The organism is Aureitalea sp. L0-47 (assembly GCF_026126405.1).
Taxonomy (GTDB): domain Bacteria; phylum Bacteroidota; class Bacteroidia; order Flavobacteriales; family Flavobacteriaceae; genus Pukyongia.
Map to the genome: position 1 here is coordinate 1 of NZ_JAFMTQ010000004.1, position 57,671 is coordinate 57,671.

The window sequence follows — 57,671 nt, forward strand, 5'->3', positions numbered from 1 at the left end:
TTTTCTCGGTCGGGGTGGCAGGATTCGAACCTGCGACCTCCTGCTCCCAAAGCAGGCGCGATAACCGGGCTACGCTACACCCCGAGTAAACAGCTAAAGCTGCAAAAAACAATATCTTAAATCCCAAATAACAAATTCAATAATCGTATAAGAAACTCAGGATCTATTGCGGAGAGACCGGGATTCGAACCCGGGCAACGGTTGCCCGTTGACAGATTAGCAATCTGCTCCATTACCACTCTGGCACCTCTCCAATTCTGTAAAGATCGTATGCGTAAAACGCGGATGCAAATGTAACTTTTCAATTACATTCTCGCAAACAAAAATAGAGTTTTTACTCGGCAACTAATGTCCTAATTACAGGTTTCAACTAACTCTATCCCAATTTATTTGTGATCTTCTCACAAACCAACATTATTTTCCTATCATCAATTCCTGTAGTGAAGAACAAATAAAGATCACCTCCTTCATTGATTTTCCACTTCTTTCTCAGGCTTTCCACACTTTCAGGGAAGTTACGAACGGTTACATTCGCCTTTTTAAAATCGATAGCGGTTTTTATGTTCTTCTTGTTATACGGAACGATCTTTTTAATTCTGAATCGTCTTCCCGGGAAATCAATAAGCTCATTACTTGTGTACAGATGGGAATGTTTGTGTAGTTTCTCAATCCCGAAAACCTCAGAGATCATTGAAAAACCGCCACTCTTTAGAATGGCCGAATTAGGTTCGTATAAAAACGAAGCAGGATCACCAAACTTGCTTTCATCTTGAGAACCGTAGACAAAATCAAATGTTTCCCTGTTTTTAGCCAATAGGTTCACTGTCGCAACCTTCGGGCTAACTACATCATCTGAAGTCAGTAACCAAAGCAGTTCCTTCACTTCATTATTCAATGCCACCACGTGAATTTCCTTTACTTTTTTTAAAGATTTAATACCAATGGATATGTCTAGCATGGGCGATGTTTTCACCATTAGAAGCTTTGTATGCGTAAGCAGGTATTCAATGTTAGAAATAATATTAGGTGTGCAATCTTCCAATAAAAACACTTTTCGCTTCTCATTCGTTCGTCTTGAAGGATCTACGTAAATGAGATCATATTGTTTATCTCTCAACCCTTTGAGTCCATCTTCATTATGGCAGTGAACATTCTCAACTCCAAGAGCACGAAAGTTATGTTTGGCGATCTCCGATAATTTCTCCTGCTGCTCAAAATGATCCACACCTTTGAATCTTTCTGAAAAATAATAGCTATCTACACCAAAACCACCGGTGATGTCAGCCATAACTGATCCATCGCATAACTCCGACTTATATTTAGCGGTTCTTTCTGAAGAAGTCTGTTCCAGGTTAAGTTTTGGAGGGTAGTAGATATTTGAAGTAGAATACCAGACCGGAAGTTTATTTCGGATCTTTTCTCGGCTATCTATCTGTTCCAGTAACTCCTGAGTGGAAATTTCGGCAAACGGACTTCCGGCAAACGCGAGTTTAGTGATGTCTCCTTCGAATTCACGGATAAACTGCTGGACCTCAGGTTTCAATATGGCTGTATTCACAATTCGTTTCTTATAGGATTAAGCTACTGTCTTGACTTTGTAAGCTGGTACAGGGCTATAGCAGTTCCCTGCGCCACATTGATACTGGAATTCGTGCCAAACAATTCAATGTGAAGCACAGCATCCGATTCCTTCAATATCTCTTCTGAAATCCCATTCGCTTCATTTCCTAAAACCAGGGCTATTTTATCCTTTTGATTCCATTTAAAATCTTCAAGGCGACTACTATCGTCACTTATTTCAAGAGAAATCAGCTTGTATCCACCTTCTCTCAAGTGTAAAAGAGTAGCGAAAAGGTCTTCAGATACGGAATGAGGGACTTTTGTATGCGCTTCCCTGGATGTCCGTTTCATCCTGGCCGAATTAAGATCCACAATAGCGTTTCCTAATACGATCTCAGACACACCAAAGGCTTCTGCTATGCGGAATAAGGAGCCGATATTGGCTGGCCCATTAACGCCATCACATACAAGGATGATAGGAAAGTCTCTTTTTTCAAAGGTATTCGAGTTGTGAGACAGCTGAACCATAATTCAATTCTCAAAAGCGTACTTGATAATATTGGCACCCATTCTCAACGCCTTCAACCGAACTTCCTGAGGATCGTTATGGATTTCAGGGTTTTCCCAGCCATCGCCCAGGTCACTTTCATAGGTGTATAATAAAACGAGTCTGCCTTCATGCGTAATCCCAAAAGCCTGCGGTCGACCGCGATCATGCTCGTGAATCTTAGGTAATCCTTCAGGAAATCTATACTGATAATTGAAGATAGGGTGGTCACCGGGGAGTTCTCTTAACTCTTTATCGGGAAATATCTTAACCAATTCCTTCCGAAGATATTGATCCATACCATAGTTATCGTCTATGTGAAGAAATCCTCCACTAAGAAGATAATTTCGCAGGTTTTCGGCTTCTTCCGAAGAGAAAAATACATTACCATGACCCGTCATATGGACAAATGGATAATTGAATATATCTATGCTCTCGGGAGAAACAGTTTCAGTTTGGGTATTAATTGCGGTATCGATCTCACGATTACAGAAATCGGCCAGGTTTGGGAGAGCCGTTGGATTACTGTACCAATCACCACCACCACCGTATTTCAGGACAGCGATCTCCTGAGCCTTCACACCAATTGAACAAACAAGCACCGCTATTAAAATCACACGAATCTTCATAGTATCAAAAGTACGACTTATCCTTCATTAATGAACGCTATGGAATGACAGGCAACAATGGCTGCCGTTTCAGTCCTTAACCTGCTATTACCCAAATGAACCGTTTGGAATCCTTCTGCAACAGCCTGTTCCACTTCTAAATGGGAGAAGTCTCCTTCAGGTCCAATTAGTATAATAACCGAATCACCGGCGTCTATCGTATGTTTTAGCGATTCTTTCTCCGAAGGATAACAGTGTGCGATGCATTTCTTCTCTTCTGAAAAGGATTTCTTCATAAAATCATTAAAAGATATAACCGGATTGAGTTCGGGCTTCCACACTTTAAGCGATTGTTTCATCGCACTTTGAATGATCCGCTCATAGCGCTCTGCTTTGATCACCTTTCGTTCACTGTGATCACAAATTATCGGAGTGATCTCCGTCACACCAATTTCAGTAGCCTTTTCCAGGAACCATTCGTAACGGTCATTCAACTTAGTAGGAGCTACTGCCAGATGTAAATGGTAGGGTAGTGCTGGTTTCTTTTCTACTGAAGTTATTTTTGCCAGGCAGGATTTATGATCAACATGTGAAAGTTCGGCTGTAAACAGAAAACCCCGACCGTTCGTAATAAACAGTATATCCCCGTGTTGCTTCCGAAGTGCTTTCGAAATATGCCTGCTTTCGTCCTTATCGAAGGAAACATCACCGGCATCAGCTTCAAGGTTCGGATGATAGAATAACTGCATCAGCCTTCAGTTTTGGATTTTACATGTTCAATCCCATATTCCACCCAACGTTGCAATTTTTCTTCAGTATTGTAGCCTTCTTCAGAAACAAACACAAATTCCTTCATAGGCTTACCTGTGAAAGCCATAGGACCAACATGCGCTTCTTTCATTACTATATCCATGTGATCATTGAGAACACGTACCATTAGACGCTGTTTAGTTTCTCCAACGCACATTTTTCCTTTATACAGAAAACAGTAACCACCGAACATTCTTTTTTCGGTTATATGATTCCCCCATGGCTTTAGTGCCACACGAATTCTTCTAAGCAGTTCTTCGGTTTTCTCTTGCATCAGAATTTCATTCGCGCCATTGAAATGACATCCGTTTCAGCAAATTGTTGTGTTCGGTATTTAAGCTCTCCAACCATTGCGATCATCGCCGCATTATCTGTACAATACTCAAATTTAGGAATATAGGTCTTCCAACCCAGGCTTTGTTCAGCCTCCCTTAGCGCTGTTCTAATCCCACTATTAGCCGAAACACCGCCACCTATAGCCACTTCATTAATACCTGTGATCTTTACGGCATTTTTGAGTTTGTCCATTAAATATTCGACTATGGTGGACTGAATACCAGCACAAATGTCGTTCAGGTTTTCCTCGACAAAGTTTGGGTTTGCTTTTGTTTCTTTTTCAACAAAATACAGAACAGCCGTCTTCAAACCACTAAAACTGAACTCCAACGGACCTACCTTAGGTTTTGGAAACGGGAATCGGGAGGGGTCGCCTTGTTGGGCCAGCTTGTCCATCATGGGCCCACCCGGATAGGGAAGGCCAAGGATCTTGGCGGATTTATCGAAAGCTTCCCCAACAGCATCATCCAGGGTTTCACCAATGATCTCCATATCAAAGTAATTCTTCACTTTCACCAACTGTGTGTGTCCGCCACTTATTGTTAGGGCTATAAACGGAAAACCGGGCGCTTTTTGTTCCTCATCTTTGATGAAGTGAGCCAGGATGTGGGCTTGCATGTGATTTACAGCGAGTAGAGGAATTCCCATTCCCATTGCAAATGACTTGGAAAATGAAGCTCCTACCAGCAGTGAACCCATTAGTCCGGGACCCTGTGTAAAAGCTATGGCGCTTACGGCTTTTTTGTCGATATTTGCTTGACGCAGCGCTTCATGAACCACAGGCACAATATTCTGCTGATGGGCTCTTGATGCCAGTTCGGGAACAACACCGCCGTAGGCCTCGTGAATTTTCTGCGTCGCAACAACATTAGATAAAACCACGCCGTTGTTAATAACAGAGGCTGCCGTGTCGTCACAGGAAGATTCAATGCCGAGGATGTAGATATTTTGGTCTTTCAAGGAATTGGGCACGTTTATTGGGTGCAAAAATAAAACTTTAGTAGCGTATCAAAAAACTCCGGAAAATAATAGTTCGCACCTTTGCCGTAATAGTTTTGCTACTACTGCTCACTGTGATCATTCTCTCCATTCCGGCTGTTCAGACCAAGATAGGAAAAAAAGTGACTGAGGACCTCAACGAAACCTACGGTACCAATATCAATATCGAAAGGATCGGGCTTAACTGGAAAGGGGAGGTAGATATACGCGAAGTATACATTGCCGACCATTACAACGATACCCTCATCTACGCCAAACAGTTGCAGACTGACATTCTAAGTGTTCCCAACCTCATTAAAGGTAAGCTGGAATTCGGTGAAGTTAAACTCAAGGATTCAAAACTCTACATCAAAACCTACCGGGACGAGCAGGATGACAACCTCTACATTTTTACTGAAAAGTTCAACACTGGAGAACCTTCCACCGAGCCATTTTTTCTTCTAAGTAACGACATAGCCTTACTCAACACTCGCGTAAAGATCACAGACGAGAACCTTGATGAGCCTGAAATACTTACCCTGGACAACATTTTCCTTAAGGCTAGGGATTTCAATATCGACGGAGAAGATATCACGGCGGAGATCATGGCCTTGTCAATGCTCACCGATTTTGGGGTGCCACTCGAAAATCTGTCTGCTAATTTTTCTTACAACAACGAGCGGATGCAGTTCAAAGACATGGAGCTTGACACGGGTGAATCACTCGTTACGGGTACTGTAGTATTCGACTATGCCAAATCCGGCATGAGCGATTTCAACAACAACGTCATTATCACGGCTCAATTGAAGAATGCTACGATCGCAACTAATGACTTGAACGATTTCTACAATGAATTTGGTCCGAATCAAATAATAAAAGTGAGTGGGGACCTGAAGGGAACTCTCAATGATTTCACATTTATGAATGTCGATCTCAGGACAGGACTTTCGATTGTAAGAGGTAATTTTTACTTCAAGGACCTCCTGAAAAAGCAAGATGATTTCACCATAATCATGAGAAATCACAATATCGTATCAGATTACTATGATCTGCGTCGCCTTATGCCAAGAATTTTAGGAGATATCCTTCCGATGGAAATAAAACCACTTGGCAGGTTTACATTCAATGGAAATACCACTGTCACCCAATCTGAATTAGAAACAAAGAGCAGCCTAAGCAGTAGAATAGGTAGCCTTGAAACCTCTTTTAAGATGGGAAATACCATCGATATTGAGAATGCTTATTACAAGGGAGAAGTACTTCTCAAAAAATTTGATTTAGGGAAGATAATGGGTAGCGAATCTGTGGGTGAAGTAACCGCCAATCTCAATTTTAATGGAAGAGGTTTTACCCAGGAGACTGTAGATACGCAAATTGAAGGAACTATCAGATCTTTTGGTCTTGAAGGATATAGATACCAGAATATTTCTGTTTCCGGGAACTTAAAGAATCCTTTATTTGATGGTGATCTGGTGATAAACGACCCCAATCTGCAAATGGAATTCCGCGGACTGGTGGATGTGTCCAAAGAGTTTAATCAGTACGATTTTAGAGCCGATGTGGAATTTGCCGAATTAAATAAGCTAAACTTATTCAAAAGGGATAGTATTTCGGTTTTCGCCGGGAGCATTATAATGGACATGGATGGGACTACCATTAATGATGCTGAAGGAACTATCGAATTCATACAATCATTCTACCAGAATGAAGACGATGATTTCTTCTTCGATGACTTCCTGATCACTTCTTCTTTTGAAGGATCGGTTCGAACCATCCGTATTCAATCTCCGGATATAGTGGATGGTAAAATTGAGGGGGAATTTCTTATCGAAGATGTCCCGAACCTTTTCAGAAATGGGGTAGGTAGCATCTATGCCAATTACATACCTAACGAGGTTACGGAGAATCAGTATATCGACTACGAGTTTGAAGTGTATAACAAATTGGTCGAAGTCTTTGTGCCTCAACTGAAACTTGGCGAGAATACACGGTTGAGAGGTTCGGTTAGCTCCGATGAATCCGAATTCAAACTGGATTTCCGTTCGCCTGAAATTCTCGCCTTGGAGAACTATCTGGGAAAAGTAAACATACAGGTGGATAACGATAATCCACTCTACAATACATACATTTCGATCGATTCAATCGATACTGGAAAATACCAGGTTTCCGATATCAATGTCATTAATAAAACCTTGCTCGATACCTTGTATATCCGTTCGCGTTTCAAGGGTGGAAAGAAAAAACGCGATTTGTTTAATTTTTCTCTCTATCACACCATCAATCCCGAGGGGAAGTCGGTAGTAGGTGTTAAGCGTTCCGACATAACCTACAAAGACAATGTCTGGTTGATCAATAAGAATAATAACAAGCTTAACAAGATCAGTTTCAGCGAAAATTTTAAATATATCAAGGTGGATTCTCTCGTGCTGAATCATGATGAGGAATACATCCGCTTTGCAGGTGTGGTTCAGGATTCGGCATACAAGAATCTAAAGCTCGAATTTCAGAATGTTAACTTCGGAAATATCGCTCCTGATATCGATAGCCTGGATCTGGAGGGCCTTGTGAACGGTAGGCTCAATTTTATTCAGAAAAGGGGATTGTATTATCCAAGTTCCAATGTTGCGATAGAGGACGTAAAAGTAAACGACATAGACTTTGGCGATCTTTCACTAAAAATAAGTGGAAATGAAGATCTTACTAAATATTATATCAATTCCACTCTTATCAATGAAAATGTGAAAAACATCAGTGCGGTAGGAGAGATCGATGTTGCCCCGGAGACTCCTCAAATTGGACTCGATGTAGATTTCGAACGTTTTAACTTACAAGCTTTTAGCCCTTTCGGAGGGGACGTGATCACCGATATTAGAGGGTACGTTACAGGTAGTGCAAAGGTAGTTGGCAATTATCAATCGCCGGCTATACTTGGAAGGCTGATCCTGGAGGAAAGCGGACTCAAGATTCCCTACCTGAATACGGATTTCGACCTGGCCGATAATACACAGATCATTGTGACCAAAGATAAATTCGATCTTGGCAGAACTACAATCACAGACACAAAATACAACACCTCGGGTATTCTGGAAGGCTTTGCAACTCATCGTAAATTTGGAGACTGGGAGCTAGATCTTAACATTAGTACAGATCGCCTTATTGCTCTGGACACGCCTCCTGATGATGAAGCGCTCTATTACGGTACTGCTTTTATCAGTGGTACAGCGGACATAAAAGGTCCGGCCGAGGAATTGGTAATAGACGTAGTGGCAACTACCGAAGAAGGAACGACATTCAAGATTCCTTTAAGTGATACGGAATCCATAGGCGACGATTCCTTTATCAAATTCCTATCTCCCGAAGAAAAAGCAGCACGTATTAGTGGTGAGACCATCGTATCTGAAGAAGTTAAGGGACTCTCGCTCAATTTCGAATTGGATATTAACAAAAACGCCGAAGTAGAAGTAGTTGTTGACCAGGAAAACAATTCAAGATTGAAAGGTCGAGGAGCCGGTATACTACTACTGGAGATCAATACCCTGGGTAAATTCAGGATGTGGGGTGACTTCCTTGTGATTGAAGGAACCTACGATTTCCGTTACGGTGGAATAGTTCAGAAAACGTTTACGGTGGAACCCGGAGGAAATATTACCTGGGACGGAAAACCGGAACGGGCGAACCTGGATCTTACCGCCAAGTACGAAACTACAGCCAACCCATCTATTTTACTCGATAATCCATCCGTGAACCGAAAGATCGATGTGGAGGTTTTAATAGGGCTAACGGGTGAACTAATTCAACCCGATATCAACTTTGAGATCGGTTTCCCCGGTGCTTCTTCTATTGTACGAAGTGAGTTGGAATATAAACTACAGAACGCGGAACAAAGAGAAAAACAAGCCTTGTTCCTGCTCGCGTCCAACTCATTCGTGAACGACAATTTACAAGGGAGTGGAGCCTTCTCAAATACGGTAGCACAAAGCGTTTCCAGTTTGGTAAACGACATTTTCGCCGGGCAGGACTCTAAATTTAAAGTGGGTCTGGACTACACCCCGGGTCAAAGAACTCCAGACCAGGATATCGCCGACCAGGTTGGTATCACTCTGACCACACAAATAAACGATCGTATCATCATTAACGGAAAAGTAGGTGTGCCCGTGGGTGGTGTAAACGAATCCACAGTAGCGGGGGATATTGAGGTGCAATGGCTGGTAAATGAAGACGGAACCCTGCGTATTAACTTCTTTAATAGGCAAGCGGATATTCAGTTCATTGGGGAAGACCAGATCTTTGAACAGGGGGCGGGGCTATCCTATTCCGTGGATTTCGACACTTTCAGCGAATTGATTTACAAATTGTTTAATCGGAAAGTCGAACTGGAATCAGGCGAAAGTCTTCCTGTCACCCCGGACGATAATTCTATTCCGGATGAATTCAATAACAACGCTATCAAGGAGAACGAAAACTAGCGGGAAGCGATCATCGAAATCTCTACATTCACGTATTTCGGTAAGTTAGCTACTTCCACAGTTTCACGGGCTGGAGCTGTATCCTCATCAAAGTATTTCCCATAGACGGCATTAATCTCGGCAAAATTCTTCATATCGCTTATGAAGATCGAAGTCTTCAGTACATTTTCGAAAGTCATATCTGCAGCTTCCAATACAGCTTTCATATTCTGCATTACGATCTCTGTTTCTTCTGAAATGCTTCCCTCGAACAATTCACCTGTTTCCGGAAGTATAGCGATCTGACCCGAAGTATAGAGCATATCTCCTTTCATCACGGCCTGGTTGTAAGGTCCAATTGGTGCAGGGGCTTTGGAAGTGTTAATGATTTTTTTCATTGGATAGTGTATTGGTATTTTAGTATGTTGGTGTGTTGGTGTGTTGGTATGCTAGTATGTTAGTATGTTAGTATGTTCGTAATCTATATAATTACTGTTCACTCTGCTCACTTCTCACTTCTCACTTCTCACTTCTCACTTTTCACTGCTAACTTCTTACTGAACACTGCTCATGGAACACTACAACCCTCGGTCCGGTTCTCGTCGTTGATCGTATTTGATGTCACTTAGTACGTTGGAACGTATACCTACATAAAAGTACCAACTGGTATTGATACTTCCAATGGGAGTCCAGTTAAAGCGAAGCTCCCAACTTTCAAGGTCGCGAACAAAACGCAACTGCGTTAGGGTCACACCTTTATTTACAAAATCATATCCCGAAGATACTCCCACGCTCCATCTTGGTGATAATTCAACATTTGAGCTAAACATCAGCGATTGTGAACTTATCTCATTCTGCCTGCGTTGATTTGAATAAGTCATTGTATACGCAACTCTGAGGTCCCAGGGTATGGAGAAGTTATACCAATCGACATTCCGCTCTCGTTCCGTCTCTTCATCCCGCGTTAGGGCTCTATCGTTGATCGAAGTTGAATCACCGAACAGGTCATCCGGACGTCCGCCGTTCCTAAAGGTCTCGTCGTTAAGATTGGGGTCATCATCCTCATCTCGCTCAAAATCCTTACTGGAAAAGGAATAGTTAAAGCTAATATTGGCATTGGTGAGTCTGAAAAGGCTTCCACCGTTGTCTATATTCCACTCTTCGATTCGGTTATTGCTGTTGTCTAACGCATAAGGATCCAAACGTCCGAGGAAGTTCAGATCCAGCTTTTTCACAATTGGTATGCTACCCGAAAAACTTAGAGGATCTAAACGGAGTGAATCTCCGGCAAGGTTATAAGCAGTTCTAAAATTTAGGTTGTTCAGAAGTATGATCTTTCGAGGTTCGGTTTCAGTGGTGTCCTTACTTCGCACTTTAGCTTCCAGGGTATTACTGAGATTGAAACCAAGTGAACTCGCGAATGTGCTTCCCGGCCTGCCGTAAATACTATTCTGAAAGCGAGTGTATTGAACTACTTCAGCATTCACAGTGGGATCGGCAGAAGGAATAGTATATTCGTCGTAATACTGGTCGAAGGCAGGGTTTATGTTGTAGGAAATAGAAGGTCGCATTACGTGACGGACAGCCTTGATCTTTTTATCCTCTCCTTCTTTTTCAAAGTTAAACATTCCGTAAAGCGTGGTTCCCAAACTTGTAGAGAAGTTATAGGTAAGGAAACGGTCGAAACCTGAAACAGTGTCCCTTACAACACCACCTTCACCATCGTTAGCCGTGGGATCGTAATCCTCACGAATGGTTTTCAGGGTCCAAACTTCATTTAAACCCGTACTAATCGATGCGCTTACGTAATCAAATATCTTGAAGTTAGTGCTAATGGGGATGGAGTGGCGTGCTCCCACTTCAGCATCGTTAAACATCTCGCTCTTAAAAAAAAGCGAATCTACGGTAGTGATGCGATTTTCAGCAGAGAGGTCGTATTGTAAGTTTATATTCTGAATAATTCCTTTCTTAACCCCCGATTTAGGAGCAAATGGGAAGATTCGAGAAACATTGGCATTAAGGTTGGGCAGCGACATATTGATCTGCTCCGTATTCGTATTCTGCTGATGCGTAGCAGCAACTGTCACATTCACCTGCGGTTCTCCCTCGAATGTCTTTGCATAAGAAACTGAAGAACTTAGTGTGTTTACCAGGGCACTGGCGTTGTTCACCTGGTTTATGGATTGTCTGAAGAATCGGCTACTACCAAGGTTTACCGAAGCAGAGAATCGCGAAGTTGGATTCGCTTTTTGATCCTGCTGATGCGACCAACGTATGTTGTAAAGGGAACTCTGACTAAAATCCGGGAATCCCCTTTCACTATTGATCAGGTTCTCATAACGCACACTGATGTTTCCACTGAATTTATAGCGAAGGCTATAGGCAGTCTCACCCCGAAGCCCGTAACTTCCATTGGTGTAATAATCACCTAAAATGGTGAGATCTATGTAATCGTTAATGGCAAAATAGTAACCTCCGTTCTGAAAAAAGAATCCACGATTGTTATTATCCCCAATTGTCGGGATGATAAATCCTGAAGTCCGATTTTCAGTAAGCGGAAAAAAGGCGAATGGCAGCCCGATAGGAGTAGGCACATCTGCGATGTACATATTGGTGAGCCCTGTTACCACTTTTTTCCTGGGAACGAACTTTGCTTTTCGAGTATAAAAATAATACTCCGGGTCTTCTACATTTTTAGAGGTAGTAAACTTCACATTCCGAAGGAAGTACACCGAATCATTCTCTTTCTTGGTTGTTTGGGCAATGACCGTGATTCCCTGGTTTTCGGTTACAGTGTTGTATACTATGGCTTTCTTGGTTTCAGTATTAAAGCGAAGCGAATCCGGTTTTGCCTCATTTGGCCCCTGAACAAATACTGGTTTCTGCGAGTAGACGCCCGCACTGTCAATTCCCTTGGCCGAGATCTCGTTCTTGTTCAGATCGAGGATAATGAGACCTGCATCTATACGCATGTCTTCATACACGATGAAGGCATTGTTATACATATACACCTTGTTGTACTTTCGGTCGATATACACATAATCTTCACCGTAATAATCCACAATGTCCTGTAACATTTCAGGCTCAGGGATCACAGTATCTACCTTAACTGTATCCTGCACTGCTTCGTTAATCGGTGGTTGAAAGGGTGATATACTCACCGTAGTGGTGTCTGCGTCCTTTTCGCTCTCAATAACCACTTCGTTTTTTGGTGGTATATCCTGAGCATTGAGGTATCCTATTCCGAAAAAAAACAAAACAAGCCGAAGACACAGAGCAGGCATCCTTAAATAACCAAGGAGATAAGAAGAGAAAATTCCTTTGTATGATTTTGAAAAATTGTTCAAAAGTTTAAAATTAAATTTTCAACAAAGGAACTTTGCATAACCTATTTTCGATTTTCTTTGTGATGAGCAAAATACGCTATGCCCGTTTGGCCTAGTTTTTGAATATCCAAAATTAAGCATATTTTTTATGTGGGATTTTAAATTTCGGATTTTAAAATATCAATTTTCATCACACGTTATTAACAACATGAGAACGAAGATTTTACTTTTTTTCGTACTTGCCATCACTGCTTTAACGCTGGCATCCTTCATTGGCCACAACAATGATACCAACAAAACCTTCGTGGTTGTACTGGATGCAGGTCATGGAGGCAAGGATCCAGGTAACAGGGGAAATGGTTATAAAGAGAAGGATATAGCGCTTGATGTAACGCTGAAAGTAGGGAAGATCCTCGAAAAACAACCGTATATCAAGGTAATCTACACTCGCAAAACAGATGTATTCCTGGAATTACACGAAAGAGCAGCCATTGCGAATAAAGCAGATGCCGACGTATTTGTCTCCATTCACTGTAATTCCCATCACACACAGGCCTATGGAGCGGAAACATTTGTTATGGGTCTAAGCAAGAGCAAACAGAACCTGAATACTGCCAAAAAAGAGAATGAAGTAATCTTCCTTGAGGATGATTACGAAGAGAAGTACGTTGGATTCGACCCTAATTCTCCGGAATCGTTTATCGGTCTCACCATTCTTCAAGAAGAATACCTGGACCAGTCTATCATGCTTGCCGGTCTCATCCAGAGTAATATGGTGAACAATCTCAAAAGGAAGGATAGAAGCGTGAAACAGGATGTTTTTTGGGTTCTGCATAACACCTACATGCCAAGTGTCCTGGTAGAACTGGGCTTTTTAACGCACAAAAAAGAAGGACCCTACGTAAACTCCAAAAAAGGTAGGGAACAACTCGCAAGGGAGATCGCAAATGGTATTGTTACCTATCGAAAGAACTTATTGCTCGCAACGGCAGAATCACAGAACCCTGTGATAACTGAGAAGGAAATTGAAGAAGCGATGGAAAAGGCCGAGGAAGACATCTATGAAGATGTGGTTTTTAAAGTACAGTTACTGGCTAGTAAAAAGAAGATCGAAACCTTTGCTTATAATTTTAACGGATTGAAAGAAGTGAATCGGCATCTGGAAGATGGCTTATATAAATACTATTATGGGAAGACGTCCGATTATAACAAAATCCGCCTCATGCAGACCTATGCAAAGGACAATGGCTATCCTACCTGTTACATTGTAGCCTTCAGGGATGGCGAGAAATTAAAACTATCGCAGGTCCTAAAATCGGGAGACAAATAGATCGGTTTTATTAGATTTATTTCTAAATTTGTTTCAGCACTTAAAAAACGGCCCTTGAAGCTATCCAAAGAACTAAAAACAGGCATTTTCGCTATAGTAGTCATCCTACTTTTCATCTTTGGTTACAGCTATCTCAAAGGGACGAATCTGCTCGATAATCAGCGTACGTTTTTTGTGAAGTACAACAATGTGGAAGGCCTTGCCGTTGGTGCACCAGTAACTATTAACGGTTACCAGGTAGGAAAAGTTATTGACATTGATTTTGTGAATGGCAATGGAGATCTTCTGGTTACATTTTCCGTAGAAAAGGAATTCAATTTTTCCAAAGAAAGCATAGTAGAGATCTACAGCAGTAGTTTTATCGGCGGAAATAATCTGGGCATTAAACCGTCCTACGACCCGAATAACGTAGCAAAGGCCGGCGATACGTTAAAAGGAGAGATACAACAAAATATAATGGATCAGGTTACCGGTAAGCTGGCACCGCTGGAAGCTAAGGTTCAGAGTACACTTACCAGCCTGGATACGCTGCTAATAAGTGTGAATGAAGTTCTGGACGAAGACAGCAGAGAAAATCTTAAGAGAACCATTGCAAATCTAAGTGCCACAGTGGCCGAATTCAGGGGAGCTTCTTCTTCCATGAATACTCTTTTAAAAGATAACAAAGACAAACTCAACAGCACCATAGCAAACCTTGACAGTACCTCAGAGAACTTCGCGAAACTGTCCGACTCACTTGCTGAGATCGAAGTTGGTAAAATGGCAAAAGAACTGGAGGGTACACTAAATCGCTTCAAAAATATTGCTTCCCAAATAGAGAGCGGTGAAGGAAGTGTGGGCAAATTGCTGAAGGATGAAGAACTGTACGACAACCTTGCTGGGGCATCCCTTCAAATAGAAAAATTATTAGAGGATATGAGACTAAATCCGAAGCGTTACGTGCATTTTTCGCTCTTCGGAAAACGTCCTAAACCCTACGAACCGCCAAAAGAAAACGAAGAGTAAATGCTAGATTATTTTCCAAATATCTTATTCCTAATTGCATTGATTGTTGGGATCGGGTTCTTCACCCGAAATATCCGCAAAGTAGTTCGCAACATAAAATTAGGACGAGAAATAGGGGAGGTGACCGATAAAAAAGAACGCTGGGGGAACGTGGTTCGTATTGCCTTAGGGCAGTCGAAAATGGTTGTCCGTCCCGTCTCTGGCATCATGCACATCATCGTATATGTGGGCTTTGTAATTATCAACATTGAAGTCCTGGAGATCATTATAGACGGTATATTCGGCACACACAGGATCTTTTCTTTTCTTGGGCCCGTTTACGATTGGCTTATTGCATCCTTCGAAGTTCTGGCGCTATTGGTCCTGGTTGCTGTAGTCGTATTTTGGATCAGGCGTAATGTTCAACGCATAAAGCGTTTCATGAACCCGGAGATGAAGGGCTGGCCAAAGAACGATGCGAATTACATTCTTTATTTTGAAGTAGTCCTGATGATGCTGTTCCTCACCATGAATGCGACAGACCATCAGTTGCAAATATTAGGTGCAGAACATTATTCTGAAGCTGGTATGTTCCCGGTAAGTAATTTCATGCTGCCACTCTTCAGCGATATGTCTGTAGATACATTGGTACTCGTAGAACGCATAGCATGGTGGTTACACATTCTTGGCATTTTAGTGTTCCTGAATTATCTGTATTTCAGTAAACATCTGCATATTCTACTTGCTTTTCCCAATGTTTTCTTCGGAAAGATCAACCCAAAAGGGCAATTCAGCAACCTGGAATCCGTCACTAATGAAGTGAAGCTTATGATGGATCCCAACGCAGATCCATTCGCCGCACCGCCCGAAGGTGCCGAAACACCGGCCAAATTTGGGGCTAGTGATGTGATGGATTTAAACAGGGTCCAGCTACTGAATGCATATACCTGTACCGAATGTGGACGCTGTACCAGTGAGTGTCCGGCCAATCAGACCGGAAAGAAGCTATCTCCCCGTAAGATCATGATGGATACACGGGATCGGTTGGAGGAAGTTGGAAAGAACATCAACAAAAACGGTGAGTTCAAGGAAGATGGAAAGCAATTACTGGACGATTATATCTCCAGGGAAGAATTATGGGCATGTACAACCTGTAATGCCTGTGTTGAAGCCTGTCCTGTTAGTATTGATCCGCTCTCCATAATCATGGACATGAGGCAATATCTTGTTATGGAACAATCGGCCGCACCAACAGAATTAAACGTGGCAATGACCAATATTGAAAACAACGGCGCTCCATGGCCGTATAACCAAATGGATAGATTGAACTGGAAAAACGAAGCATAAATGAAACGAATATTGATAAATTTTAAGCATTTTTTGAAGAAAGGGAATGAATAAAATTTTCAATTTGAGAGCGAGCGTAGCAAGCGGTTACGCAAGTTCTCAATTTTATAATTAAAATATTCAGATAATTACTAAAATTGTAAGGTGTGAAACGAGAAGAAGCTGAAAAGTTACTACACGAAAAAGTAGAACAAGGAGAACAGGTTAGCCCGGTATTACCCGAAGGTGTTAAGAATTACCTTATCGATATCGACGGAACCATTACAGAAGATGTCCCAAATGAACAACCGGAGCGTATGGCCACTTGTGCACCATTTCCGGATGCATTGAAAACATGTAATAAGTGGTATGACGAAGGGCATCTTATTTGCTACTTCACTTCCCGAACGGAAGATCACAGGGAGATTACCGAAACCTGGCTGAATAAGCACGGTTTCAAATACCATTCACTGTTAATGGGTAAGCCAAGAGGTGGAAACTATCACTGGATCGATAATCACCTGGTAAAAGCCACTCGTTACAGAGGTAAATTTACCGACCTGGTAGAGAAGAACATAACTATACAGGTCTTTGAAGATTAAAAGAAGATTTCTATGAGTGAGTCTATTCAGGTACCAACCATGGCGGAATACATGGCACAGGGAAAACAACCGGAAGTTCTTTTCTGGGTGGGTTGTGCCGGTAGTTTTGATGACAGGGCCAAGAAGATCACCAAGGCTTTTGTTAAGCTCCTTCACAACGCAGGGGTGGATTTTGCCGTGCTTGGAACGGAAGAGAGTTGTTCGGGAGACCCGGCAAAACGAGCTGGAAACGAATTTCTTTTCCAAATGCAGGCCATGATGAACATCCAGGTACTAAATGGTTATGAAATAAAGAAAATAGTAACCGCCTGCCCGCATTGCTTTAACACCTTAAAAAACGAATATCCTGAATTAGGTGGTAATTACGATGTGGTGCATCATACTCAGTTCCTGAGAGATCTTTTAAATGAAGGCCGACTGAAAGTAGAAGGAGGTAAGTTCAAAGGAAAACGGATCACCTTCCACGATCCTTGCTACCTGGGCAGGGCCAACAACGAGTATGAAGCGCCAAGAGAATTGCTTCGGAAACTCGAAGTGGAATTGGTGGAGATGAAACGCTGCAAATCCCGCGGCTTATGCTGCGGTGCCGGAGGAGCTCAAATGTTCAAAGAACCTGAGAAAGGGGATAAGGATGTTAATATCGAGCGCACCGAAGAAGCACTGGAAACCAAACCGGATATGATCGCTGCCGGATGCCCGTTCTGCAATACCATGATGACCGATGGGATCAAAGCGAAAGAAAAAGAAGAAGAGATTTCGGTAATGGATGTTGCAGAAATGATCGCTAATGCAGAAGACCTCTAGTAATGGTAATAGATTTTGACAAATTACCCGATGAATCCAGGATCTGGATCTACCAGGCGAACAGGAAACTTTCGGATGAGGAAGTTTCCGCCATAGAAATTAAGGCTGCTGAGTTCCTGTCGCAATGGACAGCTCACGGAGCCGATCTGGAAGCCGGTTTTGAAGTTCGTTACAATCGTTTCATTGTGATCGGACTTAACCAGGCTAATGCCTCAGCTTCCGGTTGTAGTATAGATGCGTCTGTTCGTTTTATACAATCAATAGAAAAAGATCTCACTGTAGACCTTTTAGATAAGATGAATGTTACTTTTTACAATGGTAAGTTCATCGCACATAAGTCCCTTGCCGATTTTAAAAAAATGGCCAAGGCACGTTCAGTATCCCCAAACACTGTGGTTTTCAACAATTTAGTGAATACAAAAGCCGAATATAAAGAACACTGGGAAGTGCCTGCAAAGGACAGCTGGCACAGTCGTTTTTTAGCATAGTTTTTGTTACTTTCGACATATGATGAAAAGACTGCTCGTAACCTCACTTATCGCGCTCTCATTCCTGTATTCTTACGGGCAGCAAATCAACCCACTGATAGATAAAGACGATTTCGAGAATCAGAAGAAGTGGGTAGATAGTATCTACAACAAAATGTCGCTCCAGGAAAAGATAGGTCAGTTATTTATGACCGTCGTATTCTCCAGCGATTCCAAAGCTGTAAATGACAAGACGCGCAAGTTAATTTCAGATAATTATATCGGAGGGGTCATCTTTTCCAAAGGAGGTCCCATGCGACAGGCGAAACTCAATAATGAGTTCCAGGAACTTTCCGAAGTGCCTCTTATGATAGGCATGGACGCTGAATGGGGCCTGGGAATGCGACTCGATTCTACCTATTCCTATCCGTGGAATATGACACTTGGAGCCATAACGGATAATTCCATTGTTGAGAAGGTAGGACAACGCATAGGAGTACACTCCAAACGACTGGGTGTTCATATCAATTTTGCACCGGTAGTCGATATCAATACCAATCCAAAGAACCCTATCATCGGAAATCGATCGTTCGGGGAAGATAAGGAGAACGTTAGCATGAAAGCTTTGGCTTTTATGAAAGGCATGCAGAACGCTGGAGTACTAGCAAACGCGAAACACTTTCCCGGGCATGGAGACACCGATACGGATTCTCACAAAACCCTGCCTACCATAAATTTCACCAAAGAAAGAATCGATAGTGTCGAATTGTATCCCTACAGACAACTTATCAGTCAGGGTTTGAGCAGCGTGATGGTTGCACATCTCAATGTACCTTCCATGGAAAAACGGGATGGTTTTCCCTCTTCCATCTCTGAAGATATTGTAACGGCAACGCTTAAAGGTGAACTCGGTTTTAATGGGCTGATATTCACAGATGCCCTCAATATGAAAGGTGCCTCTAATTTCAGTGAGCCTGGTGAGATCGATCTTGCGGCATTTCTGGCGGGTAATGATGTATTACTTATTTCTGAAGACATTCCGAAAGCCCAGGAAATGTTAGTGAATGCTTACCGGGAAGAGGTAATTACCGAAGAGCGCCTCGCTCATTCAGTAAAAAAAATATTATATGCCAAATACCTGGTAGGACTTAACGAATACAAACCGGTTAACTCAAATTACCTGTATGAAGACCTTAATTCGGTAGTCGATGACGCCCTCTACGAGCTCGCTATGGAGCAGGCACTAACTGTTATCAAAAATGATGAAGGAGTACTGCCGATCAAAGATCTTCATGATAAAAAAATCGCCTATGTGAATTTAGGTGATGACGATGGAAGGCCTTTCCTGAACCAGCTTAGAAAGTACGCGGCAATTGATTGGGTGAAGGCTAAAACGCTGGATAGTTATCTTCAGAAACTAAAAAAATATGACTATGTGATCATCGGTTTTCATAAATCGAATGCAAATCCCTGGAAGGACTACAAATTCACCGATAAGGAATTGGTTTGGTTGTATGAGATCGCCAGAACGAATACGGTGATACTGGATATTTTTGCCAGGCCCTACGCCATGCTGGACATAAATGCTCCCGGTAATCTCAACGGAGTTATTATGTCTTATCAAAACAGTAAAGTCGCCCAGGAATTATCCGCCCAATTGATCTTTGGGGCTCGTGAAGCCAATGGTAAACTTCCTGTTTCACTTGGAAAAGACTTTCCCTTGAATACAAGATTTCAGACAAAATCGTTACGCCGACTCCAATACGGAACCCCTGAAAGCGTTGGAGTGAACAGCTATAAGCTCAGGAAGATCGACTCCCTGGCCAAAATTGGACTTTGGGGTGATATGATGCCTGGTGCCCAGATCCTGGTTGCAAGAAAGGGTAAAGTGATCTACGATAAGAATTTTGGTCATCATACCCAGAACAGAAAACTCAGGGTACGATCCGATGATGTGTACGATGTAGCTTCTCTTACTAAGATACTGGCAACTCTTCCCATGATGATGTCACTGGTAGACCGGGACATCGTGAATATGGATAGTAAACTTTCGGAAATGCTTCCTGAATACAAAGGTTCGAACAAGGCGAACATCAACTTAAGAGACATGCTTTCTCATTACGCCCGTTTGCGAGCATGGATACCTTTTTATGTCCAAACACTGGATACGGTAACAAAAAAGCCTAGTTCAAAGTATTATTCTTCGAAGAAGTCGGATGAGTTTAGCATCCAGGTAGCGAATGATATGTATATGCGGAAAGACTACAAGGACAGTATATACGATGCCATTAAAGAAAGTGATCTACGTAAACGACTTAGTTATAAATACAGCGACCTTCCTTTTTATATTCTGAAAAAATACCTGGAGGATTTCTACGGAACTTCCCTGGACCGAATTACCCAAAGAGATCTGTACGGTCCGCTTGGTGCAAATTATAGCACGTATAATCCACTCAGGAAGTTTTCAAAAGATGATATTGTCCCAACCGAAGAAGACAATTACTTCCGAATGCAGAAAGTTCATGGATACGTTCATGACCAGGGAGCGGCTATGTTAGGTGGTGTAAGTGGCCATGCAGGCTTGTTCAGCAATTCGAATGATGTCGCCAAGATCATGCAGATGTACCTATGGAAAGGGTATTACGGAGGTAAACGTTATTTCAAACCCGAAACCCTGGACCTCTTCAATACATGCTATTATTGCGATGAAGATGTAAGGAGAGGCGTAGGTTTCGACAAACCACAACTAGGGGATGTAGGTCCAACCTGTGGGTGTGTTTCCATGACCAGTTTCGGACATAGTGGATTTACGGGTACATTTACCTGGGCAGATCCAGAACAAGAGATCGTATATGTATTCTTGTCTAACAGGACCTATCCTTCTGCAGATAACAGAAAACTCATTGGAAGTGATCTGCGAAGTAAGATACAAGAGGCTATTTATGAAGCCATTGATTATACCTTAGAACAATAATATGAAGATCGCGATAGTATGTTATCCAACATTTGGAGGAAGTGGAGTAGTTGCCACGGAACTTGGCATTGCACTAACCGAACACGGCCATGAGGTGCATTTTATCACCTACAAGCAGCCGGTTCGACTAGAGCTCATTTCTCACCATATTCATTTTCATGAGGTTTCGGTAAATGAATACCCTTTATTTCATTACCAGCCCTACGAATTAGCCCTGTCCAGTAAACTTGTGAATGTGGTAAAACAGTACAAGATCGACTTGTTACATGTACACTACGCGATTCCGCATGCGTATGCAGGTTATATGGCAAAGAAGATGCTACAGGCCGAAGGGATCAGTATACCCATGGTTACCACACTGCACGGTACAGATATAACCCTGGTAGGAAATCATCCTTTCTACAAACCCGCTGTAACCTTCAGTATAAATAAAAGCGATATAGTGACTTCCGTTTCTGAAAGTCTGAAAGAAGACACTCTAAATCTATTCGATATCACTAACGAGATCATCGTTGTACCTAACTTCATAGATGTAGAAAAACATGTAAATCCGTATACAGAATGTCAGCGGGATCTAATGGCCGAACCACATGAACGGATCATTACTCACATCAGTAATTTACGTCCGGTAAAACGCGTACAGGATGTGATAGAGGTTTTCGACAGGATAAATAACCAGATCCCTTCCAGGCTATTGATTGTAGGTGAAGGCCCTGAAAAGGAGTCATGTGAAAAACTATGTAAGGTTAAAGGAATAGAGGACAAGGTAGCTTTCCTGGGAAATAGTAATGAGGTAGATAAGATATTATGCTTCTCAGACCTGTTCTTATTACCTTCTGAAAAGGAAAGTTTCGGTCTGGCTGCTCTTGAAGCCATGGCTAGCGGTGTCCCGGTAGTTTCCACTAATACCGGGGGTCTGCCTGAAGTGAATGTTCAGGGCGTAAGCGGTTACCTAAGTGAAGTTGGCGATATTGAAGACATGGCGGCTAAGGGAATTTCTATTCTTTCTTCGGAAGAAACCCTGGCTAAATTCAAAAAACAAGCGAAGGAGGAGGCTGCTAGATTTGACACCAAAATGATCGTGCCGCTTTACGAGGCAGTCTACGAAAAGGCCCTGGAACTAGTGTCATAAAAATGTAATACAATCTGTCAATCTGAACTCCTGTACTGAGCGCCCGCCTGAACGGAACGGGCGGGCAGTCGAAGTATGATTCAGATTTTCATTTCATTCAGGACAGCTTGATATCGTCCAGGAATTTGTTCGAGAATACCTTCTGCATCCTAGGTGACAACAATTGCGCCCTGAGCTGCTTCCATTTATTCACATCGTTTCCGAACATATGATTCGCCAGCCCGGGATGATCCCACTTGGCGTTCTTACCCCAATGAATCGTAAATGGAATATTGTTCTGTTTCAAAGCATTGATCATTCTCTCTGAATATTCCTCAAGGCTTATCAGGCCATCAGATTCCTTCCATTGGATTCCATCGATCTCAATCATACAGGTAAACGGAAATTTTGTGCAAGCCAGCATAGCCTGGGATTGTTTTACAAAACGCATTGCAAAGATCCCGGGAATAGGACCATCATCTACAGTTACCTTCGACAGCACCTTGAGGGCCTTTTCCGAGTGGGTATGATCTACGCCAAAGGAACACGCAAATGCTCTTCCCTTGTACTGCGCATCCCAGAAAATCTCCCAGAGTTTACCCATGACGGGTTTATTCTCTTTAGGCATAATACTGTTCTTCAGTAAATTAATTAAGGCAGGTATTGAACCAGGCACCTTCTCGGCAAATTTGATTAGCGTATTGATAAGATCAGTGTAAATGAACTGGGCCATATTAGGTACCGGATCCTCGTAGATATCCTTATAGTTTGGGAAATAGTCCCTTTTGTAAATGAATTCCACGGGCAAGGTTGCCTCATCATTGTATTGGTTGATGTACACTTTGAAGTGATATGGACGTACACCCCGATAGTCCGGAGGGTTGGGATCCAGGGGATTTACTGGAAAATGTGGGTCGAAATTGCCAAAATTCAAAGTGTTTGCAAGCTTAAGCGCTGTCTCCTTCTTTATTTTTCTCACACATCTATGCAACAGATACATATCTTCAGCCTCCAGCACAACACCGTGAATAAAACCCATAGATCCCAGACCAACGAGTGCAGCATTGAAAAGCTCATCATCCCGAATTATCTTGCACTTGAAGTTCTCAATATAATCATCGTTTAGTGCAGGTTTAGAGGCACGTTCCAGGTAAATTACATCTTCGGGTTTAGTACCGGTAATGAGATTGAGACCAATCACATAGTCCTGAACCGATCCCACATCAACAGCAGCCCCATGCACGCCGGTTGAGATACAGCCGGCAATTGTTTGTCCGTTACTCGCTCCATGCGTCTTTAAAGATTTCTGTTTTTTCTGAAGTGCCAGCGAAATCTCCTTAATCACGTTTCCACATTGAAATAAGAAGACATTCTCACTCTTGTAGGGCGAATTCGCATGAATATCTTTATCCCGAACCGCGAATTTTAAATTTAATCTAGGGGTGTAATGCATTCGGTCCTTACAGTGCGCTATGCTTGAGAGTGACCATTTTGAACCCATAGGCCGAAATCGTTCATTGGCATTATCCGCCAGCCTGATCAATCTCCTGATTTCGGTGGCCGCGGCATTATAGCTCTCAAATTTTGAGAGATCCCGGTTCAACTTGGTATCGTGGAATAATTTTAGACTAAACGGACCATTCTTATGAAGCGTGTTCCACCTTTGCCTGTTTTGCGTATTTGTACTCGCCATGCTATTAGTTTTAAAAATCGGTGCTTCCCTCTTTGGTGCAGACGTATCTAATTTTTACCTCTTTATTCCTACCTAAAGTGATCACGTAAAGAAGCAGTCCTCCAAAAGTTGTCTTGTATTCAATGGTGTTCAATGACCCGGATTCACAGTCTTTGATAGTGAAAAAATCGTTTCCTTGAAGCATTTTACGATTCACAACCATTTTCTTTTCACGAAACAACTGTCCGGCCAGCGGATCTTCAGAATCACTGTCTTCAGTTTCCGGAACTCCATTATGAACCTGAAACCTAACGGTGTAACAGGAACTCAGAGATGCGATTAGAAGACAGCAAATGCAATATTTTAATAATCTCATATTATCAATTTATAGATGCAAAATACTGATATACAGCATATAAAGAAAGAGGGTTTTTCCTGAATTTACACCAATAAAAAACCCTTCTCAGTGCACTGGAAGGGCTTTAAAGGATATATTTTTTCTATCAGAACTGATACCGCACACCAAGGGCAATATCAAAATCAACGTCGTCTCGATAATCTCCGAAACCAAATTCGGGCCTGAAATCGAGGGATAATAAAAGTGGAATATCAAAATTGTATTCGATCCCTATGTCGCCCGCCGCGAACAGGAATGTCTCATCATCGGGGTCACCGATAAAATCATCATCAAAACTCACCTGCCCAGCACCGCCTCCGGCACCAGCATACCAGTTGAAATTACCGTCCAGCACCCATACCCATTGATAGAGAGCCACAGCTTTTACAGCCGTCACTTTGTTGCTATTGCGCCAACCAAGACCCAATTCGAGACGGTTATTTTCTCCAAGTCCGAGCTGGTAATTCACTTCTGTCCCAAATCCATCGCTATCTCCTAGTCGAAGTCCTAGGGCGTGTTTCGAGATTCGCTGAGCATTCATAGATACTGAAATCAGTGTGATCGTTACTAATGTGAGCAAGAGTCTTTTCATAGAAAGTAGATTAAGATTATTTCAAAATTACATAAAGAAGTTATTGTATCAATTAACGATTCGAAAACTTATTAATTGTTTTTCAACGCTCAATTTGAAGTGATATTGACAGGGTTTATTACCTTTACTCTTTACTCCTATGAAGGCTAAACTAGCGGCATTTCAGTATAAATTTAAAGGTGAGTTCCATTATGATGAACTGCATCGAAAATTATATGCTACAGATGCCTCGGTTTACAGAAAACTTCCTCTTGCCGTAGCCTTTCCCAGGACTTCTGAAGACATTAAGCATCTCATCCGTTTCGCTACCGAAAACAATACCTCGCTGGTTCCCAGGACTGCCGGAACCTCACTGGCCGGGCAATGTGTAGGGGAGGGCATCATCGTGGATGTATCCCGGTATTTCACAGAAATCGTGGCGCTGGATAAAGAGAAAAAGACCGTCACTGTGCAACCCGGGGTAATTCGTGACGAGTTGAATGCTTTTTTAGAGCCTCACGGACTGTATTTCGGGCCAAATACTTCAACGTCGAATCGATGTATGATCGGCGGTATGGTCGGTAACAATAGTAGCGGAACTACCAGCATCAGGTATGGTGTGACTCGGGATAAGGTGGTTCGGTTAAAAACGATCTTGTCTAATGGTGAAGAAGTTGAATTCAAGGCACTTTCAAAAGAGGCCTTTATTACCAAGACCTTAGATCCTTCTTTGGAGGGGAGTATACACGGACTATTGCATGCCGAGTTAAATTCCGAAGCAATTAAAAGGGAGATCCGTGATCAGTTTCCGAAACCAGCAATACACAGGCGAAATACAGGTTACGCCCTGGATGCGCTTATTGAATCTTCTGTTTTTTCTGAAACAGACAAAGAAATAAATCTATGCGAACTCCTTACCGGAAGTGAAGGTACGCTTGCGTTTACTACTGAAATAACCCTCAAACTGGACGATCTTCCACCGCCTGAGGCAGCTCTGATCGCTGCTCAATACGAAAGTTTAGCAGGTTGCTTGAAAGATGTTGTTGCTGCTATGGATCATGAGCTGTATACCTGTGAATTGATGGACGACATCATCCTGGATTGTACACGCTCGAATAAAAAATACGAATCCTATCGCTGGTTCGTGGAAGATAATCCAAAAGCACTTCTAATGCTTGAGCTTCGCGATAATACGGAAGAGGATTTAAATAATAGGGTAGAAGCACTGCTCAAAACCCTGAATTCTTCCGGACGTAGTTACAGCAGGCCTGTGTTGAAAGGAGAGGGTATTCACCAGGCATTGGAGTTAAGAAAGGCTGGCCTTGGATTATTGGGGAATATGGTAGGCGATAAAAAGGCAGTAGCTTGTATTGAAGACACTGCTGTGACATTAGATGACCTTCCTTCCTATATCGAAGAATTTGAGGCTCTAATGGCTTCTTACGGACAAAAAGCCGTGTATTACGCCCATGCCGGGGCAGGAGAACTTCACTTAAGACCTATTTTAAATCTGAAAACGAGTGAAGGAGTCGATTATTTCAGGAAGATCACCACGGACGTTGCCAAACTGGTGAAGAAATACAATGGTTCATTTTCAGGGGAACACGGCGATGGCATAGTACGGGGTGAGTTTTTACCTTTTCTTATAGGCGACGCAAATTATGAATTACTTCGGAAGGTAAAACAGGTGTTCGATCCGAACAATGTTTTCAATCCCGGGAAGATCATCGATCCATGGAAGATGGATGAATCGCTGAGATACGAGGTGGACAGGGCAGAATCAGTGGTGCCAACCTTCATGGATTTTGATGACACTGAAGGAATTCTGCGCCTGGCCGAAAACTGCAACGGTAGTGGTGATTGTAGGAAAACCGAGAACGCATCAGGGATGATGTGTCCAAGTTATCACGCCACCAGAGATGAGAAGGACAGCACAAGAGGCCGCGCAAATGTGCTTCGGGAGGTACTTACTAATTCTCAAAACACTAATAAATTTAATTCCGCCGCCTTAAAAGACGCCATGGACCTATGTCTCAGTTGTAAGGCCTGTGCCAGCGAATGTCCCAGTAATGTGAACATAGCCGCTGTTAAGTCGGAATTTCTATATCAATACAACAAATCCAATAAGGTATCTTTCTCTAATAAACTCTTCGCAAAGAGCAGCACTTATAATCGCAGGGCTTCTAAAGTACCAAAGCTGGCAAACTGGATTTTCAGAAATAAGATCACGTCGGGAATTCTTAAAAAATTAGGCAAGATCGCCCCAGAACGAGAGATTCCACAAATCTCAACTAAATGTTTCAGTAAAGAATTTCAAAGTAAACAATATCAGGATGTTACGAATTCAACTGAAGTATTATTATTTGTTGATGAATTCAGCAACTATCTAGATGCTGAGATTGCAAAAGATGCTTTTGAATTGTTGGAACAACTTGGGTATAAGGTGGCTATTATTTCACATTTAGACAGTGCCAGGGCGTTGTTATCAAAAGGGTTTTTGGAAGAAGCAAAAACTGAGATCGACAAAAACGTCTCTTTTCTCAAAGGGAAGGTCACTTCCGAAACAGCACTCATTGGCATTGAACCTTCTGCAATTCTCGGATTCAGGGATGAGTTCCTGCGATTGGCATCGGATATCGAATCTGCAAAGGAAATTTCAGAAAACAGTTTCCTGATCGAGGAGTTTCTCGCTTCAGAAATAGAAAATGGCAAGATCTCTTCGGAACAATTTACTTCAGATGAGAAGGATGTAAAGATCCATGTTCACTGTCATCAGAAGGCATTGAGTAATCAGAAAGTGACTTTTGATATTCTGAATCTACCCGTGAATTATAAACCCCGCATCATTCCTTCGGGCTGCTGTGGTATGGCGGGCAGCTTTGGGTACGAAAAGGAACATTACAAGCTGAGTATGAAGATTGGCTCGCTGAAATTGTTTCCTGCAGTTTCAAAAAGTCCGACAGAAACCATTATTGCTGCGAATGGCACCAGTTGCAGGCATCAGATCAAGGATGGAACAGGTAGAACGGCGCTGCATCCCATCACCATCCTCAGAAATGCTTTAAAATGATCAAAGAGTGGTAAAGGCCGATAGCAGATCCGGCAGGTCTTCATCCTCGTCCATTTCTATCTTAAGGTCAGGAGCGAGGTAAGTGTCCTTATCCCCGTGATGATACAGCCTCCATTGTTCGTTATTATACTCGAGAGCCGTAAGATTCTCCACCCAGTCGCCACTGTTCATGTACGTGCATGTACCATTCTCATTCGAAACCTCCTTGATCACCGGTTGGTGAATATGACCACAAACCACATAATCATACTCATTGTGAATGGCCAGTTCCGCAGCGGTTTCCTCAAAGTTGGATATAAACTTCACGGCACCTTTTACCGAGTTCTTGATCTTTTTGGAAAGGGAGTACTTTTCTTTCCCAAGTCCCACAAGGACAAAGTTTACAACAAGGTTGATACGAATTAGCAGATCGTAACCCCAACCACCTAATTTCGCCAGCCATTTGGCGTGTTGAATTGAAGCATCGAAGACGTCACCATGGAAAAACCAGGCTTTTTTACCATCTAATCCGAGGACTAACTTATCCATGATGTATATATTCCCCATCTTGGTATCACTGAACTTCCGAAGTTTTTCATCGTGATTACCTGTGAGGTAGTATACCATGGTTCCCTTTGCCGCCAGAGAAATAATTTTCTTGATTACCTGAAGATGGGCTTTAGGAAAATAGCGCTTCCTGAATTGCCATATATCGAAGATATCCCCGTTGAGAATAAGCTTTTTAGGCTTGACGGAATTAAGGTATTGAAGTACCTCTTTCGCATGACAGCCGTAGGTCCCCAAATGGACATCCGAAATAACGACTATTTCTACCTTTCTCTTCAACACGGTGATTTGGGATACAAAGGTTTTCTTATTCGCCAGAAAACAGATTAATTGAATGTTACTAATAGATAGTCAAAATGTTATCGTTGCCAGTCTAGTTTAAAAGAATCGTAAACACATTTATTTTTTTAATATTCATGCGTAACCGCTACATTTGTTGAAAACAGTACATGGCAGGTAATTCCTTCGGAAGCGTTTTTAAACTTACTACATTTGGTGAGTCACATGGTGAAGCCATCGGAGGGATCATAGACGGCTGCCCTGCAGGCCTGGAGGTTGACATGGATGCCATTCAGCGTGAAATGCAGCGCAGAAAACCGGGACAATCGGCCATAGTTACCCAGCGAAAAGAAGAAGACGAAGTACAATTCCTTTCTGGAATATTCGAAGGGAAGACGACAGGAACACCCATTGGTTTTGTTATTCAGAATACCAACCAAAAATCCAGGGATTATTCTCATATCAAAGATACGTACAGACCTTCCCACGCCGACTACACCTACGATAAAAAATATGGCATTCGCGATTACCGTGGAGGAGGCAGATCTTCTGCCAGGGAAACGGCATGTAGAGTTGTAGCAGGAGCCCTTGCCAAACAATTACTGAATCAAATTTCAATTACTGCCTATGTTTCCGCCGTTGGAGAAATGAGCCTGGACAAACCCTATACAGACCTGGACTTTTCAGAAATAGAAAAGAACCCGGTACGGACGGCTGACGCAGAAATGGCAAAGGAAATGGAGGCCTATATCAAACAGATCCGCAAAGAAGGTGATACTGTTGGAGGAATGATCACTTGTGTGATTCAAAATGTTCCTGTTGGGCTGGGTGAGCCAGTTTTTTATAAACTTCACGCACAACTAGGAAAAGCCATGCTATCCATCAACGCGGTTAAAGGCTTTGAATACGGTAGCGGATTTTCAGGAACACGTTTGAAAGGAAGCGAACACAACGATAGCTTTAACAAGGACGGAACTACTCAAACCAATCATAGTGGCGGTGTACAAGGAGGTATAAGTAACGGAGCCGATATTTATTTCAACGTGGCTTTTAAGCCCGTGGCAACCATTATGCAATCCCAAACCACTATAGATTCGAAGGGCAATAGCGTTAAAATGCAGGGAAAGGGAAGACATGACCCATGTGTGGTTCCTAGAGCCGTACCCATCGTGGAGGCCATGGCGGCACTTGTTTTAGCTGATTTCTGGCTTTTAAACCGACTTTCAAAAATTTAATCGAACAAACTCAATATGAAAAAATTAGCGCTGCATTGGAAGATTCTTATCGGAATGTTATTAGGGCTCGTCTTCGGGTTTATTATGCTCCAGGTCTCCTGGGGTCCGGGATTTGTTGAGGATTGGGTGAAGTGGTTAGGAACCATTTTTATCAAACTCTTAAAGCTCATAGCTATTCCTTTGATCCTGGCTTCGCTAATTAAAGGTATTTCCGATCTGAAGGATATTTCGAAATTCAGCAGCATTGGATTGCGCACCATAGTGACCTACGTTTTTACTACGGTTATAGCGATTACAATTGGGTTATTACTTGTGAATGTGCTTCAGCCGGGCGATGGTGTTTCTGAAGAGACCATTGCCAAACTAACGGAAACCTATGCTGGTGACAGCGGCGTTCAGTCGAAGATCGCGGAAGCGACTCGGCAAAAAGAGAGTGGCCCATTGCAGTTTTTAGTTGATATGGTGCCAGACAATGCCATTAAATCTATGAGTGAGAATAAACTCATGCTCCAGGTAATCGTTTTTGCCATATTCCTGGGCATTTCACTGCTTCTCATCGGTGAAAAACGCGCCAAACCAATGAAGGAACTTTTCGATTCCCTGAACGATGTGGTGCTAAAGATGGTAGATCTTATCATGTTATTCGCCCCTTATGCAGTATTTTCACTTTTAGCGAACGTTGTGGTTACCAGTGGTGATCCGGATCTTTTATACGCACTTCTAAAATATGCAGGTACCGTGGTGCTAGGCTTGATAATGATGATAGGCTTCTATCTCACGGTTGTTGGCGTATTTGTAAAAAAGAATCCATTCTGGTTCCTGAAAGAAATAAGCCCTGCTCAATTACTTGCATTTTCAACCAGCTCCAGTGCCGCAACACTCCCTGTAACTATGGAAAGAGTGGAAGAGCATATTGGTGTTGACAAGGAGGTAAGTAGTTTTGTGCTCCCCGTAGGAGCCACGATCAATATGGATGGAACTAGCCTGTACCAGGCTGTAGCCGCGGTCTTTATATCCCAGGCCCTCGCATTCGATCTTACCTTTGCAGATCAGCTTACCATCGTATTAACAGCTCTATTGGCATCTATAGGCTCGGCAGCTGTACCAGGTGCTGGTATGGTTATGTTAGTAATCGTACTTGAATCCATAGGTTTCCCTGCAGATCGCTTTCCAATTGCACTCGCCCTGATCTTTGCGGTAGACAGGCCGCTTGACATGTGCCGAACGGTTATCAATGTAACCGGTGATGCGACAGTATCAATGGTGGTAGCCAAAACAGTTGGGAAACTGGGCGACCCGCGTGTAGAGGATTGGGATAAACACTACGAAGAAGTGAAATAAGCTTCGATGCCGTGTATTCATGAATTTGGCGGAAAGACAGGCCTTGCTTTCATGAAATATTGGAATCACTAAACCTAATCCGCTGTTTTTCAGCGACTAATTTTATAGTATTGTCTTCGAGATGAAATTAGTCCATGATGTTACGTTTAATCTTTTGTAGTTTTCTTTTCATATGTACAGGGATGTTTAGCCAGGTGGGTATCAATACAACATCGCCCAGCCCGGCATCTATCCTTGAAATCAGCAGTACTCAGGACAACATTCATTTCGGTGGTTTAATGCCTCCCAGGGTTCCTACCATAGCTAACAGGAATTCAATTGGTCCTTCGTTCTCTGATATTGGATTGCTAGTTTTCGTTGATGAGGTTCAGTGTTTACAGGTATGGAACGGAACAACCTGGGAGGATATTCACTGCCTCAACGAAGTGAACCTTCTAGGAGTTTATCAAAACTTCGATTTAAATACAAGCTGGGGCTATACTTCTGATGTTCCGTTTTTCGATAATGGGACGGACGGATATTTTGGAGTAACCGATAATTCTAACGGTGGATTCAGCAACCTCACTACGCTTACAAACCAGTTCCTGGGAATTTTGGATCTTGATGACGAAGGTGTTAACGGCACCTCCGGTTTTGCTACCATTACCTTCAACACCATAGATATTTCAGGTGCTCCCGCAGGTGGCACTCTATCTTTTTCATACGAATTCTTTGAATTCGACACAGGGGATGATGCCTTCTATACCGTCACTATTGACGGGGTCCCACAGGCAGAAGTGCAACTCATAAACGGGCTTTCAAACTTATCCCTATCTGGAAATGTAACAGTGCCGATCCCACCGGGAACCAGCACTGTTGGATTGAGTATTAGAATTCGCCAGGACGGCGCCAGTGACTTTGCTGGATTCGATAATTTCGCAATTATCCCAAATTGATATTAGCCTTCCTTGTGAATTTCGACCTGGTGCGGATATGGAATTTCAATTCCGGCGGCATCGAGTTCGTCTTTAATGGTAGCGATCAAATTGAACTGTACAGGCCAGAAATCTTCATTTTTTACCGAACAACGCACAGCGAAATCCACCGAACTATCACCGAGGCCGGATACTTCTACCAGGGGAGGTGGGTCTGATAATACATTATCCTGCTTCTGAATAGCACCCATTAAAACTTCTTTAGTCTGCTTTATATCGGCATCGTAAGAAACGCCGATCGTTAGAAATATCTTTTGAAATCCTTCAGCGGTATAGTTGGTTATGGTTCCGTTAGACAAAGCACCGTTCGGAATAATCACCAGCCGGTTCTGAGGCGTAAGCAACTTTGTTGTAAAAATCTCTATTTCTTTCACACTCCCCAGTTCGCCTTGAGCATTAATGACATCTCCAACCTTGAAGGGCCTGAATAACATTATAAGAACACCTCCTGCAAAATTGGACAGGGATCCTTGTAAAGCTAAACCCACAGCGAGACCCGCCGCACCGAGAACTGCTATGAATGAAGTGGATTCTATACCTAACTGACTCAAGACCGCAATGAATAACATTATCTTGAGTATCCATCCTACAAGATTCGCAAGAAACCGCTGAAGCGTCTCCTCCATATCCCTTTTTCTAAGAGCTTTTCGGATACCTCTAGTTATTATCTTGATCACCCATAAACCTATGAGTAACAGGGCAAGAGCTGCAAGAATTCTTGGACCGTATTCGAATATAAGATCCTTAGCTATTTGTAGATATTTTTCTGAATTTTCCATCGTCGTTATTTTATAGTTTCGAAATTAAAAAATTGTTAGTAGAACCGCATTATTAATCCGCCATATTTACCATTAATTTTCGCTCAAGGACCAACTTTTTAAGAGTAAGCGCCGCAATGTATTCCCCTGAAATATTTGTTGTGGATAAGTAAATAGATTTGCTATATTTATTTTCTTAAATAAACCAACATGAACGTTTGCTTTATAATGTATCCATGGGAAGACATGGACCCGGACAATGACACCACTTTGGCCATGATCCACGAGTTTGTTAAACGCGGACATGGAATGGCCATTACCACTCCTGCTAACCTCACCATTCGAGATAGCGTTGCCTACGCTTTTTGCAAATGTGTGGTTCGCGCTGAAAAGATCAGTAAATCGCTGAAATCTTTCCACGGGAATACAAAATTCTATGATGAAATGCTTCCGCTGGCCGGTTTCGATGTGATCATTCTAAGAAGTAACCCACCGTTAGACATGATCATGCTGAACTTCCTGGATAGCGTGAAGGATGATGTGTTTATAATGAACGACCTGGACGGGATCCGAAGAGCAAATAACAAATTGTATACCGCTGTATTCGAAGATGAAGAGAATGAGATCATTCCTCGTACTCACGTGACCAAGAACAAGGAGTATCTTAAAAAAGTGATCAAAGAAGGTCCGGACAAAATGATACTTAAACCACTCAATGGATTTGGTGGCTCCGGTGTTATTCTTATTGAAAAGAGGGCGATGAAAAGTATTAATTCATTGCTGGATTTTTATATAGACAACAAGGATGGCACTAGCAATTATGTAATCCTGCAGGATTATATTGAAGGTGCCGACCAGGGGGATGTGCGTATCTTAATGCTGAATGGACAGCCTATTGGCGCCATGCGTCGCGTACCTGGTGATGAAGATCACCGAAGCAATGTAAGTGCAGGTGGTAGCGTTCAAAAACACAGCTTAACAAAACACGAAAAGGAACTTTGCCGAAGGATTGGTCCGAAATTAGTTAAAGACGGACTCTACTTTGTGGGTATCGATGTGATAGGCGGTAAGTTGGTAGAGGTGAATGTAATGTCACCAGGCGGAATCACCTACATGAACAAAGTTTATAAAACCAGGGTTCAGGAGAAGGTGATCGATTTTGTTGAGGACAAGGTACTCGAAAGGGTCACTGCCTTCGAACGCCGTCAGAAACTCAGAAAACACGTTAGTGAAGCCTAATGATCCGATTATCAGTTTCAGAAATAATAGAAAAGATCGGGAATGAAGAGATCTTTGAAGCGGTAGCAGAGGATTATTCATTTACGTTGAAGATAGACGAGTACGTTCCCTATGCCTGTGGAGCGGTTCACGATGGCCATCAATTCCGAAGAGAACTTTGGGATAATTGTCTTCATACAACCTACGAACGCTGGTTTGAAGAAGATCCCTGTACGAAAGAATTCGTTAAGTCGCACCCCATCGTAATTGCCGGCTGTGACAGCAGGTTCGAATACGATCTCAATCGCGATCCTGATAACGCTATCTACGACGATGCCTGGGGAAAGAAACTCTGGAGAGAGCCACTTTCAGAAGAAATGAAGGCCAAGAGCCTCGAAAAGCACAACGCTTTCTATTCTGTAGTTCACGCCTTGATCGCTAAGCTTGAGCAAAAATTCGGGACCATTGTGGTGTACGATATGCACAGTTATAATTGGCGCCGATGGGATAGGGAAGTGCCGGTAATTAATTTAGGAACTTCTAATATAGATAACGGGCGCTTCGGACCTAGTGTAGAAGAATGGCGCGAATCGTTATCCGAACTGAAATTACCTCATGGGATTACATCGACTTCCAACATTAACGATACCTTTTTCGGAAATGGGTATTTTCTGAAATATATTACCAAAACCTTTAAAAATACCTTAGTTTTGGCAACCGAATTCAAGAAGATTTACTGCGACGAGATGAATATGATCGTCTTTCCTGAAGTAGTTGCCGCCATTGAAGAGCAACTCCGAAGTAAATTGAAGAAACACGCCAAGGCGTTTTATAAGGAACACAATTAATTTATGCCGTTAACCGAAACGATAATCGCTAACCATCCTAACGTGGTTAGGATCGATACGAATTTGAACAAATTGGTCAAGAAGATCGAATTGCTCAATTATATCAATCCAACCAATATAGAACAGGAGAAGCGAAACTTCTTTTCATCCAAATACAACATAAACCCAAGATTCCATTATAGAAAAGTCGATTTTGATGCCCATAAACTCCAGCAGGAATTGTTTTCCCAGGACATCGATAGCATCAAAGACGAAGAAACACGAAATTTTTACCGGGATGTGATCTACGACTACTCCGGATTGATCCAATGTATCGAAGCGATAGGGAAGGGCAGTAAGTTCTATTTCAATTCACTAAAATCCTTTGGAACGCCTACTGAAAAAGATGTAGATAATGCCAAATTCATTCTTCATTTCGAAGATGAGGAATACGATCAGGAGATGTTCCCTGTTTTTAACGCCACCGAAGCAGCCGACTATTTCCAGGAATTCACCAAGCGCTACGATTTTAAGTTCAACTTAAAATATTCCACCAAGCTTTCTGCAGCCGCCATGGTTCAGAATAGTACACAGACACTTGTGATCAAGAAGAACCATCGTTATAGTGCCAACCAGCTAAAGGTACTGGCCAACCACGAAATCGGGGTTCATATGGTGACCACCTTCAACGGCATGGCACAACCGCTGAAGATCTTCCACAATGGATTCCCCAAGAACCTTGAAACCCAGGAAGGCCTGGCAGTGTTTAGTGAATATATGAGCGGTTGCCTTACGTTATACCGTCTAAAGGAACTTTCCTATCGTGTAATTGCCACCGACAGCCTTAGAAAAGGATTCGATTTCTGTGCTACATTCGACCTACTGCATAACCAGTACAAACTGAATAGGGAAGAGGCCTATACCATCTCGCTTCGTGCGCACCGTGGCGGGGGATTCACCAAGGACTTCCTTTATCTCACAGGTTTAAAGAAGATCTATGACGCCTATCACAGTGGAGAAAAAATGGATCCTTTGCTTTCAGGAAAAGTTACTTTCGAGTACAGGTCGATCGTGAATCGCTGGAGGGAAATGGGCCTTTCCGAAGAGAATCAATACGAAAACTACGCCTTCAATACAAACGAGAACAACAACTCCAAGCTGGAATTCATTCTTCAGAATTTAAAGTAAAAGCTAGATAAATTTGTTCTTCAGTTCGGGTGTTGGAATCATGCAACTTTCTTTCTTGCCAAACCACTTATAGCGATACTTCGCAATGATATCGTACACAAAATCACGAATGAATTTTGGGAAGATAAGGAATCCGTGAAGTAATGGCCACATTCCCTTGAGGTACAGTGCGATGCGCAATGCCGCTGTTGATTTTACATACGCCTTGCCATTATCGATGAGTATGATGGAATCGATCTTTTTTGTATCTATCCCATATTGCTTTATAATGGTCCTTCCGGTTTCCTCCTGAAGTGATGTAAAACGGAAACGATCGTCTTTATCTTTACCGATCATAAAGATAACCGCACCATTACAAAGGTTACAGACTCCGTCAAAGAGTACTATTTTATGGTTTTCCGCTTCCTTCATTATACTTTTTCCAGCTCATCCATCGATACATCTGCCGTGAACATTCCATAGTTGACAATCGCGTTATTCTTCTCTATGGAATCGATGGTGCCAACTGCCCTGCCATCGATCATACGCACGCGATCTCCAATCTTTAACGCCACCTTTGGTTTTGGCGGCGGTGCTTTCTTTGCTTCTTCTTTTTCCTTTTTCTTCTTTTGACGGATTACCTTTACTTTCTTTTCAACTTCCTCCTCCAACTTTTTCTTTTTGGCCTTGACAACCCGTTTCTTTTTAGGATGTATCTTCTTACGCTTGCTGTTTTCGATCATCACAAGCTTTACCAGCTCATCTATGAGTTCCCTTTTCTTTTTGTTGTTGAAGTAGCGCTCTGCCAGGGTATTCACCTTTTTACCGAGGGTGAGCATCTTCACATTACTGTCGAACAATTCCTGGTAGCTCTCAAGTTTCTGCTGCAGTTTATCGTTGATCTCCTGCAGCTGCTGAGTTTCTTCCCGTGCTTTCTTTTCGGTGGTTTCCAGGGAAGCAGCGGTTTTTCTAACCTTCGAACGCTCTTTCTGAAGATTCGCAATGGTCCTGTCGAAACGAATCTTACCACGCTCGATCTTCTTCTTTGCCCTGTTTATCAAGCTATAAGGAATCCCGTTTTTCTGTGCCACTTCAAAAGTAAAACTACTTCCTGCCTCTCCAAGGTGCAACTTAAACATAGGCTCCAGGCTTCTGCTATCGAACTGCATATTTGCGTTCACTGCATAGGGAAGTTCGTTTGCGAGCAGCTTCAGGTTGGTATAGTGGGTGGTAATTATTCCGAAGGCCTCACGCTCGTAAAAAACTTCCAGGAAGGTTTCAGCCAGCGCGCCACCTAGTTCAGGATCACTTCCCGTACCAAACTCATCAATAAGAAAAAGAGTATCCTTTTTGCATTTTTTCAGGAACTGATTCATCTTTTTGAGTCGGTAGCTATAGGTACTCAGATGATTCTCTATCGATTGATTGTCACCAATATCCGTTAGTATTCTTCCAAAAGTACAGCACTCACTCATTGGATCGATAGGGACCAACATTCCGGACTGAAGCATCAGCTGTACAAGCCCAACTGTTTTTAAGGTGATACTTTTTCCGCCTGCATTCGGACCACTAATTACAATGATTCGCTTTTCAGGATCAAGATGAATGGTTTGAGGATAGGTTTTGGCCTTTATTTTTTTGTTCGAAACTAACAGCAACGGGTGGAAGGCGTCTATTAAATGGAGTTGACGTTCTTTTGTTAGCACCGGAAGATTTCCTCCGATCTCAGCTGCATACCTCGCCTTGGCATAAAGGGCGTCTATGTAAGATAGGTAATCCTGGTAACTGCCCAAAGTTTCCCGAAACGGACGAATAAATTCTGTTAGTTCCTTTAGTATCTTCTTGATCTCTTCAAGTTCCTCATACAAAAGATTACTCAGTTCATTGGCAAACTCAAGTGTATCCTGGGGCTCAATGTACACTATGCTCCCGGTTCGTGATTGCCCCATTACCGTGCCGCGTACTTTTTTCCTATGCATGGCCTTAACGGCAAGCACCCGCCTGTTATCTACTATCGTCTCACGTATCTCATCCAGTAATTCCGACTTAGCATAACGGGTCAAAGCTCTTTTGAATGAAGAATTGATCTGTCCTTTGACCACGGTGAGTCGTTTTCGGATTGCGTTCAGTTCCTGGGATGCGGTATTCTTTACTTCGCCATATCGATCTATCACCGCATTGATCTGATCAGAAATATCCTTGTTGTAGCTTACTTCCGAAGAGAATTCATCAAGACCTGAATAAAATTCCTTGTATTTTCTGAAAAAAGCCAGTAGGTCCCTCGTGGTATTACACAAGGAATTCAAACGCCTGAAGGATCCTATCTCCAATAAACTGTTTTCAATATTGAGAAGATGAAGTTCCCTGGAGATATCGTCGAAACCGTGATTTGGAATTCGATTATCACTATCAAACGAAGCACTGAACTCCTTAACCCTGTGCAATTCCGGAGCGATCTCTTCGCTGTCTTTAAAAGGCTCTATTGCCATGACAGCCGCCTTCCCGGGTTCCGTAATGCAGAAGTCGGATACTTGTTGTAATACGGTGGGGAATTCTAAATCCTGTAATGTTTTTTTATCGATGCGAACCATTCGGTAATAATGCTGTAATTTTAGCTCAGGGTTCACAAAAATACGCATAATGGACGTAAATATTGAAGAAAGCTGGAAGCATCAACTCTCCGACGAATTCAGTAAGGAATACTTTCAAAAACTGAGTGCGTTTGTAAAGGAAGAATATAGGAATGGACGTTGTTATCCACCTGGCGGACGAATCTTTGCGGCATTCGATCACACACCATTCGACAAAGTGAGAGTGGTGATCCTTGGGCAGGATCCCTATCACGGACCGGGACAGGCAAACGGATTGTGCTTTTCCGTTCAGGAAGGAATTGCTAAACCTCCGTCACTTCAGAACATATTCCGTGAACTTTGTGATGATCTGCAGTTATCTGAACCGGCAAACGGCGACCTGGAACCCTGGGCAGATCGGGGAGTGCTATTGCTGAACGCTACCCTAACGGTTCGAGCCCACCAGGCGGGAAGTCATCAGAATAAGGGTTGGGAACAATTTACGGATAGTGTGATACAAATCTTATCGGAGAAACAGGAACATCTGGTATTCCTTCTCTGGGGAGGGTATGCAAAGAAAAAAGGAGCCCGTATTGATCGGTCGAAACACCTGGTACTTACCAGTGGCCATCCCTCGCCATTAAGTGCAAACCGAGGCTTGTGGTTTGGAAATAAGCATTTCAGTAAAACAAATGATTACCTTAAGGAAATAGGAAATGAGCCAATAAATTGGCAGTTATAAAGGTGAGAGGAGGTTGTTTCTATTCTTCTTCCGGGGTTTCCGGATCAGTAACATCGTTGCAGCTAAACTGCAGTAACAAGAAGTTTGTCACTAGTAAGGCCCCCAATATGATTAAAAAAGTTGTCATAACTTACTATTTACTCTAGTAAGATACCTGGGTTATAAAAGGGTTGCGTTACTTGATTAAAAAAATAAGCTAGTAGTTAATTCTGATCGTACTAAAAAGTGAACAATATCTTCTCGGGAGGGACAATTGAGTCGATCAATTCCAGGTGCAACAAGGTTTCCTGGATACGCTGGACTTGAGACGCATTGAGGTTTTCCTGACTCCACTCTGTGATGGACAGCCACTCTCTTACATCTTCCAATTCCTGGTTATAACGATTTGCGATCATCCTGTCAATACTGGGAATATTTTTAAAATCTGCAGTAGTTTCATTGATAATGTCGAGAATTGTTTTTACCGAATCCAGGTCGTTCTCAAGGACATCATTCCGAACGGCGATCACAAAACAAGGCCAGGGGGTAGGACATTCACCTACACGACGAAAGGGACCATGATCCACATAGGGCTTGGTAGTGAACTTTTCCCACATGAAATAGTCGCCATTGCCTTCCGGCAGTCCTTTTAACGCCCCTTCCAGGTTAGCGATCACTTCGAAATCGAGGTCCTTTTCAGCATCCCAGCCCAGGTTTTCAGCGTTCACATAAGCCATGAGATGTGAGCCAGAACCAAACCTGCTAATAGCGGCTGTTTTACCTTTCAATTCTTCCACCGTTTGAAATTCTGAGTTCTTCGCCACATGTATACCCCAAACCAAAGGCGACTGAACGAATATCTGAACCACAGAGCAATCATTTCCATTACAGATATCGCGAATGATGCCTTCGGTAAGGATCACAGCCATGTCTATTTCCTTTTCTCTTAGTGCTTTGGCCATTGCACCCGTTCCGCCGTAATAGTCTTTCCAGCGAAGGTTTATACCTTTTTTGGTGTAGGATTTATCGCGAAGTGTCAGGTACCAGGGTAGGTTAAAATGTTCGGGGACACCCCCAATATGGAAATTCTTCATTGCACCAGTATATCTAAGGTTTTTGTAATCAGTCTTTCAATCGCCTTGTGTGGGTTTACACTAAAAGTACCATTTGCCCGGTTTGCCAGGATGATATTGAGCGATAGCGCTTTATGCCCCAACATTTTAGACATACCGTAGATGGCGGCAGTCTCCATTTCCAGGTTTGTGATCTTCTGCCCACGGTGTTCGAAGGAAGCGATCTTAGCATTCATATCGGCATCGTGCAGGGGAAGTCGTATCACTCTACCCTGTGGCCCATAGAATCCCACATTGGTGGTTGTGATTCCTGGCCGGATATCTTCAGAAGAAAACCTGGCCAAGAGCCCTTCATCCGCATGAACCACATAGGGTTTCGAATTATCGGGATTCCATTTCGTATGTGAGATAAAGGCATTGGCAAAATCGTGATCGAGGAACTCCATATCACCTCCGTAGAAATGCAACAAATTATCGAACCCTATCCCAATAGTACCGGACACTATGCTATCGACTTCCACATCCGGCTGAAGACCTCCGGATGTTCCTACACGGATAATTTCAAGTGATCTCAAATCCCTTTTAACAGATCTATTCTTGAGATCGATGTTCACAAGGGCATCCAGCTCGTTACAGACAATATCAATGTTGTCCGGGCCTATTCCCGTGGAAAGCACAGTGAGTCGTTTTCCTTTGTAAGTACCCGTATGCGAACGGAATTCGCGGTGCTGTTTTATAACTTCCATTGTGTCGAAACGCGCGGATATCAAATTTACCCTGTCCGGATCACCAACAGTTATCACCGTATCGGCCAGGTCTTCGGGTAAAAGATGTAAATGATAAATACTTCCGTCGGGGTTAAGTATTAATTCAGATTCAGCTATTCTCATCCGCCAACCCTTTTCACTTTGAATCCTTTGTCTTTAAGGAATTCCATTATCCGGTCCCTGTAATCACCCTGAATGATGATCTGTTCGTTCTTAAAGCTACCCCCAACGCTTAACAACCGCTTTAGTTCCTTTGCCAATTGTTTAAAATCTGAGGGAGCACCAGTGTATCCTTCAATAATGGTGATAGGCTTTCCTTTGCGCTTTTCGTATTTGCAGATCAGCGGATCGTCCTGCAGCCACACGGTAGGTTTTTCTTTTTTTTCGGGTATGTCCGAAGGAACGTGGTCCGGGAATAAGTTCTTAAGCTGGTCCTCTAAATCCATTATTTTTTAATTAGTCCGATCTCAACAAGACGCTGGTGTAAAAACTCGCCAGCGGTAATATCTTCATAGGCTTTCGGTTGATCTGCATCGATACATTCCTCCAGGCAATTTAACTTCATATCACTTCGCGGATGCATGAAAAAAGGTATGGAGTATCGAGGGGTGTCCCACTGATCTCGTGGCGGATTGGCAACGCGGTGAATGGTTGAGCGCAGTTTGTTGTTCGTAAGTCGTTCCAGCATATCTCCAACATTGATCACAAGTTCGTCCTCTTCCGGAATGGCATCGATCCATTTTCCATCCTTTCTAAGTACCTGGAGACCTCCGGTGGAAGCACCCATCAGTAGCGTAATAAGATTGATATCACCATGTGCTCCAGCTCTTACAGCACCTTTGGGTTCCTCGGTGATAGGAGGGTAGTGGATAGGACGTAATATGCTGTTGCCATTGGATGCCCAGTGATCGAAGTAATGCTCGTCCAAACCTATGTATAAGGCCAGGGCTCTAAGCACGTAAATACCCGTCTTTTCCAGCATGCGATAGGCTTCCATTCCTACATTGTTGAAATTCGGAAGTTCCCGTACCTGGACATTTTCGGGATAAGCTTCGGGTAGATTGGCATCCTCGTCAGGTTCTTGTCCGAAATGCCAAAACTCCTTCAAATCGCCTTCTTTCTTACCTTTAGCGTGTTCTTTTCCGAAGGAAACATAGCCACGCTGCCCCCCTAATCCAGGGATTTCATACTCAAGTTTGGTTTCAACAGGTAGAGCGAAAAAGGCTTTTACCTCCTTGTACAGTTCATCCACAAGGGCATCACTTAGGAAGTGATTCTTAAGTGATACAAAACCTATTTCTTCATAGGCTCGCCCAATTTCATCAACAAACTTCTGCTTTCGTTGGGGATCATCCGAGAGGAAATCGGCAAGATCGACGCTGGGTATATTGTTCATTACGTTGTTTTTTCTGAAAACAAAGATACCAAATAAAGGGGCCATTTCCGAAGACAAAAAAAGTACTATTTTGGCACTTCAGATATAGTTTTTTCCTACTTTTGAAGTTCATTTAATAGTAAATGTCGCATACTACTGTTTCTTCTGTTTCCTTCGATTACGATCCCGGTGATCTGGACAATTCGGTATTACTTTCATTATATAAGAAAATGATGAAGCCCCGGCTTATCGAAGAGAAAATGCTAATTCTCCTTCGCCAGGGAAAGATCTCCAAATGGTTCGCGGGGATCGGACAGGAAGCCATTTCCGTGGGACTTACCGCCGTAATGGATAAAGACGAATACATTCTTCCTATGCACCGCAACCTGGGTGTTTTCACGGGTCGAGATATCCCGCTGCACAGGCTGTTTGCTCAATGGCAGGGTAAAGCCAGTGGATTTACTAAGGGAAGAGATCGCAGTTTTCACTTCGGAACCCAGGAATTCCATATCGTTGGTATGATCTCGCATTTGGGACCTCAATTTGGCGTTGCCGACGGAATTGCCCTGGGGAACCTTCTAAAAGAAAACAATAAGATCTGTGCTGTGTTTACCGGTGACGGAGGTACGAGCGAGGGTGATATCCACGAATCCCTGAATGTGGCCTCTGTTTGGAGTCTTCCGGTGCTTTTCTGTATAGAGAACAATGGCTACGGACTTTCTACACCAACTTCCGAACAATACAAATGTGAGAACCTGGCCGACAGGGCAGTGGGCTACGGTATGGAGAGTCATATAATCGACGGTAACAATATCATCGAGGTCTACACCAAACTGAAGTCCATTATCGAAAGCATGCGTGAGAATCCGCGCCCCGTTATGATTGAATTCAAAACGTTTAGGGTACGCGGACATGAAGAAGCCAGTGGTACCAAATATGTTCCCCAGGAGTTGATGGATTACTGGGATGCCCGGGACCCGATTACAAATTATGCGGAATTTCTGCGGAACAGGGGTATTCTTACTGAAGAACAGGAAGTGGCGATCAAGGAAGAAATTGTCCAGGAGATCAACGAAAATCTGGACATTGCTTTTGCCGAGTCACCGATGATCTCTTCTGAAAGTGAAGAATTAAGTGATGTATTTAAAGAATTTACATATCAAGAAGTTACGTCTTCAAGAAATACTGAAGAAGTCCGACTGGTTGACGCTATTTCGGAAGGATTACGACAATCCATGGAACGTCACGACAACCTAGTCATTCTTGGACAGGATATAGCAGAGTACGGTGGTGTATTCAAGATCACCGAAGGCTTTGTGGATCAATTTGGAAAAGAACGAGTTAGAAATACCCCCATCTGCGAATCGGCCATAGTCTCGGCATGCATGGGACTGTCTATAACCGGTTATAAGTCGGTGATGGAAATGCAATTTGCCGATTTTGTTACTTCGGGCTTTAACCCCATCGTAAACTATCTCGCAAAGACACAGTATCGCTGGAATCAGAATGCCGATGTAGTTGTGCGAATGCCCTGCGGAGCAGGTGTTGGCGCCGGACCGTTCCATAGCCAGACGAACGAAGCATGGTTTACCCATACACCAGGTTTAAAAGTGGTTTACCCTGCCTTCCCATACGATGCCAAGGGTTTACTGGCAACAGCTATTGAAGACCCGAACCCAGTTCTATTCTTCGAACACAAGGCATTATACAGAAGTGTTCGGCAGGAAGTTCCCACGGACTATTACACGCTTCCATTTGGTAAAGCAGCGCTGCTTCAGGAAGGTGAGGACGTTAGTATTATAACCTACGGTGCAGGCGTTCACTGGGCAATGAACACCCTTGACGGCATGGAAGACCTTTCGGCAGATCTGCTGGATCTTCGAACTTTGGCACCTCTCGACACCGAAGCCATCTATGAATCGGTGCGCAAAACAGGGAAGGTGATCATACTTCAGGAAGATTCTCAGTTCGGAGGGATCGCTTCAGACATTTCAGCAATGATAGCGGAGAATTGTTTCGAATATCTCGATGCACCTATTAAGCGTGTCTCAAGCCTCCAGACACCTATACCTTTTGCAGCGAACCTTGAAAATCAGTATCTCGCCAAAAGTCGGTTCAAGGAGGTTCTATCCGAATTAATGTCCTACTAAGCGATGATTATGCTAAGTAGCGTACTTACAAATAATAGATAAATTAGCCCCTTTATAACGCTAATATTTGCTAACTTTATAGGAATGTAGTTTTTCCAATAAAGCGATTAACCTTACAACAACTTAAAACCGATAAAATGAAAAAAACCATCATGTTAGCTGTCCTGGCCGCCCTGATTTTCTCTTGCGGAACACCAAAGACAGTTCAAGAATCCAGAAAAGTCATCAAGGGTTATTGGAGCCTGGATGAAATTACTTACAGTGAATCGGGAACATTTAATATCCAGCTGTTAAGCGACACTTCAAAGGAGTGTTTTGAAAACAGTAATTGGCGTTTTATCCCTAATAACAATACGGGTACTTATGAAATAACTAATGGTAATTGCCCAACGGGCACAAGGTACTTCATCTTCGATATACAGGAGATGGATCCAACTACCGGACTTTACGATTTCCTTCTGAAACCAACCGACGAGAAGAAAAAGTCTGCAGACGGCAAAGGTTTCAGGCTGCGATTGGCTAAACTAAACAATAATTCCATGCAATGGGAGCAAACGGTAAGCCTGGAAGGGCAACCTTTTACAATTTATATGAACTTTTCAAAATTGGCTGAATAATGAAAACATACCTTAAAAATTTTGCAATACTGAGCTTTATAGTGGCATTTGTAGCTAGTCTAGGAAGCTGTGAAGCCACCCAAAACATGAACAATAAACAGAAAGGCGCCGTCATAGGTGCCGCCGGTGGAGCTATCCTCGGAGCTGTTATCGGGAATAACGCTGGAAAAGGCGGGAACGGTGAAGCAGGAGCTGTTATTGGTGGTGTAGTTGGTGGCGCAGCCGGGGTTATTATCGGTGACCGCATGGATAAACAGGCCCAGAAGATCGAAGAAGAGATCCCGGGAGCTGTTGTAGAACGCGTTGACGATGGTATCGTTGTGACTTTTGATGAGAACAGTGGTGTTAATTTTGAAACCAATAAATACGACATCACGCCTGAGTCTAAGGCTACATTAGAAAAATTATCCGGCGTTCTGGTTGAATATCCGGATACCAATGTACTTGTGGTGGGACATACTGATAGTACCGGATCCGACGAATACAATATGACACTTTCGAAGAATCGGGCGTATGCGGTAACTAATTATTTTACTGCCAATAAAGGCCTGAACCCTGCTCGATTTACAACCAACTGGTATGGTGAAACCGCACCAATAGCCGATAACAATACGGTTGAAGGTAGAGCGCAGAACCGCCGCGTAAATGTTGTGATCGTACCGAATGAAAAAATGAAAAAAGAGGCTCAAAAAGAAGCCGGGGGTAATTAATTGCTCCAAAACAGGATTAGAGACTGTCTAAAAATGTAAACAATCTGTCATTCTGAATTGAATTCAGAATCTCATAAACGTGATGATGATCATCATGTAGAAACCGAATCGAGTTCGGTTTGACAGAAATAATACTTTTTAGACAGTTTCTTTTTTACGATATTCATACAGGATGAATAAAAAATACGACATCATCATAATCGGTGGAGGATTGGCAGGTCTTTCCGCCGCTTTACACCTGCAGAAACTGGGTGTGGACGTTCTTGTGATCGAAAAGCAGGCCTACCCTAAGCACAAGGTCTGTGGGGAATATGTCTCCAACGAAATACTGCCTTATCTTAATTTTCTGAACATCGATCCCATGGCCGAAGGTGCCGTAGCCATCGATCAATTTGAGATGAGTACTAAAACCGGGGAGCTGATAAAAAGTTCACTTCCACTAGGAGGTTTCGGTATTTCACGCTATGCACTTGACAAAATGATGTATGATGAAGTAATTAAGAATTCCGAAGTGATAATAGATAGTGCTACATCAATTTCCTTAAAAAACGAAATATTCACCGTCACTACCCAACGCAATGAAAAATTTAAATCCAGGTTTGTGGTGGGAGCCTTTGGAAAACGATCGCTTATCGACAAGCAGATGAATCGGAAATTCATTTCAGAACGAACTCACTGGATGGCTGTGAAAGCCCATTACAACTATGATTTCCCCGCGAATAAGGTTGCCTTACACAACTTTGAAGGAGGCTATTGCGGACTATCAAAGACAGAAAGTGGTTCGGTAAATGCCTGCTATCTCGCCACTTTACAATCGTTTCAAAAAAGTGGAGGGATCTCTGATTTTCAGAAAAACGTGATGAGCAGGAACCCAATATTGAAGGAATTCTTTTCTGAAGCCGAGATGCTTTTCGACAAACCTTTAAGTATCAGTCAGATTTCCTTTTCAAAGAAAACCGCAGTCGAGAACCATGTAATCATGCTGGGCGACAGTGCCGGACTAATTCACCCGCTTTGTGGCAATGGGATGGCGATGGCGATACATTCAGCCAAACTCTTTTCTGAATTGTTCAAAAAAATTATAATTGATGAAGAAAGTGAGAGAGCAGTTCTTGAAAAAGCCTATCAAAAGGCTTGGAAAAAAGCCTTTGCCGAGCGTATGCGCACAGGTTCGATGCTACAGCGAGTCTTACTGAATAACACTGCATCAGACTACGCCTACAGGATAATCAATCGGTTTCCCAGCATAATTCCCAGGATCATTCGTAAAACCCACGGCGAACTCGTTGCATGATCCGATTTAGCTCGAAATATCGTTCCGACCAGGAAGAGATTATGGATGACATGGATTTCGGTGGTGAGGAAATGCCCAAGCTACTGGATGACCTGAGACGTGTGAACAAATGGCTGGGAGGAAATAGCGGAGCCATTGCGGGTATAAAAAAACTAGTGAAATCTTCAGAAACAAAAAAAGAGATAAAAATTATCGACCTGGGTTGCGGAGACGGAGAAATGCTAAGGGTGTGCTCGGACGTATTGAATAGAAAGGAAGCAAGATTCACTTTTATTGGTGTCGATGGGAATCCGCACATCATTGAAGAGGCCGAAAAGCGAAGTGAGAATTACCCCAATATTGAATTCCGGACAATGGATGTGTTTTCTTCTGAAATGGACGAACTCGAGTACGATATCGCGTTGTTTAGCTTGTTTTTACACCATTTGAAAGACGGGCAGATTTCAGAATTGCTGAAAAATGTTAGTCAAAAGGCGAAAGTAGGGTTAGTAATCAACGACTTAGAACGAAGTCGGATTGCCTTTGAGCTTTTCAAAATTGTGAGTACCTTGTTTGTACGAACCCGAACAGCAAAAATTGATGGTTTGATATCTATTGCACGAGGGTTCAGAAAAAAAGAATTGATAGCAATCTCACAAGAAATCAAAGCAAATCACAGCATACGCTGGTGGTGGGCATTTCGATACCAGTGGATCATACAAAAAATATGAGTGTACGGATTACTTCGGTAGCTAAACAACTGCCTCAATATACGCGCGATATTGATGAGATCATTCCGTATGTGGAAGCCTGGCTGGAGGGGCAGGAGGAACGCTTCAAGCGCAAAGTGATCAAGATCTTTGAAGGTGCCGGTGTGGATAGAAGGTATTCTATCATGGATGCCGAAGATATTTTTCTGAATACTACTTTCGAAGAACGCAACGACATTTATTGTCGGGAGATGAAGATACTGGGGAGTCAATGCCTTAAGAAAGCCCTCGACAAAGCCAATTGGAAACCCACCGATGTGGATTATATAATCACGGTTAGCTGCACTGGTATCATGATCCCGTCTGTGGATGCTTATCTCATCAACGAACTGAAGATGCGACAGGACATCCTAAGACTTCCTGTAACAGAAATGGGTTGCGCTGCTGGAATCTCGGGAATGATCTACGCCCACAATTTCCTTAAGGCAAATCCGGGCAAGCGAGCAGCTGTGATAGCACTGGAATCGCCCATGGCTACATTTCAGCAAAACGATTTCTCAATGGTGAACATTGTGAGTTCTGCGATATTTGGCGATGGTGCAGCCTGTGTGCTGCTATCTTCTTCCGAAGAGGACAAGGGACCAAAAATCCTGGATGAAGCCATGTACCACTTTTATGATGCTACTCACATGATGGGCTTCAAACTGGTGAATACCGGACTACAAATGATACTGGATGTAACTGTCCCTGAACAGATTTCTGAACATTTCCCTGGCATCATTCATCCCTTCCTGGAGCGCAATGGCTATAGCATAGAAGATGTAGACCACCTGATCTTCCATCCGGGAGGAAAAAAGATCGTTCAGACAGTAGAGGACCTGTTCGGGAGCCTCGGGAAAAATATCGACGATACACGGGAAGTTCTTAAATTGTATGGAAATATGAGCAGTGCCACGGTGCTTTACGTACTGGAACGTTTTCTAGACAAAGATATTCCTGAAGGAGAACTGGGGCTCATGTTGAGTTTTGGACCCGGGTTTTCAGCACAACGGATTCTATTACAATTCTAAATGAGCAAACAACAACATACAGCCCTTATACTAGGAGGTAGCAGTGGCCTGGGACTCGCTTCCGCGATGAAACTGGCAAGTGAAGGTATGAATATTTGCATTGTGCATCGTACACGGAAAACTGATGTTGAAAAACTTAATGAGGCTATCGCCGAGATGCGATCACATGGAGTTTCAGTTGCTGAATTCAATAAGGATGCACTGAAAAAAGAAACCATTGACGGAGTTGTTGGATCGTTAGCTGATCACAGCATAAAAGTATTACTTCACAGTATCGCGAAGGGAAGTTTAAAACCTCTTCATGGTGATAACAGTCTCAATAAACAGGACCTGGAAATCACTCTTCACGCCATGGGTCATAGCTGGCTTGAATGGACGCAAGCCTTGTTTAAGGCCAATAAGTTTTCCGAAAATGCCCGAAATCTTGCTTTTACCAGTGAAGGCAATGCTAAGGTATGGCCGGGTTATGCTGCCGTTTCTGCAGCAAAAGCAACTCTTGAAGCTTTAATGCGCAGTATGGCGGTGGAATATGCATCCCTGGGAATGACAACCAACTGCATACAGGCCGGGGCAACGGAAACAGCTTCTTTTAAAATGATTCCGGGGAGTGAGTTACTTGCTGAAACGGCTCGCAAACGCAATCCGTTTAAACGACTCACAACTCCTGAGGACGTAGCCAATGTGGTTTACTTGTTAAGCAGGGATGAAGCTCAGTGGATCAATGGTTCGGTAATCAAAGCCGATGGAGGGGAAAGCCTGAGATGATGGATAGTAAAACCATCATATCGAAACTACCGTATTCGGATCCCTTTCTATTTGTAGATGATATTACAGAGGTAGATACGGAACACATAATTGGTCAATACACCTTCAAAACAGACGAATATTTTTACCAGGGTCATTTTAAGGGACATCCGGTCACGCCTGGGGTTATACTTACTGAATGTATGGCACAGATAGGTCTGGTATCCTTCGGAATTTATCTGTTATCCGGTGAAATTGATCAAGATGTGCGGGTTGCCTTGAGTAGTATTGAAATTGATTTTCTGAAACCGGTTTATCCCGGTGAATTGGTCACCGTACATTCGGAAAAGATCTATTTCCGATTCAATAAACTGAAGTGCAAGGTAAAAATGATAAATGCCGAAACTGAAACGGTATGCAATGGAACTATTAGTGGTATGTTAATTCCAAAGAGATCATGAAAAGAAGAGTGGTGGTAACGGGAATGGGAGTTGTTTCCCCCAACGGAATAGGGGTGACAGAATTCCTCCATGCTATTCGCGAAGGAAAGAGTGGCATCCGTCATTTCCCCGAACTTGAAGAACTCAAGTTCTCTTGTCAGATTGCCGGCCAACCCACCGTTTCCGAAGAACAAAAAAGAAAGTATTTTACAGAACTACAACTACGAAACTTCAATAGCAGCGGTATTCTTTACGGGGTAATGGCCGGAATGGAAGCACTGGAAAATGCCGGTATTCCGGTCGCTGAGAAAGAAAGTGAGCCACTTTGGGACCTGGGTATCATCTTCGGTACCGGGACCAGTGGAGTTGATAAATTCAGGGAGTCCGTCTATTTGCTGGACGCAGGAAAAGTGAAACGATTAGGAAGTACCACCGTAGTTCAAACCATGTCGAGTGGGATTAGTGCCTACCTGGGAGGAATGACCGGAGCCGGAAACCAGGTCACTACAAATTCTTCGGCTTGTGCTACAGGCACCGAAGCGGTGATCATGGGATTTGAGGCCATTGCTTCAGGGAAAGCGGAGCAGATGCTCTGCGGAAGTTGTTCCGATCACGGCCCGGTGGTATGGGGTGGTTTCGATGCTATGAAGGTACTCACCTGGAAACACAACGAAACTCCCGAATCCGGCTCCAGGCCTTTGAGTTCAACCGCTTCAGGCTTTGTTCCCGGAAGTGGGGCAGGGGCAATAGTATTGGAATCCCTTATAAGTGCTCGAGAACGAGGAGCAACCATTTACGCTGAAGTACTAGGCGGACACGTGAACAATGGAGGTCAGCGACTTGGAGGAAGTATGACAGCTCCGAATAGCACAGCTGTGCGGCGCTGCATAGTGAAGGCTCTCGAAGCTTCGGAAATAAAAGGTTCCGATATCGATTATATCAACGGCCATCTCACCGCAACAATTAAGGATCCCACGGAGATCAGGAACTGGAGCCAGGCCCTCGGAACAAAGGGAACGTCTTTTCCATATGTAAATTCCCTGAAAAGCATGATAGGACATGGTCTGGCAGCCAGTGGTAGTATGGAGATTGTGGCCGCGCTATTACAACTACATCACGGATTTGTTGCCCCCAACCTGAATTGTGAGGACCTTCATCCGGAGATTGCCGAAGTAGTTGATAGGGAGAGAATTCCTACTGAAATGATAAAGGCAGAGCTCAATACCATTGCGAAAGCCAGTTTTGGTTTTGGAGATGTCAATGCCTGTGTTATCTTTAGAAAAATTTCCGATCAATGACTTCAGAAGAGATCTACGAAAAGCTTCAGCCCATCATCGCTACTTATTTACCCGAGGACGTGTCGGCCGAGAACATCAACAAAGACGCCGACCTCACCCAGGAACTTAATATCAATTCAGCTCACCTGGTGGATGTGGTACTGGATGTTGAGGACGTTTTCGATATTGAATTGAGCAATAACGACCTGGAGTCACTTCGCACGGTAAATGATGCGATATCCATTATTTCGGATAAGCTGGACAAATCCTAGCATGAACTTCAATGTAGAATTCCCGGACCTTCAGCCTGGCAGACTCGCCATTAAATTGAGCAAAGTTGGCGAAAGAAGTGTTCGATCCGGCCATCCCTGGATATTTTCAGATAGTATTATAAAGGTCAAAAAGGATGGAAAATCGGGCGACCTTTCGATCATCTTCGGAAGCAGATCGAATGATGTGATAGGAGTAGGGCTCTACGATCCGGATTCACCCATTAGGATTAAAATGCTGCATACCGGCGGACCGGCAACCATCGATTCAGAATTCTTTCAGAAAAAAATAGAAGCCGCCTACCAAAAGCGAGCTCCTTTGTTACTAACCAATACAAACAGTTATCGAATGCTGTTTGGTGAAAATGATGGTTTACCCGGATTTATCGCTGATGTCTATGCCCATGTACTGGTCGTAAAACTATATTCCGGGATGTGGTTTCCTTACCTAGGTATGATCATTCCCAAACTCATAGAACTGAGTGGTGTTTCCACTGTGGTCCTCCGACTCAACAGAAAGCTCTCAAAAGCGGATACTTTCGGCCTGGAAGAAGGAACTGTACTATATGGTGAACTAGAGGATGAGAATGTCCATTTCGTTGAGCACGACGTAAATTTCTCGGCCAACGTGATCCATGGACATAAAACGGGTTACTTCCTGGATCACCGTCATAACCGCAAACGAGTAGGGGAGCTTTCCGAAGGAAAAACCATGCTGGATGTCTTCAGTTATGCCGGGGGATTTTCGGTGCATGCTCTTGTTGGAGGCGCTTCGGAAGTGACAAGTGTGGACATCAGTAAACAAGCCCTGGAAGTAGCAAAGTACAATTCAGGTTTGAATTCATTCGGAGGTACGCACAGAACTATTGCAGGCGATGCTTTCGAAATACTCGAGCAATTGATTTCCGAAGGAAAAACATTTGACATCGTGGTTATCGATCCGCCCAGTTTTGCGAAGAGGGCCAAAGAAGTTGCATCGGCCAAAAAGCGATACGCTGAATTGGCGCAACTGGGGTCTTCCCTGGTGGCTAAAGGAGGAATTCTCGTTCTTGCGTCCTGTTCATCACGAGTAATAGCAGAGGACTTTTTCGAGATCAATGAAAAAGTGTTCAGTAATTGCGGACGAGCATATCATTTGGAGGATACAACCTTCCATGATATTGACCATCCTATCGGTTTCCCGGAAGGTGCCTATCTCAAAACAGGCTACTACCGTTTCTAGCAAAATGTTAATTAACATTCTGCAAAGTTAAAAGTTGTACTAGGGTGATCTTACAGCCGTTGTTTTAATAACAAACCTATTTATCTACTTATGAAAACTACCATCAAAGGGATGGTCATAGCCTGTATGGTTATGTCTGTCAATTACTTTGGCTATTGCCAAACCGACCAACAATCAAATTTTTACATCGGACTTAATGCAGGGTACAACCGCGGACTGGGTTTTCAGGGTACCTTAACAGCTTCAAATCTAATAGAAAGCCTTCCCGTGGATCTCAGGATAGGAGTTGGCTACACTTTCCTGGATCCCGGAAGTTCTGCCGATGCACGACGGATCTTTATCAACAACGCCACCAATGGAGTTCCTGAAGAATCGGCTAGAGCATTCGACTATCGACTGGATATCATGGTGCCCGTATCGCTCCTCGGTCTCGAAACTTCATTTGTGCACTTCGGGCCCAGATATTCTAGTTTTAGAGCCAACTTTAAATATATAGGAGGGAATGAGGACTTTGATGTAACCAGCAGGCAGGTTGGCGCAGGCCTGGGTGCGGAAAGTCATTTTAGAATGAGCAACAAACTCAACCTTGTGGTCATTGCAGGTGTGGATTATTTTTTCGATAACACCTTAAAAGGCCACGACACATCCTATAGCCCCGATGATGATAATGTGAACCCGAGAAACGACAACCAAAACAATGATGTGGAATTCACTTATAGTGACGCAGATGATGCAATAAAACAGCCAGATATTATGCCACGCCTACTTATTGGTATCAATTACCAATTGTAATATGGTGAAGGACTAAACAAAAAGGGAAAGCAGGCTTACGGTCGTTATCCCCACTAACGCGAGGATCGTGGTTAACGGTCCAGCTTCTGAAAGTCTGCTTTTCTGTTAGTCCGACAATCTAGATTGACGTCCTCTTGGTGTTTAAAGGATTTCCTTCGCTTGAAAAGGTATACTAAAAAATTGCTCTAATTCTTAGAAATAGAGTGCTTGATGAAGGTAGTACTGCGATCACCGAAAATTGTGATCATATGATTGCGGCAGTTTAATTACTTCGGATTGATTCCTACGCCAGGTTTGGCAGTATCACTTTTCTTAGGATTAATTCCGACTCCAGGTTTGGGAGTATCCGATTTTTTCGGGTTAATTCCTACACCCGGTTTTGATTTGTCTTGCTTAGCCATGAGGTTATTTTTATCATTTAATTATTACTATATTAGTAAAAATAACCATCCCCTGCAAGTAATAATGGTGATTTACAGTTCATTAAGCAATCTGACTTCCCAGTAAAATGACATTAAAATCGTTTTTAAAAGAATGTAACGAGAAAGATGTCTTTAAAAGGCTCTCCATATACATTGTATCCTCCTGGGTGCTTATTCAGGTCCTTGCAGTTACCTGGGAACCTATAGGAATTCCTAAAAAATCGGTTACTTTTCTAATAATTGCCCTACTTGTAGGACTTCCCATTTATATATTCTATATATGGAAGTATCATTTGCAACCACTGGAAAAATTAAAAAAGGTTCGCATTAGCAAAAAGGGTGTCCCGAAAAAAAGCGGATTTCAGAAGTTGTATTTTTCAAGTCTGGGAATCATATCCATTTTATCGTTGATGGCTGTTGTTCTCATCATTCAGAATAACTTCTTTAAAAGTGTGAAACTTCCTACACAAATAGCAACCGATAAGATTGCAATCTTGGAATTTGGAAACAATACCGGAGATCCGAGAAATGATATTGTGAGTAAGATGGCCTCAGATTGGATCAGTCACGGGATCACCCAACATCAATTGGGCCAGGTAGTATCCCCGGAAGTTGTGACAGAGTATGTGGGGTTTCTTCAAACTCCTGAAGGTGATACGGACGATAAGAGTGTTTTGAATACCTATTTTAAACCAGCGAAAGTAATTACAGGAAATTATTATCTCGATGGGGATAAATTATTGTTTCAATGTTCTATAACCAATGGAGACTATAGCGAAACCTTTATTTCTTTTGAACCCATAAGTTGCGATAAAGAAAGTCCTCTGGAGTGCATTGAGACACTCAAACAAATAGTGTTAGGGTTTTTGATCACTGAGGTCACCCCTGAATTGAATTTGCAGGAAACACCCCCTAAATATGAGGCCTATCAGCATTTTATCGATGCAACTGCTATCTATTCGAACGAACCGGATTATTTAGCATTACTCAACAAGGCCATAGAAGCAGATAGTAATTACTTTGAACCTAAGGTAATGCGTGTGGCGTATTACTATAATATTGGAGAATATAAAACGGCCGATTCCTTGAGAAAATCAATAGTCCCTAATTCCATGAGCAGTACCAGGCAGATCAATTTATTGGGGTTATATGATGCACTACTGGATGGGAATAATAAAAAGATATATAACCATACCATGAAAGAATATCAAATCGCCCCTTTTGATATTACTACCAATGCAAGTGCCATGGTAGTTGGTCTTCAATATGTAAATAAACCAGAAATTATTGATTCGATCTTCAAAGCTGTACCGATGACGGGTATGGACATAGAAAACTGCACCCAGTGTCAGTATCGCTATTATGTGGAGGGTTTGGCTGAAGTGCAGCTTAAGGAATACGACAAGGCAATTAAAACACTCACTCCTATAACTGATATTATAGACGATCTATATTTAAAAAGACCGCTTATGTCCGCTCATATACGTTCCGGGGATTTCAAAGGTCTGGATAAGGTATTCACTAAGTTAAAGCTCAGCAATTCAGAAGATGAGCTCAAAAGTGCCTATTTATTCGCCGGTAAAGAAAGCATTCTCTTTGGTCATGAGGGCCGGGCCGATGAATATCTTAACAATATCATTTCATTGGAGGAGGTAGCAAATGATAAAGATTATACCGCCTTTGCATATTACTACAAGGGAGAATTTGAGAAAGCTGAAAACTTCTTAAAGCAAAAAATAAAGAATGCCCCCGATGATACGAACCTATTAACCTTGCTTGCTATATCGTATTCTAAAAACGGTAAAAATTCCGAAGCTAAAAAATTGCTGGAAAGATTAGAAAGTCTACGTGGCGATTATCAGTTTGGAAGTATTGATTATGCGCTATCCCAGTACTATGCAGCTACGGGTGAAGAGGAAAGATCCTACGAGCATCTTTTCCAGTCTGTGGCCGAAGGCAATACTTTTACCACAGGAACTTTCCAAAACGATCCGCATTTTAAGGAGTATCTTGGTACTCCTGCTTTCGAAAATATTTTGACATTTTGGCATTGAACTAATCATTAAGTAAAAAACAGAATATGGTTCACGATACACATAACCCCTCCAATTTTGAAATGCTCGTTCGATTAATAGAAATATTGATTTGGCCAGTAACCGTACTCATTATTGTTTTACTCTTCAGGAGTAAGATCAAAGGGGTCATCCATAGAGTGGGCTCATTTAAAGCGAGTAGTTCCGGTGTTGAAATGACCTTTGCACCCCAGCTTGATGCTGCAAAAAAGATGTTTAAACAACTGCGACCCGATAGTGTTTCCAAAAGCGTAACTACCCTCGAGTCTTCCGAAAGACCATCAGGCACTCCTTACGAACAATTGTTACAGATTAAATTCGAACTTGAACAATCATTAACAGAATTAGCACAGGAGGCCAGTATTTCAATTACCGGCAAAAGCAGTCTGCAATTATGTGCTGAACTTGAAAAAAGCGGCGTGATAAACCACGAAAACGGTCAGCTGATGCGGTCGTTGCTAACTGTGATCGATGCTGCAAATGCGGGTATAACGCAAGCCCAGGTTGATGAAATAAATACGATGTACAAGGCCATTTAAAATATGAGCAAACTAAACAACGCATATGGCCTGATTATTGGTGTGGGCAATGACCTTCCGGCTAGTGTCCGAGACGCCCAGGCTATATACAACATACTATCTAACAAGGATTTAGCTGGATATCTGGAAGAAAATCTAACACTATTGGTCGAAGAGGACGCCACTGATATTAAGATAAAAAACGCCCTTCAGGAACTTGTAAAAAAAACGAATGAAGATTCTTCAGTATTTATTTTTTATTCCGGACATGGAGGTACTTATACCGACAATGATATCATCGAATTGGAACAGGGCGGTGAAGGAATGAAGCCCGATGATGAAAATCAGTCACATTATTACCTGGTTCCGAATAATTTTGATCCGAAAAATTACCGGGACACATGGGTTCATGCATCCGAATTGAAACAATCGCTCCGGGAAATGAAAAGTCGGCGACTCATTTTGTTCCTGGACTGTTGTCATGCGGAAGGCATGACAAAGGCTGGTAACGCTATCAATGTTAAAGATCTTAAACAACGATTGAAGAATCCGGAGGGCATGGTGCACCGCATTGATGACGGCCAGGGGATATCGATCGTCTCTTCATGCAGATCGG

General features: G+C 42.8%; 52 protein-coding genes and 2 tRNA genes (1 of these 54 running past the window's edge). 32 read left to right on the plus strand and 22 right to left on the minus strand.

The window, feature by feature from the left end:
* Positions 1-9: 9 nt before the first annotated feature.
* The 8 genes from J1N09_RS05790 to tsaD all read right to left on the minus strand — a co-directional run bounded on the left by J1N09_RS05790 (position 10) and on the right by tsaD (position 4,821).
* A tRNA-Pro gene (locus J1N09_RS05790) sits at positions 10-84 on the minus strand.
* A gap of 85 nt (positions 85-169) precedes the next feature.
* Positions 170-253: transfer RNA gene (locus J1N09_RS05795), tRNA-Ser, on the minus strand.
* A gap of 123 nt (positions 254-376) precedes the next feature.
* Positions 377-1,558, minus strand: coding sequence for a THUMP-like domain-containing protein (locus J1N09_RS05800; protein ID WP_265198861.1), 1,182 nt, complete (start codon positions 1,556-1,558; stop codon positions 377-379).
* A gap of 23 nt (positions 1,559-1,581) precedes the next feature.
* Positions 1,582-2,088: a TrmH family RNA methyltransferase gene (locus J1N09_RS05805; RefSeq protein WP_265198863.1), complete on the minus strand. Its 507-nt coding sequence runs from the start codon at positions 2,086-2,088 to the stop codon at positions 1,582-1,584.
* A gap of 3 nt (positions 2,089-2,091) precedes the next feature.
* The gene (locus tag J1N09_RS05810; RefSeq protein WP_265198864.1) at positions 2,092-2,736 is read right to left on the minus strand and encodes a DUF4159 domain-containing protein; all 645 of its coding nucleotides are present in this window, start codon (positions 2,734-2,736) and stop codon (positions 2,092-2,094) included.
* Between the two features lie 17 nt (positions 2,737-2,753).
* Positions 2,754-3,464, minus strand: coding sequence for a 16S rRNA (uracil(1498)-N(3))-methyltransferase (locus J1N09_RS05815; protein ID WP_265198865.1), 711 nt, complete (start codon positions 3,462-3,464; stop codon positions 2,754-2,756).
* The gene (locus tag J1N09_RS05820) at positions 3,464-3,799 is read right to left on the minus strand and encodes a TfoX/Sxy family protein (protein WP_265198866.1); all 336 of its coding nucleotides are present in this window, start codon (positions 3,797-3,799) and stop codon (positions 3,464-3,466) included. Before J1N09_RS05820 ends, J1N09_RS05815 begins: the two co-directional genes overlap by 1 nt.
* Positions 3,799-4,821 (minus strand): tRNA (adenosine(37)-N6)-threonylcarbamoyltransferase complex transferase subunit TsaD, encoded by a 1,023-nt coding sequence (gene tsaD / locus J1N09_RS05825; RefSeq protein ID WP_265198867.1) that lies wholly within the window; start codon positions 4,819-4,821, stop codon positions 3,799-3,801. The genes J1N09_RS05820 and tsaD overlap by 1 nt, the downstream gene beginning before the upstream one ends.
* A gap of 95 nt (positions 4,822-4,916) precedes the next feature.
* On the opposite strand from tsaD, the gene J1N09_RS05830 reads away from it, so the two are divergent.
* Entirely contained in the window at positions 4,917-9,305 is a 4,389-nt protein-coding gene (locus J1N09_RS05830; protein ID WP_265198868.1) for a translocation/assembly module TamB domain-containing protein, read from the plus strand.
* Here J1N09_RS05830 and J1N09_RS05835 read toward each other — a convergent pair.
* Positions 9,302-9,682, minus strand: coding sequence for a RidA family protein (locus tag J1N09_RS05835; RefSeq protein ID WP_265198869.1), 381 nt, complete (start codon positions 9,680-9,682; stop codon positions 9,302-9,304). The genes J1N09_RS05830 and J1N09_RS05835 overlap by 4 nt on opposite strands.
* A 180-nt stretch (positions 9,683-9,862) precedes the next feature.
* Positions 9,863-12,568 (minus strand): putative LPS assembly protein LptD, encoded by a 2,706-nt coding sequence (locus tag J1N09_RS05840; RefSeq protein WP_414826840.1) that lies wholly within the window; start codon positions 12,566-12,568, stop codon positions 9,863-9,865.
* A 250-nt stretch (positions 12,569-12,818) separates the two neighbouring features.
* Here J1N09_RS05840 and J1N09_RS05845 point away from each other — a divergent pair, with 250 nt between their 5' ends.
* The 8 genes from J1N09_RS05845 to bshA all read left to right on the plus strand — a co-directional run bounded on the left by J1N09_RS05845 (position 12,819) and on the right by bshA (position 22,229).
* Positions 12,819-13,940: an N-acetylmuramoyl-L-alanine amidase family protein gene (locus J1N09_RS05845; RefSeq protein WP_265198872.1), complete on the plus strand. Its 1,122-nt coding sequence runs from the start codon at positions 12,819-12,821 to the stop codon at positions 13,938-13,940.
* 54 nt (positions 13,941-13,994) lie between these two features.
* Entirely contained in the window at positions 13,995-14,945 is a 951-nt protein-coding gene (locus tag J1N09_RS05850) for an MlaD family protein (RefSeq protein ID WP_265198874.1), read from the plus strand.
* On the plus strand, positions 14,946-16,271 hold the full coding sequence (locus J1N09_RS05855; protein ID WP_265198876.1) for a (Fe-S)-binding protein: 1,326 nt from the start codon (positions 14,946-14,948) through the stop codon (positions 16,269-16,271).
* A 146-nt stretch (positions 16,272-16,417) separates the two neighbouring features.
* Positions 16,418-16,852, plus strand: coding sequence for a phosphoheptose isomerase (locus J1N09_RS05860; RefSeq protein ID WP_265198877.1), 435 nt, complete (start codon positions 16,418-16,420; stop codon positions 16,850-16,852).
* A gap of 12 nt (positions 16,853-16,864) precedes the next feature.
* The gene (locus J1N09_RS05865) at positions 16,865-17,656 is read left to right on the plus strand and encodes a (Fe-S)-binding protein (RefSeq protein ID WP_265198878.1); all 792 of its coding nucleotides are present in this window, start codon (positions 16,865-16,867) and stop codon (positions 17,654-17,656) included.
* 2 nt (positions 17,657-17,658) lie between these two features.
* Entirely contained in the window at positions 17,659-18,144 is a 486-nt protein-coding gene (locus J1N09_RS05870) for an ABC transporter ATPase (RefSeq protein WP_265198880.1), read from the plus strand.
* A 22-nt stretch (positions 18,145-18,166) separates the two neighbouring features.
* Positions 18,167-21,097 carry a glycoside hydrolase family 3 N-terminal domain-containing protein gene (locus tag J1N09_RS05875; protein ID WP_265199178.1) on the plus strand — a complete coding sequence of 977 codons (2,931 nt, stop codon included), beginning with the start codon at positions 18,167-18,169 and terminating at the stop codon, positions 21,095-21,097.
* 1 nt (position 21,098) lies between these two features.
* Positions 21,099-22,229 (plus strand): N-acetyl-alpha-D-glucosaminyl L-malate synthase BshA, encoded by a 1,131-nt coding sequence (bshA, locus tag J1N09_RS05880; RefSeq protein ID WP_265198881.1) that lies wholly within the window; start codon positions 21,099-21,101, stop codon positions 22,227-22,229.
* Positions 22,230-22,326: 97 nt separating this feature from the next.
* Here the strand turns inward: bshA and J1N09_RS05885 are convergent, their stop codons facing one another.
* The 3 genes from J1N09_RS05885 to J1N09_RS05895 all read right to left on the minus strand — a co-directional run bounded on the left by J1N09_RS05885 (position 22,327) and on the right by J1N09_RS05895 (position 24,869).
* Positions 22,327-23,901 (minus strand): FAD-binding protein, encoded by a 1,575-nt coding sequence (locus J1N09_RS05885; protein ID WP_265198883.1) that lies wholly within the window; start codon positions 23,899-23,901, stop codon positions 22,327-22,329.
* 10 nt (positions 23,902-23,911) lie between these two features.
* Complete coding sequence (locus tag J1N09_RS05890) at positions 23,912-24,256, minus strand: hypothetical protein (RefSeq protein WP_265198885.1); 345 nt, start codon at positions 24,254-24,256, stop codon at positions 23,912-23,914.
* Positions 24,257-24,383: 127 nt separating this feature from the next.
* The gene (locus J1N09_RS05895) at positions 24,384-24,869 is read right to left on the minus strand and encodes a hypothetical protein (RefSeq protein ID WP_265198887.1); all 486 of its coding nucleotides are present in this window, start codon (positions 24,867-24,869) and stop codon (positions 24,384-24,386) included.
* A 139-nt stretch (positions 24,870-25,008) separates the two neighbouring features.
* On the opposite strand from J1N09_RS05895, the gene J1N09_RS05900 reads away from it, so the two are divergent.
* Positions 25,009-27,918: an FAD-binding and (Fe-S)-binding domain-containing protein gene (locus J1N09_RS05900; protein WP_265198890.1), complete on the plus strand. Its 2,910-nt coding sequence runs from the start codon at positions 25,009-25,011 to the stop codon at positions 27,916-27,918.
* Here J1N09_RS05900 and J1N09_RS05905 read toward each other — a convergent pair whose 3' ends face one another.
* Positions 27,919-28,746, minus strand: coding sequence for a UDP-2,3-diacylglucosamine diphosphatase (locus tag J1N09_RS05905; protein WP_265198892.1), 828 nt, complete (start codon positions 28,744-28,746; stop codon positions 27,919-27,921).
* Positions 28,747-28,913: 167 nt separating this feature from the next.
* Here J1N09_RS05905 and aroC point away from each other — a divergent pair, with 167 nt between their 5' ends.
* The 3 genes from aroC (at position 28,914) to J1N09_RS05920 (ending at position 32,254) form a co-directional block, all read left to right on the plus strand.
* Positions 28,914-29,978, plus strand: coding sequence for a chorismate synthase (gene aroC, locus J1N09_RS05910; protein ID WP_265198893.1), 1,065 nt, complete (start codon positions 28,914-28,916; stop codon positions 29,976-29,978).
* A gap of 15 nt (positions 29,979-29,993) precedes the next feature.
* Entirely contained in the window at positions 29,994-31,319 is a 1,326-nt protein-coding gene (locus tag J1N09_RS05915; RefSeq protein WP_265198895.1) for a dicarboxylate/amino acid:cation symporter, read from the plus strand.
* 134 nt (positions 31,320-31,453) lie between these two features.
* Positions 31,454-32,254: a hypothetical protein gene (locus tag J1N09_RS05920; RefSeq protein ID WP_265198896.1), complete on the plus strand. Its 801-nt coding sequence runs from the start codon at positions 31,454-31,456 to the stop codon at positions 32,252-32,254.
* A 2-nt stretch (positions 32,255-32,256) separates the two neighbouring features.
* On the opposite strand, the gene J1N09_RS05925 is transcribed toward J1N09_RS05920, so the two are convergent.
* On the minus strand, positions 32,257-33,072 hold the full coding sequence (locus tag J1N09_RS05925; protein WP_265198897.1) for a mechanosensitive ion channel family protein: 816 nt from the start codon (positions 33,070-33,072) through the stop codon (positions 32,257-32,259).
* Positions 33,073-33,261: 189 nt separating this feature from the next.
* Between J1N09_RS05925 and gshB the strand changes: the two genes are divergently transcribed.
* Genes gshB through J1N09_RS05940 form a run of 3 tightly spaced genes read left to right on the plus strand, consistent with a single transcriptional unit; the run spans position 33,262 to position 36,284 of the window.
* Positions 33,262-34,290 carry a glutathione synthase gene (gene gshB / locus J1N09_RS05930; protein ID WP_265198899.1) on the plus strand — a complete coding sequence of 343 codons (1,029 nt, stop codon included), beginning with the start codon at positions 33,262-33,264 and terminating at the stop codon, positions 34,288-34,290.
* On the plus strand, positions 34,290-35,117 hold the full coding sequence (locus tag J1N09_RS05935; protein WP_265198901.1) for an N-formylglutamate amidohydrolase: 828 nt from the start codon (positions 34,290-34,292) through the stop codon (positions 35,115-35,117). Before gshB ends, J1N09_RS05935 begins: the two co-directional genes overlap by 1 nt.
* 3 nt (positions 35,118-35,120) lie before the next feature.
* Positions 35,121-36,284 carry a flavohemoglobin expression-modulating QEGLA motif protein gene (locus J1N09_RS05940; RefSeq protein WP_265198902.1) on the plus strand — a complete coding sequence of 388 codons (1,164 nt, stop codon included), beginning with the start codon at positions 35,121-35,123 and terminating at the stop codon, positions 36,282-36,284.
* Positions 36,285-36,287: 3 nt separating this feature from the next.
* Here J1N09_RS05940 and J1N09_RS05945 read toward each other — a convergent pair whose 3' ends face one another.
* On the minus strand, positions 36,288-36,695 hold the full coding sequence (locus tag J1N09_RS05945; protein ID WP_265198904.1) for a thiol-disulfide oxidoreductase DCC family protein: 408 nt from the start codon (positions 36,693-36,695) through the stop codon (positions 36,288-36,290).
* Positions 36,695-38,854, minus strand: coding sequence for an endonuclease MutS2 (locus J1N09_RS05950; RefSeq protein WP_265199181.1), 2,160 nt, complete (start codon positions 38,852-38,854; stop codon positions 36,695-36,697). The genes J1N09_RS05945 and J1N09_RS05950 overlap by 1 nt, the downstream gene beginning before the upstream one ends.
* A 49-nt stretch (positions 38,855-38,903) precedes the next feature.
* Here J1N09_RS05950 and ung point away from each other — a divergent pair, with 49 nt between their 5' ends.
* Positions 38,904-39,575, plus strand: a complete 672-nt coding sequence (ung, locus tag J1N09_RS05955; protein ID WP_265198905.1) for a uracil-DNA glycosylase — start codon at positions 38,904-38,906, stop codon at positions 39,573-39,575.
* A 218-nt stretch (positions 39,576-39,793) separates the two neighbouring features.
* Here the strand turns inward: ung and J1N09_RS05960 are convergent, their stop codons facing one another.
* The 4 genes from J1N09_RS05960 to J1N09_RS05975 are packed head-to-tail and all read right to left on the minus strand — an operon-like array spanning position 39,794 to position 42,790.
* Positions 39,794-40,648, minus strand: coding sequence for a substrate-binding domain-containing protein (locus tag J1N09_RS05960; protein WP_265198907.1), 855 nt, complete (start codon positions 40,646-40,648; stop codon positions 39,794-39,796).
* Complete coding sequence (locus J1N09_RS05965; RefSeq protein WP_265198908.1) at positions 40,645-41,517, minus strand: nucleoside phosphorylase; 873 nt, start codon at positions 41,515-41,517, stop codon at positions 40,645-40,647. The genes J1N09_RS05960 and J1N09_RS05965 overlap by 4 nt, the downstream gene beginning before the upstream one ends.
* Positions 41,514-41,840, minus strand: a complete 327-nt coding sequence (locus J1N09_RS05970) for a translation initiation factor (protein ID WP_265198909.1) — start codon at positions 41,838-41,840, stop codon at positions 41,514-41,516. Before J1N09_RS05970 ends, J1N09_RS05965 begins: the two co-directional genes overlap by 4 nt.
* A complete protein-coding gene (locus tag J1N09_RS05975) occupies positions 41,840-42,790 on the minus strand; it encodes an isopenicillin N synthase family dioxygenase (RefSeq protein WP_265198910.1) in 951 nt (316 codons plus the stop codon). The genes J1N09_RS05970 and J1N09_RS05975 overlap by 1 nt, the downstream gene beginning before the upstream one ends.
* Positions 42,791-42,912: 122 nt before the next feature.
* Between J1N09_RS05975 and J1N09_RS05980 the strand changes: the two genes are divergently transcribed.
* The 12 genes from J1N09_RS05980 to J1N09_RS06035 all read left to right on the plus strand — a co-directional run bounded on the left by J1N09_RS05980 (position 42,913) and on the right by J1N09_RS06035 (position 54,043).
* Positions 42,913-44,919: a dehydrogenase E1 component subunit alpha/beta gene (locus J1N09_RS05980; RefSeq protein ID WP_265198912.1), complete on the plus strand. Its 2,007-nt coding sequence runs from the start codon at positions 42,913-42,915 to the stop codon at positions 44,917-44,919.
* Positions 44,920-45,056: 137 nt separating this feature from the next.
* Positions 45,057-45,536, plus strand: coding sequence for a lipocalin family protein (locus J1N09_RS05985; RefSeq protein ID WP_265198913.1), 480 nt, complete (start codon positions 45,057-45,059; stop codon positions 45,534-45,536).
* Positions 45,536-46,246: an OmpA family protein gene (locus J1N09_RS05990; RefSeq protein ID WP_265198914.1), complete on the plus strand. Its 711-nt coding sequence runs from the start codon at positions 45,536-45,538 to the stop codon at positions 46,244-46,246. Before J1N09_RS05985 ends, J1N09_RS05990 begins: the two co-directional genes overlap by 1 nt.
* A gap of 172 nt (positions 46,247-46,418) precedes the next feature.
* A complete protein-coding gene (locus tag J1N09_RS05995; RefSeq protein WP_265198917.1) occupies positions 46,419-47,540 on the plus strand; it encodes an NAD(P)/FAD-dependent oxidoreductase in 1,122 nt (373 codons plus the stop codon).
* On the plus strand, positions 47,537-48,250 hold the full coding sequence (locus J1N09_RS06000; protein ID WP_265198918.1) for a methyltransferase domain-containing protein: 714 nt from the start codon (positions 47,537-47,539) through the stop codon (positions 48,248-48,250). Before J1N09_RS05995 ends, J1N09_RS06000 begins: the two co-directional genes overlap by 4 nt.
* Positions 48,247-49,299, plus strand: coding sequence for a type III polyketide synthase (locus tag J1N09_RS06005; RefSeq protein WP_265198920.1), 1,053 nt, complete (start codon positions 48,247-48,249; stop codon positions 49,297-49,299). The genes J1N09_RS06000 and J1N09_RS06005 overlap by 4 nt, the downstream gene beginning before the upstream one ends.
* On the plus strand, positions 49,300-50,064 hold the full coding sequence (locus tag J1N09_RS06010; RefSeq protein WP_265198922.1) for an SDR family oxidoreductase: 765 nt from the start codon (positions 49,300-49,302) through the stop codon (positions 50,062-50,064).
* On the plus strand, positions 50,064-50,504 hold the full coding sequence (locus J1N09_RS06015) for a 3-hydroxyacyl-ACP dehydratase FabZ family protein (RefSeq protein WP_265199182.1): 441 nt from the start codon (positions 50,064-50,066) through the stop codon (positions 50,502-50,504). Before J1N09_RS06010 ends, J1N09_RS06015 begins: the two co-directional genes overlap by 1 nt.
* Complete coding sequence (locus J1N09_RS06020; RefSeq protein ID WP_265198923.1) at positions 50,501-51,781, plus strand: beta-ketoacyl-[acyl-carrier-protein] synthase family protein; 1,281 nt, start codon at positions 50,501-50,503, stop codon at positions 51,779-51,781. The genes J1N09_RS06015 and J1N09_RS06020 overlap by 4 nt, the downstream gene beginning before the upstream one ends.
* Positions 51,778-52,032, plus strand: coding sequence for a phosphopantetheine-binding protein (locus tag J1N09_RS06025; RefSeq protein ID WP_265198925.1), 255 nt, complete (start codon positions 51,778-51,780; stop codon positions 52,030-52,032). Before J1N09_RS06020 ends, J1N09_RS06025 begins: the two co-directional genes overlap by 4 nt.
* Position 52,033: 1 nt before the next feature.
* Complete coding sequence (locus tag J1N09_RS06030; protein ID WP_265198927.1) at positions 52,034-53,251, plus strand: class I SAM-dependent rRNA methyltransferase; 1,218 nt, start codon at positions 52,034-52,036, stop codon at positions 53,249-53,251.
* A 90-nt stretch (positions 53,252-53,341) separates the two neighbouring features.
* Positions 53,342-54,043 carry a hypothetical protein gene (locus J1N09_RS06035; RefSeq protein WP_265198929.1) on the plus strand — a complete coding sequence of 234 codons (702 nt, stop codon included), beginning with the start codon at positions 53,342-53,344 and terminating at the stop codon, positions 54,041-54,043.
* Positions 54,044-54,309: 266 nt separating this feature from the next.
* Here J1N09_RS06035 and J1N09_RS06040 read toward each other — a convergent pair whose 3' ends face one another.
* A complete protein-coding gene (locus J1N09_RS06040) occupies positions 54,310-54,444 on the minus strand; it encodes a hypothetical protein (RefSeq protein WP_265198930.1) in 135 nt (44 codons plus the stop codon).
* A 107-nt stretch (positions 54,445-54,551) separates the two neighbouring features.
* Here J1N09_RS06040 and J1N09_RS06045 point away from each other — a divergent pair, with 107 nt between their 5' ends.
* The 3 genes in view from J1N09_RS06045 to J1N09_RS06055 are tightly spaced (at most 26 nt apart) and all read left to right on the plus strand, a layout consistent with a single transcriptional unit that may run on beyond the window.
* Positions 54,552-56,519 (plus strand): tetratricopeptide repeat protein, encoded by a 1,968-nt coding sequence (locus tag J1N09_RS06045; protein ID WP_265198931.1) that lies wholly within the window; start codon positions 54,552-54,554, stop codon positions 56,517-56,519.
* Between the two features lie 26 nt (positions 56,520-56,545).
* Entirely contained in the window at positions 56,546-57,076 is a 531-nt protein-coding gene (locus J1N09_RS06050) for a hypothetical protein (RefSeq protein WP_265198933.1), read from the plus strand.
* Between the two features lie 3 nt (positions 57,077-57,079).
* Positions 57,080-57,671 carry the 5' portion of a caspase family protein gene (locus J1N09_RS06055; protein ID WP_265198936.1) on the plus strand. Its footprint extends 1,655 nt past the window's final position, so only the first 592 of its 2,247 coding nucleotides appear in the window; it begins with the start codon at positions 57,080-57,082; the stop codon falls past the right edge of the window.

Excerpts from the sequence above, each read along its gene's own strand:
- J1N09_RS05875 (WP_265199178.1), top strand. The coding sequence starts at position 18,167 with ATGAAAAGACTGCTCGTAACCTCACTTATCGCGCTCTCATTCCTGTAT.
- J1N09_RS05960 (WP_265198907.1), bottom strand. The coding sequence starts at position 40,648 with ATGAAGAATTTCCATATTGGGGGTGTCCCCGAACATTTTAACCTACCC.
- J1N09_RS05940 (WP_265198902.1), top strand. The coding sequence starts at position 35,121 with ATGCCGTTAACCGAAACGATAATCGCTAACCATCCTAACGTGGTTAGG.
- J1N09_RS06050 (WP_265198933.1), top strand. The coding sequence starts at position 56,546 with ATGGTTCACGATACACATAACCCCTCCAATTTTGAAATGCTCGTTCGA.
- J1N09_RS05925 (WP_265198897.1), bottom strand. The coding sequence starts at position 33,072 with ATGGAAAATTCAGAAAAATATCTACAAATAGCTAAGGATCTTATATTC.
- J1N09_RS06015 (WP_265199182.1), top strand. The coding sequence starts at position 50,064 with ATGGATAGTAAAACCATCATATCGAAACTACCGTATTCGGATCCCTTT.
- J1N09_RS05985 (WP_265198913.1), top strand. The coding sequence starts at position 45,057 with ATGAAAAAAACCATCATGTTAGCTGTCCTGGCCGCCCTGATTTTCTCT.
- J1N09_RS06005 (WP_265198920.1), top strand. The coding sequence starts at position 48,247 with ATGAGTGTACGGATTACTTCGGTAGCTAAACAACTGCCTCAATATACG.
- J1N09_RS05840 (WP_414826840.1), bottom strand. The coding sequence starts at position 12,568 with ATGCCTGCTCTGTGTCTTCGGCTTGTTTTGTTTTTTTTCGGAATAGGA.
- J1N09_RS05865 (WP_265198878.1), top strand. The coding sequence starts at position 16,865 with ATGAGTGAGTCTATTCAGGTACCAACCATGGCGGAATACATGGCACAG.
- J1N09_RS05980 (WP_265198912.1), top strand. The coding sequence starts at position 42,913 with ATGTCGCATACTACTGTTTCTTCTGTTTCCTTCGATTACGATCCCGGT.
- J1N09_RS06000 (WP_265198918.1), top strand. The coding sequence starts at position 47,537 with ATGATCCGATTTAGCTCGAAATATCGTTCCGACCAGGAAGAGATTATG.
- bshA (WP_265198881.1), top strand. The coding sequence starts at position 21,099 with ATGAAGATCGCGATAGTATGTTATCCAACATTTGGAGGAAGTGGAGTA.
- J1N09_RS05950 (WP_265199181.1), bottom strand. The coding sequence starts at position 38,854 with ATGGTTCGCATCGATAAAAAAACATTACAGGATTTAGAATTCCCCACC.
- J1N09_RS05965 (WP_265198908.1), bottom strand. The coding sequence starts at position 41,517 with ATGAGAATAGCTGAATCTGAATTAATACTTAACCCCGACGGAAGTATT.
- J1N09_RS05900 (WP_265198890.1), top strand. The coding sequence starts at position 25,009 with ATGAAGGCTAAACTAGCGGCATTTCAGTATAAATTTAAAGGTGAGTTC.
- aroC (WP_265198893.1), top strand. The coding sequence starts at position 28,914 with ATGGCAGGTAATTCCTTCGGAAGCGTTTTTAAACTTACTACATTTGGT.
- J1N09_RS06025 (WP_265198925.1), top strand. The coding sequence starts at position 51,778 with ATGACTTCAGAAGAGATCTACGAAAAGCTTCAGCCCATCATCGCTACT.
- J1N09_RS05805 (WP_265198863.1), bottom strand. The coding sequence starts at position 2,088 with ATGGTTCAGCTGTCTCACAACTCGAATACCTTTGAAAAAAGAGACTTT.
- J1N09_RS05935 (WP_265198901.1), top strand. The coding sequence starts at position 34,290 with ATGATCCGATTATCAGTTTCAGAAATAATAGAAAAGATCGGGAATGAA.
- J1N09_RS06035 (WP_265198929.1), top strand. The coding sequence starts at position 53,342 with ATGAAAACTACCATCAAAGGGATGGTCATAGCCTGTATGGTTATGTCT.
- J1N09_RS05885 (WP_265198883.1), bottom strand. The coding sequence starts at position 23,901 with ATGGCGAGTACAAATACGCAAAACAGGCAAAGGTGGAACACGCTTCAT.
- J1N09_RS05820 (WP_265198866.1), bottom strand. The coding sequence starts at position 3,799 with ATGCAAGAGAAAACCGAAGAACTGCTTAGAAGAATTCGTGTGGCACTA.
- J1N09_RS05845 (WP_265198872.1), top strand. The coding sequence starts at position 12,819 with ATGAGAACGAAGATTTTACTTTTTTTCGTACTTGCCATCACTGCTTTA.
- J1N09_RS05945 (WP_265198904.1), bottom strand. The coding sequence starts at position 36,695 with ATGAAGGAAGCGGAAAACCATAAAATAGTACTCTTTGACGGAGTCTGT.
- J1N09_RS06030 (WP_265198927.1), top strand. The coding sequence starts at position 52,034 with ATGAACTTCAATGTAGAATTCCCGGACCTTCAGCCTGGCAGACTCGCC.
- J1N09_RS05855 (WP_265198876.1), top strand. The coding sequence starts at position 14,946 with ATGCTAGATTATTTTCCAAATATCTTATTCCTAATTGCATTGATTGTT.
- J1N09_RS05995 (WP_265198917.1), top strand. The coding sequence starts at position 46,419 with ATGAATAAAAAATACGACATCATCATAATCGGTGGAGGATTGGCAGGT.
- J1N09_RS06040 (WP_265198930.1), bottom strand. The coding sequence starts at position 54,444 with ATGGCTAAGCAAGACAAATCAAAACCGGGTGTAGGAATTAACCCGAAA.
- J1N09_RS05975 (WP_265198910.1), bottom strand. The coding sequence starts at position 42,790 with ATGAACAATATACCCAGCGTCGATCTTGCCGATTTCCTCTCGGATGAT.
- J1N09_RS05815 (WP_265198865.1), bottom strand. The coding sequence starts at position 3,464 with ATGCAGTTATTCTATCATCCGAACCTTGAAGCTGATGCCGGTGATGTT.
- J1N09_RS05890 (WP_265198885.1), bottom strand. The coding sequence starts at position 24,256 with ATGAGATTATTAAAATATTGCATTTGCTGTCTTCTAATCGCATCTCTG.
- J1N09_RS05895 (WP_265198887.1), bottom strand. The coding sequence starts at position 24,869 with ATGAAAAGACTCTTGCTCACATTAGTAACGATCACACTGATTTCAGTA.
- J1N09_RS06010 (WP_265198922.1), top strand. The coding sequence starts at position 49,300 with ATGAGCAAACAACAACATACAGCCCTTATACTAGGAGGTAGCAGTGGC.
- J1N09_RS06045 (WP_265198931.1), top strand. The coding sequence starts at position 54,552 with ATGACATTAAAATCGTTTTTAAAAGAATGTAACGAGAAAGATGTCTTT.
- gshB (WP_265198899.1), top strand. The coding sequence starts at position 33,262 with ATGAACGTTTGCTTTATAATGTATCCATGGGAAGACATGGACCCGGAC.
- J1N09_RS05915 (WP_265198895.1), top strand. The coding sequence starts at position 29,994 with ATGAAAAAATTAGCGCTGCATTGGAAGATTCTTATCGGAATGTTATTA.
- J1N09_RS05990 (WP_265198914.1), top strand. The coding sequence starts at position 45,536 with ATGAAAACATACCTTAAAAATTTTGCAATACTGAGCTTTATAGTGGCA.
- J1N09_RS05810 (WP_265198864.1), bottom strand. The coding sequence starts at position 2,736 with ATGAAGATTCGTGTGATTTTAATAGCGGTGCTTGTTTGTTCAATTGGT.
- J1N09_RS05920 (WP_265198896.1), top strand. The coding sequence starts at position 31,454 with ATGATGTTACGTTTAATCTTTTGTAGTTTTCTTTTCATATGTACAGGG.
- J1N09_RS05835 (WP_265198869.1), bottom strand. The coding sequence starts at position 9,682 with ATGAAAAAAATCATTAACACTTCCAAAGCCCCTGCACCAATTGGACCT.
- J1N09_RS05970 (WP_265198909.1), bottom strand. The coding sequence starts at position 41,840 with ATGGATTTAGAGGACCAGCTTAAGAACTTATTCCCGGACCACGTTCCT.
- J1N09_RS06020 (WP_265198923.1), top strand. The coding sequence starts at position 50,501 with ATGAAAAGAAGAGTGGTGGTAACGGGAATGGGAGTTGTTTCCCCCAAC.
- ung (WP_265198905.1), top strand. The coding sequence starts at position 38,904 with ATGGACGTAAATATTGAAGAAAGCTGGAAGCATCAACTCTCCGACGAA.
- J1N09_RS05870 (WP_265198880.1), top strand. The coding sequence starts at position 17,659 with ATGGTAATAGATTTTGACAAATTACCCGATGAATCCAGGATCTGGATC.